This is a genomic window from Paraburkholderia dilworthii (assembly GCF_000472525.1).
Taxonomy (GTDB): domain Bacteria; phylum Pseudomonadota; class Gammaproteobacteria; order Burkholderiales; family Burkholderiaceae; genus Paraburkholderia; species Paraburkholderia dilworthii.
The window spans coordinates 66658-123093 of the sequence record NZ_KI421431.1; the positions used below are offsets into that span (position 1 = coordinate 66658).

General features: G+C 62.2%; 54 protein-coding genes, 1 other RNA gene and 1 pseudogene (2 of these 56 cut by a window edge). 38 read left to right on the forward strand and 18 right to left on the reverse strand.

The window, feature by feature from the left end:
* Nucleotides 1-108, reverse strand: partial view of a tetratricopeptide repeat protein gene (locus F759_RS0135965; protein WP_027803984.1) — the beginning only. The gene continues 1740 nt to the left of window position 1, outside the view; 108 of the gene's 1848 nt are visible here — the first part of the coding sequence; its start codon is at nucleotides 106-108; its stop codon lies off the left edge, out of view.
* 125 nt (nucleotides 109-233) lie between these two features.
* Between F759_RS0135965 and F759_RS0135970 the strand changes: the two genes are divergently transcribed.
* The 3 genes from F759_RS0135970 to F759_RS0135980 all read left to right on the forward strand — a co-directional run bounded on the left by F759_RS0135970 (nucleotide 234) and on the right by F759_RS0135980 (nucleotide 3665).
* A complete protein-coding gene (locus F759_RS0135970; protein WP_051377605.1) occupies nucleotides 234-593 on the forward strand; it encodes an ArsR/SmtB family transcription factor in 360 nt (119 codons plus the stop codon).
* Entirely contained in the window at nucleotides 590-1768 is a 1179-nt protein-coding gene (locus F759_RS0135975) for a cation diffusion facilitator family transporter (RefSeq protein WP_027803986.1), read from the forward strand. Before F759_RS0135970 ends, F759_RS0135975 begins: the two co-directional genes overlap by 4 nt.
* Nucleotides 1769-1940: 172 nt before the next feature.
* Nucleotides 1941-3665, forward strand: a complete 1725-nt coding sequence (locus tag F759_RS0135980) for an FAD-dependent monooxygenase (RefSeq protein WP_027803987.1) — start codon at nucleotides 1941-1943, stop codon at nucleotides 3663-3665.
* 189 nt (nucleotides 3666-3854) lie between these two features.
* Here F759_RS0135980 and F759_RS0135985 read toward each other — a convergent pair whose 3' ends face one another.
* From F759_RS0135985 to F759_RS0136000, 4 genes are read right to left on the reverse strand one after another with little or no spacing between them, the layout of a single operon-like run.
* Entirely contained in the window at nucleotides 3855-4106 is a 252-nt protein-coding gene (locus F759_RS0135985) for a formate dehydrogenase subunit delta (protein ID WP_027803988.1), read from the reverse strand.
* A gap of 8 nt (nucleotides 4107-4114) precedes the next feature.
* Nucleotides 4115-7066 carry a formate dehydrogenase subunit alpha gene (gene fdhF, locus F759_RS0135990; RefSeq protein ID WP_027803989.1) on the reverse strand — a complete coding sequence of 984 codons (2952 nt, stop codon included), beginning with the start codon at nucleotides 7064-7066 and terminating at the stop codon, nucleotides 4115-4117.
* Between the two features lie 15 nt (nucleotides 7067-7081).
* On the reverse strand, nucleotides 7082-8647 hold the full coding sequence (locus F759_RS0135995) for a formate dehydrogenase beta subunit (RefSeq protein ID WP_027803990.1): 1566 nt from the start codon (nucleotides 8645-8647) through the stop codon (nucleotides 7082-7084).
* Nucleotides 8644-9129, reverse strand: coding sequence for an NAD(P)H-dependent oxidoreductase subunit E (locus F759_RS0136000; protein WP_027803991.1), 486 nt, complete (start codon nucleotides 9127-9129; stop codon nucleotides 8644-8646). Before F759_RS0136000 ends, F759_RS0135995 begins: the two co-directional genes overlap by 4 nt.
* Before the next feature lie 134 nt (nucleotides 9130-9263).
* Between F759_RS0136000 and F759_RS0136005 the strand changes: the two genes are divergently transcribed.
* Both F759_RS0136005 and F759_RS0136010 read left to right on the forward strand, forming a co-directional pair.
* Entirely contained in the window at nucleotides 9264-10343 is a 1080-nt protein-coding gene (locus F759_RS0136005) for a substrate-binding domain-containing protein (RefSeq protein ID WP_027803992.1), read from the forward strand.
* 109 nt (nucleotides 10344-10452) lie between these two features.
* The gene (locus F759_RS0136010) at nucleotides 10453-10719 is read left to right on the forward strand and encodes a hypothetical protein (protein WP_027803993.1); all 267 of its coding nucleotides are present in this window, start codon (nucleotides 10453-10455) and stop codon (nucleotides 10717-10719) included.
* A gap of 80 nt (nucleotides 10720-10799) precedes the next feature.
* Here the strand turns inward: F759_RS0136010 and F759_RS0136015 are convergent, their stop codons facing one another.
* The 6 genes and pseudogenes from F759_RS0136015 to ompA all read right to left on the reverse strand — a co-directional run bounded on the left by F759_RS0136015 (nucleotide 10800) and on the right by ompA (nucleotide 15048).
* Nucleotides 10800-11159, reverse strand: coding sequence for a COG4315 family predicted lipoprotein (locus tag F759_RS0136015; protein WP_027803994.1), 360 nt, complete (start codon nucleotides 11157-11159; stop codon nucleotides 10800-10802).
* A gap of 126 nt (nucleotides 11160-11285) precedes the next feature.
* A pseudogene (locus F759_RS39985) lies at nucleotides 11286-12068 on the reverse strand (substrate-binding domain-containing protein).
* A gap of 191 nt (nucleotides 12069-12259) precedes the next feature.
* Nucleotides 12260-12629: a transfer-messenger RNA gene (ssrA, locus tag F759_RS40500) on the reverse strand.
* Nucleotides 12630-12756: 127 nt separating this feature from the next.
* Complete coding sequence (gene gph / locus F759_RS0136025; RefSeq protein WP_027803995.1) at nucleotides 12757-13470, reverse strand: phosphoglycolate phosphatase; 714 nt, start codon at nucleotides 13468-13470, stop codon at nucleotides 12757-12759.
* 28 nt (nucleotides 13471-13498) lie between these two features.
* Nucleotides 13499-14197, reverse strand: coding sequence for a bifunctional 2-polyprenyl-6-hydroxyphenol methylase/3-demethylubiquinol 3-O-methyltransferase UbiG (ubiG, locus tag F759_RS0136030; protein ID WP_027803996.1), 699 nt, complete (start codon nucleotides 14195-14197; stop codon nucleotides 13499-13501).
* A 203-nt stretch (nucleotides 14198-14400) separates the two neighbouring features.
* Nucleotides 14401-15048 carry an outer membrane protein OmpA gene (ompA, locus tag F759_RS0136035; RefSeq protein WP_013340148.1) on the reverse strand — a complete coding sequence of 216 codons (648 nt, stop codon included), beginning with the start codon at nucleotides 15046-15048 and terminating at the stop codon, nucleotides 14401-14403.
* 486 nt (nucleotides 15049-15534) lie between these two features.
* On the opposite strand from ompA, the gene gyrA reads away from it, so the two are divergent.
* From gyrA to cysM, 17 genes are all read left to right on the forward strand, one after another.
* Entirely contained in the window at nucleotides 15535-18171 is a 2637-nt protein-coding gene (gyrA, locus tag F759_RS0136040; protein ID WP_084534471.1) for a DNA gyrase subunit A, read from the forward strand.
* A 122-nt stretch (nucleotides 18172-18293) separates the two neighbouring features.
* Entirely contained in the window at nucleotides 18294-18896 is a 603-nt protein-coding gene (locus tag F759_RS0136045) for a DUF2059 domain-containing protein (protein ID WP_027803998.1), read from the forward strand.
* Between the two features lie 292 nt (nucleotides 18897-19188).
* Nucleotides 19189-20271 (forward strand): 3-phosphoserine/phosphohydroxythreonine transaminase, encoded by a 1083-nt coding sequence (serC, locus tag F759_RS0136050; RefSeq protein WP_027803999.1) that lies wholly within the window; start codon nucleotides 19189-19191, stop codon nucleotides 20269-20271.
* Between the two features lie 77 nt (nucleotides 20272-20348).
* A complete protein-coding gene (gene pheA / locus F759_RS0136055; RefSeq protein ID WP_027804000.1) occupies nucleotides 20349-21431 on the forward strand; it encodes a prephenate dehydratase in 1083 nt (360 codons plus the stop codon).
* Between the two features lie 85 nt (nucleotides 21432-21516).
* Nucleotides 21517-22629 (forward strand): histidinol-phosphate transaminase, encoded by a 1113-nt coding sequence (gene hisC, locus F759_RS0136060; protein ID WP_027804001.1) that lies wholly within the window; start codon nucleotides 21517-21519, stop codon nucleotides 22627-22629.
* Between the two features lie 51 nt (nucleotides 22630-22680).
* Nucleotides 22681-23622 carry a prephenate dehydrogenase gene (locus tag F759_RS0136065; RefSeq protein ID WP_027804002.1) on the forward strand — a complete coding sequence of 314 codons (942 nt, stop codon included), beginning with the start codon at nucleotides 22681-22683 and terminating at the stop codon, nucleotides 23620-23622.
* 19 nt (nucleotides 23623-23641) lie between these two features.
* On the forward strand, nucleotides 23642-24946 hold the full coding sequence (aroA, locus tag F759_RS0136070) for a 3-phosphoshikimate 1-carboxyvinyltransferase (RefSeq protein ID WP_027804003.1): 1305 nt from the start codon (nucleotides 23642-23644) through the stop codon (nucleotides 24944-24946).
* Nucleotides 24947-24981: 35 nt separating this feature from the next.
* Nucleotides 24982-25668 carry a (d)CMP kinase gene (gene cmk, locus F759_RS0136075; RefSeq protein ID WP_027804004.1) on the forward strand — a complete coding sequence of 229 codons (687 nt, stop codon included), beginning with the start codon at nucleotides 24982-24984 and terminating at the stop codon, nucleotides 25666-25668.
* A gap of 175 nt (nucleotides 25669-25843) precedes the next feature.
* Nucleotides 25844-27577, forward strand: coding sequence for a 30S ribosomal protein S1 (gene rpsA / locus F759_RS0136080; protein ID WP_006050254.1), 1734 nt, complete (start codon nucleotides 25844-25846; stop codon nucleotides 27575-27577).
* 99 nt (nucleotides 27578-27676) lie between these two features.
* Complete coding sequence (locus F759_RS0136085; RefSeq protein ID WP_006050255.1) at nucleotides 27677-28000, forward strand: integration host factor subunit beta; 324 nt, start codon at nucleotides 27677-27679, stop codon at nucleotides 27998-28000.
* Nucleotides 28001-28387: 387 nt separating this feature from the next.
* Entirely contained in the window at nucleotides 28388-28681 is a 294-nt protein-coding gene (locus F759_RS0136090; RefSeq protein WP_027804005.1) for a LapA family protein, read from the forward strand.
* 70 nt (nucleotides 28682-28751) lie between these two features.
* A complete protein-coding gene (gene lapB, locus F759_RS0136095; protein ID WP_027804006.1) occupies nucleotides 28752-29927 on the forward strand; it encodes a lipopolysaccharide assembly protein LapB in 1176 nt (391 codons plus the stop codon).
* A gap of 81 nt (nucleotides 29928-30008) precedes the next feature.
* Nucleotides 30009-31412 (forward strand): UDP-glucose dehydrogenase family protein, encoded by a 1404-nt coding sequence (locus F759_RS0136100; protein WP_027804007.1) that lies wholly within the window; start codon nucleotides 30009-30011, stop codon nucleotides 31410-31412.
* Nucleotides 31378-32385 (forward strand): D-glycero-beta-D-manno-heptose-7-phosphate kinase, encoded by a 1008-nt coding sequence (gene rfaE1 / locus F759_RS39990; RefSeq protein ID WP_051377606.1) that lies wholly within the window; start codon nucleotides 31378-31380, stop codon nucleotides 32383-32385. The genes F759_RS0136100 and rfaE1 overlap by 35 nt, the downstream gene beginning before the upstream one ends.
* 138 nt (nucleotides 32386-32523) lie before the next feature.
* Entirely contained in the window at nucleotides 32524-33516 is a 993-nt protein-coding gene (rfaD, locus tag F759_RS0136110; protein WP_027804008.1) for an ADP-glyceromanno-heptose 6-epimerase, read from the forward strand.
* 76 nt (nucleotides 33517-33592) lie between these two features.
* Nucleotides 33593-33958: a ComEA family DNA-binding protein gene (locus tag F759_RS0136115; RefSeq protein WP_027804009.1), complete on the forward strand. Its 366-nt coding sequence runs from the start codon at nucleotides 33593-33595 to the stop codon at nucleotides 33956-33958.
* Between the two features lie 257 nt (nucleotides 33959-34215).
* Entirely contained in the window at nucleotides 34216-35118 is a 903-nt protein-coding gene (cysM, locus tag F759_RS0136120; protein WP_027804010.1) for a cysteine synthase CysM, read from the forward strand.
* A 185-nt stretch (nucleotides 35119-35303) separates the two neighbouring features.
* Here cysM and mltB read toward each other — a convergent pair whose 3' ends face one another.
* Nucleotides 35304-36461, reverse strand: coding sequence for a lytic murein transglycosylase B (mltB, locus tag F759_RS0136125; RefSeq protein ID WP_027804011.1), 1158 nt, complete (start codon nucleotides 36459-36461; stop codon nucleotides 35304-35306).
* Nucleotides 36462-36749: 288 nt separating this feature from the next.
* Here mltB and F759_RS0136130 point away from each other — a divergent pair, with 288 nt between their 5' ends.
* Complete coding sequence (locus F759_RS0136130) at nucleotides 36750-37673, forward strand: histone deacetylase family protein (protein WP_027804012.1); 924 nt, start codon at nucleotides 36750-36752, stop codon at nucleotides 37671-37673.
* 52 nt (nucleotides 37674-37725) lie between these two features.
* Entirely contained in the window at nucleotides 37726-38526 is an 801-nt protein-coding gene (locus tag F759_RS0136135) for an enoyl-CoA hydratase (RefSeq protein WP_027804013.1), read from the forward strand.
* Here the strand turns inward: F759_RS0136135 and F759_RS0136140 are convergent.
* Nucleotides 38523-39446 carry an alpha/beta hydrolase gene (locus F759_RS0136140; protein ID WP_027804014.1) on the reverse strand — a complete coding sequence of 308 codons (924 nt, stop codon included), beginning with the start codon at nucleotides 39444-39446 and terminating at the stop codon, nucleotides 38523-38525. The genes F759_RS0136135 and F759_RS0136140 overlap by 4 nt on opposite strands.
* Before the next feature lie 241 nt (nucleotides 39447-39687).
* Here F759_RS0136140 and F759_RS0136145 point away from each other — a divergent pair, with 241 nt between their 5' ends.
* From F759_RS0136145 to F759_RS0136170, 6 genes are all read left to right on the forward strand, one after another.
* Nucleotides 39688-40722 carry a methionine ABC transporter ATP-binding protein gene (locus F759_RS0136145; protein ID WP_027804015.1) on the forward strand — a complete coding sequence of 345 codons (1035 nt, stop codon included), beginning with the start codon at nucleotides 39688-39690 and terminating at the stop codon, nucleotides 40720-40722.
* A complete protein-coding gene (locus F759_RS0136150; RefSeq protein ID WP_027804016.1) occupies nucleotides 40712-41365 on the forward strand; it encodes a methionine ABC transporter permease in 654 nt (217 codons plus the stop codon). Before F759_RS0136145 ends, F759_RS0136150 begins: the two co-directional genes overlap by 11 nt.
* A 15-nt stretch (nucleotides 41366-41380) precedes the next feature.
* Nucleotides 41381-42178, forward strand: coding sequence for a MetQ/NlpA family ABC transporter substrate-binding protein (locus F759_RS0136155; protein WP_027804017.1), 798 nt, complete (start codon nucleotides 41381-41383; stop codon nucleotides 42176-42178).
* Nucleotides 42179-42416: 238 nt separating this feature from the next.
* Complete coding sequence (locus F759_RS0136160) at nucleotides 42417-43166, forward strand: electron transfer flavoprotein subunit beta/FixA family protein (RefSeq protein WP_027804018.1); 750 nt, start codon at nucleotides 42417-42419, stop codon at nucleotides 43164-43166.
* Nucleotides 43167-43180: 14 nt separating this feature from the next.
* Complete coding sequence (locus F759_RS0136165) at nucleotides 43181-44116, forward strand: electron transfer flavoprotein subunit alpha/FixB family protein (protein WP_027804019.1); 936 nt, start codon at nucleotides 43181-43183, stop codon at nucleotides 44114-44116.
* 114 nt (nucleotides 44117-44230) lie between these two features.
* Entirely contained in the window at nucleotides 44231-46021 is a 1791-nt protein-coding gene (locus F759_RS0136170) for an acyl-CoA dehydrogenase (protein ID WP_027804020.1), read from the forward strand.
* A 142-nt stretch (nucleotides 46022-46163) separates the two neighbouring features.
* Here the strand turns inward: F759_RS0136170 and F759_RS0136175 are convergent, their stop codons facing one another.
* A complete protein-coding gene (locus F759_RS0136175; RefSeq protein WP_027804021.1) occupies nucleotides 46164-47450 on the reverse strand; it encodes a D-amino acid dehydrogenase in 1287 nt (428 codons plus the stop codon).
* Between the two features lie 166 nt (nucleotides 47451-47616).
* Between F759_RS0136175 and F759_RS0136180 the strand changes: the two genes are divergently transcribed.
* Nucleotides 47617-48105, forward strand: coding sequence for an Lrp/AsnC ligand binding domain-containing protein (locus F759_RS0136180; RefSeq protein WP_027804022.1), 489 nt, complete (start codon nucleotides 47617-47619; stop codon nucleotides 48103-48105).
* Nucleotides 48106-48222: 117 nt separating this feature from the next.
* A complete protein-coding gene (locus tag F759_RS0136185; protein ID WP_027804023.1) occupies nucleotides 48223-49368 on the forward strand; it encodes a PA0069 family radical SAM protein in 1146 nt (381 codons plus the stop codon).
* Nucleotides 49369-49390: 22 nt separating this feature from the next.
* On the opposite strand, the gene F759_RS0136190 is transcribed toward F759_RS0136185, so the two are convergent.
* Entirely contained in the window at nucleotides 49391-49858 is a 468-nt protein-coding gene (locus F759_RS0136190; RefSeq protein ID WP_027804024.1) for an NINE protein, read from the reverse strand.
* A gap of 243 nt (nucleotides 49859-50101) precedes the next feature.
* Nucleotides 50102-51277: a PQQ-dependent sugar dehydrogenase gene (locus tag F759_RS0136195; protein ID WP_036026375.1), complete on the reverse strand. Its 1176-nt coding sequence runs from the start codon at nucleotides 51275-51277 to the stop codon at nucleotides 50102-50104.
* A gap of 165 nt (nucleotides 51278-51442) precedes the next feature.
* Between F759_RS0136195 and rpsP the strand changes: the two genes are divergently transcribed.
* The 6 genes from rpsP to F759_RS0136230 all read left to right on the forward strand — a co-directional run bounded on the left by rpsP (nucleotide 51443) and on the right by F759_RS0136230 (nucleotide 55780).
* Nucleotides 51443-51697 carry a 30S ribosomal protein S16 gene (gene rpsP, locus F759_RS0136200; protein WP_025600315.1) on the forward strand — a complete coding sequence of 85 codons (255 nt, stop codon included), beginning with the start codon at nucleotides 51443-51445 and terminating at the stop codon, nucleotides 51695-51697.
* Between the two features lie 120 nt (nucleotides 51698-51817).
* Nucleotides 51818-52576 (forward strand): ribosome maturation factor RimM, encoded by a 759-nt coding sequence (gene rimM, locus F759_RS0136210; RefSeq protein WP_027804026.1) that lies wholly within the window; start codon nucleotides 51818-51820, stop codon nucleotides 52574-52576.
* Nucleotides 52577-52614: 38 nt separating this feature from the next.
* Nucleotides 52615-53382, forward strand: coding sequence for a tRNA (guanosine(37)-N1)-methyltransferase TrmD (trmD, locus tag F759_RS0136215; RefSeq protein ID WP_027804027.1), 768 nt, complete (start codon nucleotides 52615-52617; stop codon nucleotides 53380-53382).
* 146 nt (nucleotides 53383-53528) lie between these two features.
* On the forward strand, nucleotides 53529-53915 hold the full coding sequence (gene rplS, locus F759_RS0136220; RefSeq protein ID WP_027804028.1) for a 50S ribosomal protein L19: 387 nt from the start codon (nucleotides 53529-53531) through the stop codon (nucleotides 53913-53915).
* A 92-nt stretch (nucleotides 53916-54007) separates the two neighbouring features.
* Nucleotides 54008-54727: a CoA pyrophosphatase gene (locus F759_RS0136225; protein WP_027804029.1), complete on the forward strand. Its 720-nt coding sequence runs from the start codon at nucleotides 54008-54010 to the stop codon at nucleotides 54725-54727.
* Nucleotides 54728-54841: 114 nt separating this feature from the next.
* Complete coding sequence (locus F759_RS0136230) at nucleotides 54842-55780, forward strand: CobD/CbiB family protein (RefSeq protein ID WP_027804030.1); 939 nt, start codon at nucleotides 54842-54844, stop codon at nucleotides 55778-55780.
* 177 nt (nucleotides 55781-55957) lie between these two features.
* Here F759_RS0136230 and F759_RS0136235 read toward each other — a convergent pair whose 3' ends face one another.
* Nucleotides 55958-56278 (reverse strand): putative signal transducing protein, encoded by a 321-nt coding sequence (locus tag F759_RS0136235; protein WP_027804031.1) that lies wholly within the window; start codon nucleotides 56276-56278, stop codon nucleotides 55958-55960.
* A gap of 1 nt (nucleotide 56279) precedes the next feature.
* Nucleotides 56280-56436, reverse strand: the end of a protein-coding gene (gene rsgA / locus F759_RS0136240) for a ribosome small subunit-dependent GTPase A (RefSeq protein WP_027804032.1). 830 nt of this gene lie beyond the right edge of the window; only the last 157 of its 987 coding nucleotides appear in the window; its start codon lies beyond the right edge, outside the window; the stop codon is at nucleotides 56280-56282.

Sequence of the window (56436 nt, forward strand, 5' to 3'; positions counted from 1 at the left end):
GTCGACGTGCGCGGGATTGCCGTCGAGCGTCGCGCGGTAGCCGCGTTCGGCGTCGTCGAGCCGGCCGTCACGATGCGCCGCGAAAGCGCGGTCAAATACAGGTTGCATGACGGGGATGGTAGTCGGGTGAGGCAAAGGCCGCATTTTCCCACACTCGCCGGGCAGCACGCCGGTTTGACCCGCCGCGCGGGTTTCGCCTAACATGTGAATACCTGTTCATATATATCGCCGCCATGATTCCCGCTACCGCTTCGTCGCCATTGCCGGCGAGTTCCGGACCGCGCTCGACGGACACGGTCGCGCCGCTTGCCGACCTGTTCCGCCTGCTAGGCGATCCGACGCGCTTGCGCATCGTGCTCGCTTGTGTCGACGGACGCCGTGCGGTGGGCGCGATTGCCGGGGAGCTGAATTTGTCGCCGTCGCTCGTGAGCCATCATTTGCGGCTGCTGCGCGCGGCGCGAATCGTGCGGGCGCAGCGGCAGGGCAAGCAGGTGTTCTATCTCGCTGCCGATAGCCACATCAGCGCGATGCTGGCCGGCATGCTCGAACACGTGGCCGAGCCCGCCCGTGACGACGCATTGGATCTGCCATGAAGAAAATCGAAGAAAGGGAAGACGAACACGCGCCGGTGTGGCTCGATGCGTCGGATAGCAACGATCTCGCGGATGAGCGGAATCGCTTTGCGGGCGCGGGCGTTCATAAGGAAGAGGGGGCGCGGCCCGCGCAGGAGAGCGAAGTGGAAATCCGCCACGGCCAGCACCAGGGCCACGGCCATGAGCACAGCTATGAGCAGGGCCATGAGCACGGTCATGACCACAGTCACGACCACGACCACGGCGACAGCCACACCCACGCGGGCCATCACCACCATCATCACCACGCGCCCGTTGCAGGCCACGGCTTCGCGTTTGCGCTGGCTGTCGCGCTGAACGTTGCGATTGTCGTGATTCAGGCGCTGTACGGCGTGCTCGCGCACTCGACCGCGCTGCTAGCCGACGCCGGCCACAACCTCTCCGACGTGCTCGGTCTGCTGCTCGCGTGGGGCGCCGCCTGGCTCACGACGCGCCGTCCTTCCGCACGCTACACGTTCGGCTACGGCAGCTCGTCGATCCTTGCTTCGCTGGCGAATGCGGCGCTGCTGCTGTTCGCGTGCGGCGTGATCGTCGCGGAGGCAATCGGCCGCCTGATGGATCCGGCGCCGGTCGCGGGGCTTGCGGTGTTCGTCGTCGCGACCGTGGGCGTGGTTGTCAACGGGATTTCCGCGTGGCTCTTCATGCGCGGCCAGAAGGAAGACCTCAATATTCGCGGCGCCTTTCTGCATATGGCAGCCGATGCCGGCGTGTCCGCCGCCGTGGCGATAAGCGGCCTCGTGATTCTCTACACCAACTGGACATGGCTCGACCCGCTGATGAGCTTGCTCGTGGTCGCGGTCGTCGTCTACGGCACCTGGGGTTTGTTGCGCGATTCGGTGCGCCTCGCGCTGAATGCGGTGCCGTCAGGCGTCGATCTGCAACGCATCCGCGACTATCTGGCCGGTCAGCCCGGCGTCGAGGGCGTGCACGATCTGCACGTGTGGGCGCTGTCGACGACCGGCAACGCGCTCAGCGTGCATCTCGTGATGCCGGCAGGGCATCCTGGCGACGAGCGGCTCGACGGCATCGTGCTCGCATTGCGCGAACGCTTTTCGATGCAGCACGCGACGCTGCAAGTCGACCTCGGCACGACCGATCATCGTTGCGCGATGGATCATCCGTCAGAAGCGCACTGAGGCGAATGCAGGCACACCAAGGCGCACCAACGTTCCCGCGGGACGCCGCAGTGCCGCTGCCCCGCAAGCCCCGACTCTGTGTGCGATACACCTCGCAATTGATGCACCGCGCCGTTCAGCGCCGGCGGCTCGGGGCGTACACTAGAGCGCACTGTGCTCTGCGGAGTTTCGCATGGACGCTGCTGCAAATGATGCGTCGCCGGTTCTGATCGTCGGAGCGGGCCCGACCGGGCTTGCCGCCGCAATGAGTCTCGCGCGCGCTCACATTCCTGTGCGGATCATCGACCGCGCGATGCAGCCGAACCCCTATTCGCGGGCGATCGGCATTCAGGCGCGCACGCTCGAACTGCTGGAGCAGCATCGGCTGGTCGAGCCGTTTCTCGAACTGGGCCACCGCGCACGCGTCGCCAATCTTTTTTCGAACGGCATGCGCCTCGCGCAACTCGACTTCGATCCGCTGCACACTCGTTATCCGTATCTGCTGTTTCTCGATCAGTCGGTGACCGAGCGTTTGCTGACCGAGCATCTGGCGACGCTCGGCGTGACGATCGAGCGCGGCGTCGAACTCACGATGTTTACGCAAGGCTCGGCCGGCATTCAGGCGACGTTGCGACGCGCCGACGGCCACACGCAAACGCTGCGGCCGTCGTACATGATCGCCGCGGACGGCGCGCACAGCATGATTCGCCACGGCCTCGGCCTCAGCTTCGCGGGCAAGACACTCGAGCAAACTTTCCTGCTAGCTGACCTGCACGCCGAAACGGATTGGCCCGAGGACGAGTTTCATATCTTCGCTTCCGGCGAAGGTCTGGTCGCGCTGTTTCCAATGGGCCACCGCCGGCATCGGCTCATCGCGGATCATGCAGTCGAGCCGGCAGCTGAAGCGGCGCCGCTGTCGCCGGTGGTGCTCGGGGAACCGCCGCTCGGTCGCGTCCCGGCGCCGTCGCTCGAGGAATGCAAGGCGCTGCTCGCCAAGCGCGTGCATGAACGCGTCGATGTGTCGGAGCTCGCGTGGTCCTCGTATTTCCACCTGAACAGCCGGATGGTCGAGCGGCTGCGCGTGGGGCGCGTGTTCCTTGCCGGCGACGCCGCACATGTGCACAGCCCAGCCGGCGCCCAAGGGATGAACACAGGCATCCAGGAGGCGTTCAATCTGGGCTGGAAGCTCGCGCGGGTGTTGAACGGCGCGGCGCCGGATCGCCTGCTCGACACCTACCATCTTGAGCGGCATCCGATCGAGCGCGACGTGCTGCGGCAGACCGGCTTCATCACGCAGATGGCCGAGGCGGATCACGGACCGCTCAAACTGCTGCGCGAGCGCCTGATGCCAGTTCTTGCCGCGCTCGGTCCACTGCGCGACGCCGCACGGCTCACCATCAGCGAGTTGTCGGTCCAGTACCGGCGCAGTCCGCTCACGCTCGAACGCGTGCTGGACGGCGGCCCGCGTGCGGGCGAACGCGCGCCGGATGCGGTGGTGCACGTGGTCGACGGTCCGCTCGGACGCGCGCCCGGCATCGGCTGCATCTTCGATCTGCACGACCCCGCGTTCTTCTCGCTGTTTCTGCTGGTGCCGCCATTGCCCGTCGATGGAGAACCGCTCGATCCCGATGCAAAGCACGAGCCGCCACCGGACGCCGAATTCGAGAGTCTCGTTGCCGACATGGAGAGATTGTTGCCAGGCGCGGTGCGTATCTGGCGCGTGACGGATACGAGCGGCGACGGCGGTCCGTCGCTGGCCGAATCGTACGGACGAACGCGGCCATCGTTCTATCTGCTGCGGCCCGATGGCTACATCAGCGCCCGCGGGCGCACCGGCTCGGACCTGAACGCACTCTTGCGGCACTGCGAAGCGTGGTTCACCGTTGGCGGACAGATACCGGAGCAGACGGCCGTGTGACGCGAGAGGCGAGGCGGGAGATGAGGCGCCGTGTCATCGACCGTAAGCGCGCCCTATCGCACGACACTAAGACGCCGCATTAAGACGCCGCATTAAGACGCGACGCGATGACAGGACGCGATGACGCGTCATGACAACCCGAGGGCCGGCGGCAACCCGAGGGCTACCCACTGCCGATGCGCGAAGCAATCAGGCGATAGAAGCCTCAGCCGGCGTCAGGCGCTCGCGGTTTTTGACGAGCGCTTCCCTGACGATATCCGACATCGCGATGCCGCCCGCGTCGGGCGCGTCGAGCGACGCAAGCAATGCACGCCGCATGCGCGGCTCCCAGAAGCGGCGGATATGATCGGCGACGCCGGTAACAGCTTCCTCGCGATCCGGCATCGAATCGAAAAAGTCGCCGATGCGGTTCGCCATGTCGATCAGATTCTGCGTGTCCATGTGTCGCCTCACTTGCCCGCGGTCGAGTTGGCCAGCTCGCGCTGCTTCAGCAGTTCGAGTTGCTCCGCGTTGAAGCGCGAGTACTCCTTCTGCCATTGCGAGGGCTGTTCGACCGGCATCACCTGCACCGCGGTCACCTTATATTCCGGACAGTTGGTCGCCCAGTCCGAGCTATCGGTGGTGATTACGTTCGCGCCCGATTCGGGGAAGTGGAACGTCGTATAAACGACACCCGGCTGCATCCGCTCCGTGACCTTCGCACGCAGCACGGTCTGTCCCGCGCGCGATTCGATGCCGACCCAGTCGTCCGTCTTGATGCCGCGTTCTTCCGCGTCGTGCGGATGCAGTTCGAGACGGTCCTCGTCGTGCCAGCGCGAGTTCTCCGTGCGGCGCGTTTGCGCGCCGACGTTGTACTGCGACAGGATGCGCCCGGTGGTGAGCAGCAGCGGAAATTTGCGCGTGACTTTTTCCGGCGACGCGATGAACTTCGTAATTACGAACTTGCCCTTGCCGCGCACGAACGTGTCGATGTGCATGGTCGGCGTGCCGTTTGGCGCCTCTTCGTTGCAAGGCCACTGGATGCTGCCGAGCTCGTCGATCTTCTTGTACGACACACCGTGGAAGGTCGGCGTGAGACGCGCGATTTCATCCATGATCTCGGACGGATGGGCGTAGTCCATTTCATAGCCGAGTGCGCGCGAGAGCAGCAGCGTGACTTCCCAGTCGGCGTAACCCGGCACCGGCGGCATGACCTTGCGCACGCGCGAGATGCGCCGCTCCGCGTTCGTGAAGGTGCCGTCCTTTTCGAGGAACGTGGAGCCCGGCAGCAGCACGTGCGCGTACTTCGCGGTCTCGTTCAGGAAAATGTCCTGTACGACGATACATTCCATCGACGACAAAGCAGCGGCCACATGGTGCGTGTTCGGGTCCGACTGCACGATGTCCTCGCCCTGGCAATACAGGCCCATGAAGCTGCCGTCGAGTGCGGCGTCGAACATGTTGGGAATGCGCAGGCCCGGCTCGGTTTGCAGTGTGACGTTCCACGCGTCCTCGAACTGCGAGCGCACGGTGGTGTCGCTAATGTGCCGGTAGCCCGGCAACTCGTGCGGGAACGAGCCCATGTCGCACGAGCCCTGCACGTTGTTCTGGCCGCGCAACGGATTGACGCCGACGCCTTCACGGCCGATGTTGCCGGTGGCCATCGCGAGGTTCGCAATGCCCATCACCATCGTCGAGCCTTGCGCGTGTTCGGTGACGCCGAGGCCATAGTAGATCGCGGCATTGCCGCCCGTCGCATAGATGCGCGCGGCTTCGCGCACGTCTTTCGCCGGCACGCCGGTCATGGCTTCAGTGGCTTCCGGCGCATTCTCCGGCAGCGCGACGAAATCGCGCCATTGCTCGAACGCGCGTCCCTCGCAGCGCTCGGCGATGAACGCTTCGTTCAGCAGCCCTTCGGTCACGATCACATGAGCAAGCGCGTTGACGATCGCCACGTTCGTGCCCGGGCGCAATTGCAGATGATGCGACGCCTTCACGTGCGGCGTATCGACGATGTCGATGCGGCGCGGATCGACGACGATCAGCTTCGCACCTTCGCGCACGCGGCGCTTCAGGCGCGAGCCGAATACCGGATGGCCGTCGGTCGGATTGGCGCCGATCACCATGATCACGTCGGCTTTATCGACGGACGCGAACGTCTGCGTGCCAGCCGATTCGCCGATGGTGGTCTTCAGGCCGTAGCCGGTCGGCGAATGGCAGACGCGCGCGCAAGTGTCGACGTTGTTGTTGCCGAACGCGGCGCGCACGAGCTTCTGCACGAGATACGTTTCTTCGTTCGTGCAACGCGACGACGTAATGCCGCCGATCGAATCGCGCCCATGCTTCGCCTGAATGCGGCGGAATTCCGAGGCGGCGTAATTGATCGCTTCTTCCCAGCTTACTTCGCGCCACGGATCGGTGATCTTCGCGCGGATCATCGGCTTGGTGATGCGATCCTTGTGCGTGGCGTAGCCCCATGCGAAGCGGCCCTTCACGCATGCGTGGCCTTCGTTGGCCTGACCGTTCTTGAACGGCACCATGCGCACGACCTCGTTGCCCTTCATCTCAGCCTTGAACGAGCAGCCGACGCCACAATACGCACAGGTGGTGACGACCGAATGTTCCGCCTGACCGAGCATGACCACGGTCTTTTCCTGGAGCGTGGCGGTCGGGCACGCGGAGACGCACGCGCCGCACGACACGCACTCAGATTCCATGAACGGCTGGTTTTCGCTGGCCGCCACGCGCGATTCGAAACCGCGCCCCGCGATGGTCAGCGCGAACGTACCCTGGGTTTCTTCGCATGCGCGCACGCAGCGATTGCACACGATGCATTTCGCCGGATCGTACGTGAAGTACGGATTCGATTCGTCCTTCTTGTCTTGCAGGTGATTGGCGCCGTCGAAACCGTAGCGCACTTCGCGCAGTCCGGTGACGCCCGCCATGTCCTGCAACTCGCAGTCGCCGTTCGCGGGACAGGTCAGGCAATCGAGCGGGTGATCGGAGATGTACAGCTCCATCACGTTGCGGCGCAGCGATTGCAAACGATCGCTTTGCGTGCGCACCTTCATGCCGGCTTCGACCGGCGTCGTGCACGAGGCCGGATAACCGCGCTTGCCTTCGATCTCGACGAGACACAGGCGGCATGAGCCGAACGGTTCGAGCGAATCGGTTGCGCAGAGCTTCGGCACGTTCACGCCTGCTTCAATCGCGGCGCGCATCACCGAAGTGCCGGCCGGCACGGTGATGGCCTGGCCGTCGATTTCCAGCGTCACGTCGACATCGGCGTGGCGCTCTGGCGTGCCGTAATCGGTGTCGTCGAAGTACGAACGGGGCGCGCGCGATTGCGCTTGCGCTTGCGATTTGCACGCGCAGTTGCCGGAGCCGCAGCCGCCGGCAGGAGTATTGAGCATGTCTGACATGGTTGGGCTCCTCGTTCAGGCCGCGGCTTTCGGTGCGTCGGCGGAAGCGTCGGCGAGGCCGAAGTCTTCAGGGAAATGGTCGAGTGCGGACAGCACGGGGTACGGCGTCATGCCGCCCATCGCGCACAGTGAACCGGACACCATCGTGTCGCAAAGATCGCGCAGCAACTGCACTTGCCGCGTGGAGGTATCGCCGTTGCGAATTCTGGCGATCACTTCGACGCCGCGCGTCGAGCCGATGCGGCACGGTGTGCACTTGCCGCACGATTCGATCGCGCAGAAGTGCATCGCATATTGCGCTAGCTCGGCCAGATTCGACGTGTCGTCGTGCACGACGAGACCGCCGTGACCGACCACCGCGCCGACCGCCGCATACGCTTCATAGTCCATCGGGATGTCCCACTGGCTTTCCGGCAGATAGGTGCCAAGCGGACCACCCACTTGCACTGCGCGCGCCGGCCGGCCGCTTGCGGTGCCGCCGCCGTAGTCGTAAATCAGTTCACGCAGAGTCACGCCGAACGCAAGCTCGACGAGACCGCCTTGCTTGACGTTGCCTGCCAACTGGAACGGCAGGGTGCCGCGCGAACGGCCCATGCCGAAGTCTTTATAGAACGCCGCACCGCGCGCGAAGATGATCGGCACGGTGGCGAGCGTGATGACGTTGTTGATCACCGTCGGCTGGCCGTAGAGACCGACCAGTGCCGGGACCGGCGGCTTCGCACGGACGATGCCACGCTTGCCTTCGAGCGATTCGAGCAGCGCGGTTTCCTCACCGCACACATACGAGCCGGCGCCCTTTGCGACGAACAGCTCGAAGCGATGCGCCGAGCCGAGCACGCTGTCGCCGAGCCAGCCGGCGGCGCGCGCCTTCGCGATTGCCGCTTCGAGCGTCGCGATGGAATGCGGATACTCGCTGCGCACGTAGATGTAGCCGGCCGTCGCGCCGGTCACGACGCCCGCGATGATCATCCCTTCGATCAGCACGTACGGGTCGCTTTCCATCACGAGGCGATCGGAGAATGTGCCCGAGTCGCCTTCGTCTGCATTGCAGACGATGTATTTTTGCGCGGCCTTCGCGGCGCGCACCGTGCGCCATTTGATGCCGGCGGGGAACGCGGCGCCGCCGCGTCCGCGCAGGCCCGATTCGATCAGCGCTTCGCAGGCGGCGTCGCCGTCGGTTTGCAAAGCCTGGCGCAGACCTTCGAGGCCGCCGTGCGCGACGTAGTCGTCAGTGGAAAGCGGATCGGTGATGCCGATGCGCGCGAACGTCAGGCGCTGCTGCTTCTTCAGATACGGAATCTCGTCGACCACGCCAACGCGCCGAGCATGCTCGCCACCTTCGATGAAGCCCGCGTCGAACAGGGCGGCGACATCGCTTACCTCAACGTTCGCGTAGCCGACGCGGCCTTCGGCCGTTTGCACTTCGACGAGCGGTTCAAGCCAGAGCAAGCCGCGCGAACCGTTGCGGACGAGCTCGATTGCGATGCCGCGGCGTGCCGCTTCCGCTTTGATCGCGTCGGTCAGCGCATCCGCGCCTAGCGCAAGCGCCGATGAATCGCGAGGAACATAGATGCGGGTCATGCCGTCACCTCCACGCATTTGTTGGCGGCCGCGAAAATCGCGTCGAATTTTTGCGGCGTGACCTTGGCGTGCAGCGTGCCGTTCACCATCATCGCCGGCGACAGCGCGCATTGACCGAGGCAATAGACCGACTCCAGTTCCACCGCGTCGCCGGGTTCATGCGCGGCGTCGAAGCGGCAACCCGTGTGCGACTCGATGTGCTGTGCAAGCGCCTCGGTGCCCATGCTGCGACAGGCTTCCGCGCGGCACAGTTGCACTGTGACGGGCGCGGCCGGCTGCGTGCGGAAATGATGGTAGTAGGTGATGACGCCGTGCACTTCCGCACGCGACAGGTTCATCACGCGAGCCAGCGGCGCGACAGCAGCGGGCGGCACGTAGCCAAGTTCGTCCTGAATCGCGTGCAGAACCGCTAGCAGCGACATGCCGGGCTGCGCGTGACGCTCTACGAGTTGATCCGGCGCGAAGGCGATGAGATCGTCCAAGTGGGGGCTCCTCCAAAGTCATATATGCACTTGTTATTCATAATGTGTGCACTTATGCTTCGTTTATTCGATATGGGATAGCCGAACGATAGGCGGGCGAAACGGCCGATGCAATAGGAAAGACTTGTACATATATGATCAGAATCGAGTGCCATGCGCAACTGGTGTTGAAGGGTCCGGACGGCCGGGAGGCAAGCCTGTCGGACGTCGTGCCGTTGCTCGCTCTTGTGAACGAGTCGGGCAGCATTGCGCAGGCGGCAACGCTTAAGGGTTTGTCCTACCGTCATGCATGGGGTTTGTTGCGTGGAATCGAGGAGCGCCTGGGCGGTCCGCTGATTGCGAAGGAGCGCGGCCGCGGTTCGGTGCTCTCGGAACTCGGGCAGGCGGTGCTGCGCGCACAGCGTTTATGTGGCGAGCGGCTCGACGGCAACATGCAGGCGCTCGCAAGCGAGGTGGCGAGCGACCTGAACCGCTGGCTCGCGCCGCCCGTCGATCAGGTGCGCATTCACGCATCGCATGGTTATGCGGTGGCGGCGCTCGTGACCGCGCTGGTCGCGAAGGAGTTGCCGGTCGACATCAAATACCGTGACGGTGCGGACGCCGTGAGTGCGCTTGCGCGGGGTGAGTGCGAGCTAGCCGGCTTTCATTTGCCGCTCGGCGAGTTTCGCGAGGCCTGCGCCGATACATACCGGCGCTGGCTCGATCCGCAACGCCATGTGCTTGTGCATCTGACGCGGCGCAAGCAGGGGCTTTTTCTCGGCAAGGGCAATCCGAAGAGCATCGGCGGCTTGAGCGATCTCGCGCGCGACGACATCCGCTTCGTCAATCGCCAGCATGGCTCCGGCACCCGCATGCTGCTGGACTTGGCGCTTACGAAGCTCGGCATCGACCCCGACTGCGTGAACGGCTATGCGTCGGCCGAGTTGACGCATTCGGCGATTGCGGCGTTCGTCGCGAGCGGTATGGCGGACGTGGGCTTCGGCGTGGAACCCGCGGCGCATCATTTCGGGCTCGACTTCATTCCGGTCGTCGACGAAGACTATTACTTCGCGTGCGACCGCGCGCGGCTCGAGCGTGCGCCGCTGTCGGCGGTGATCGAATTGCTGCGCGGCAGCGCGTTTCACGAGAGCGTCGATCAATTGCAAGGTTATGATCCAGGCGAGTGCGGCAAGCTCGTGGACCTCGAGTCAGGGTTGAGCCGAACGGGCGCGTAAGCAGCTGTAAACGTAGTGCGGCCTGCGCCGCTGCGTATGGCGTTCGTTTCGGATACTCTCTAAGCTTCCGCTTTTGCCCAACCGCGCGCCAGGCCGCGCCCGAATCGATATGAAAGTTCTTCTACATGCATGTGCCGCTGCAGCGTCGGCAGGCTTGCTCCTCGTGACCGCCCCGGTCGCTTTCGCGCAGAATTCGCCGGGCGTGCCGGGCGGTATTCTCCAGGAGCAGTTTCGTCTTGCCGAACATCCGCAGATGCCGTTCGCCGCGTCCGCGCCGTCGGACAAGTATCAGTCCGGCAAAAAATCGGCCATGCGCAAACGCGGTGACCTGGGCGATCCGAATGGCTGCAACCTGCAATGTCCGAAGGACCAGTAGGCTGCTGCCTCGTAAGTTTTTGATTGAGACGCCGGCGCTTCGCCGGCGTTTTTTTTGCTGGTCTGCCTGTTGCGCGCCGTTCAGGGCTTTGCCGCGTGCCACACGTCCTTGAAGCCGTCTCCTTTCGTGTCTCCCGCCTGCTTGTCCGCCGAGTAGCGATAGAGCGGATGACCTTTGTACGCCCATTGCTGCTTGCCGTCCGCCGACGGGATCAGTGTCCAGTCGCCGGACGGTTTATCTGAGGGGCTCGCGACGGCAGCCGGCCAATAGCTCGTGCAACCGCCCGTGCAGGCGCTTGTGCCCGGTGTCGTGTCCTTGTCGAAGGTGTAGAGAGTCATGCCGTCCGCCGTAACGAAGCGGCCGTCGACGACTTTCGGCGGTTCGGCAAACGCAGTCTGTTGCACTACGAGCAGGGCGAGGCAGAAGAGGGTCTTGCGCATGATGTTGGCTCCTGTTTTTCGTGTGAATCGACGTGCGACGCACATGCGTGCACGCGTCAGGCATCAACGAACGAGCCGGCGGGTTTATTCCATCTTGTTACTCGCACGATGTTTTCGTGTTTGCGCTTACTTGCGGCCGAGCGGATCGAGGCCGGTCCGGGCGATGTCGTCTGCTGCTTGCGGCGACGCGATGTACTGCAGCAATTGCCGCGCTTCCGGTTGATGCTGCGAAGTGGCCGGAATGCCAGCGGCGTAACGAGTCACCGATTGCAGTGACTCGGGAATCTTGCCGACAAATTCAATGCCCGGAATGGCAGCAACTCGCTCACCTGTTGAAAGCCCAGTTGATAGTCGCCTTTGGCCACGACTGAGCCGACCGGGGTCTTCTCGATCATCGCGGTTTTCGGCTTCATTTGCGGCTCGATGCCCATGCGCTTGAACAACTCGTTCTGGATGTACACACCGCTTGCGCTGTCGGAGTACGCGACCGATTTCGCGCGCAGCAGCGTCGTTCTGAACGATTCGACGCTGCTTATGTCCGGCTTCGGCTGCCCCGCGCGCACGGCCATGCCGATGCGCGAATCCGCAAGTTCGACCCGTGAGTCCGGTAGAACCTTGCCTTCGGCGATCAGCTTGTCGAGTGCATAGCCGACCATGATGACGACGTCGGCGGGTTCATTGCGACTGAGCCGGTTAGGGATGGATTCCGGCGAGACCCCCATCGATGGACCGTATGCGATCGCGAGCTTGTTGCCCGACTGCGCTTCGTACTTCGGCGCAAGCAGCTTGTACGCGGCGGTGAAGCCGCCGGAGTTCATCACATGCAGATGCCTGCGCAGCGGTTGCCGCTAGCGCGCAGACGGACACGAGGGCGGTGGCAGTGAACCGGGCGGAGGAGGATCGGGTCATTGGCTATTTGCGGCGACGCGGTTGACGGGGTGCGGTCATGTTGAAATAGTTGCCGCGGTTTGTGAACCACGTAGATACCCCGTTCTGGGGAGAGGCGCGAAGCATGCAGCGAGCGGCAATAAAAAACCCGCATGCAGCAAGGCCGCTTGCGGGTTTTAGCGAGGCTACAGCGTGCAGCTTCGGATGGTATGTGGTGGAGGCGGCGGGAATCGAACCCGCGTCCAGAAGCACTCTACGACCAGTTCTACATGTTTAGTTCTGTCTTTTAATTTAACCGTAGTGACGCGGACGAACACGCTGCACTACGGCGATTCACTAGGTTTTCGACCCGGACGTCGTGACTCCGTCTAGGCTTAACTGACGTATATGACCTCTGTCGGTATTGCTACCGGTCTTGCGACACTAGCCCGTCAGTGAACTAGGCAGAGGACGGCGGCCCTTAGGCTGCCAGTGCGAACGTATCGTCGTTTGCAGTTACGTTTTTCCCATTGATTAACGAGGTGACGGGTCCTCGACATGCCCTAGCCGCTTCGCAACCCCTGTCGAAACCAGGTCGCCCCCACGGTTCGTTGCTCGGAACGTCGAGCCAGCGTAGATTTTACAATAGATTGACGGCCGTGTCTCAGCCGCTTCCAGTTTCCTGGCCCAGATGAGCCGCCCGTTACGGCGCGCTATCTTTCTGACAGAATTAACCGATGTCGCGCAGCAGCTTCTGCAGTTGCGCCGGCGATTCGACCACGTGCTGCGCATGCCATTGCGTGGGGGGAATATCGTCGCCGCAATAGCCGTACGCCGCAGCCACCGTTTTCATGCCAGCAGCGAATCCCGCTTGTACGTCGCGCAAATCGTCGCCCACATAAACGATGCGTTCCGGCGTCACGTCGAGTTCGCGCGCCGCGTGCAGCAAGGGCGCCGGGTGCGGCTTCGAATGAGGAGTCGTATCGCCGCTGACCACGCAGCCCGCCCGGTCTTCGAGGCCTAGCTGCGCGACCAGCGGTTCGGTGAGCCGCGCGACCTTGTTCGTGACGATGCCCCAGCGCACGCCGCGCGCGTCGAGCTCATCCAGCAATTCGGGGATGCCGGGAAACAGCGTGGTCTCGATGCAAAGATCAGCTTCGTAGTTGGCGAGGAACTCCTCGCGCATCGACGCGAATTGGTGGTCGTCCGGACCGATGCCGAACGCTCCGCAGATCAGTCCCCGCGCGCCAGCCGACGCGAGCGGCCGCAGTTTTTCGAGCGGGACCATGTCCAGTCCCCGATCGTGACGCATCTTGTTGACCGCGGCGGCAAGGTCGGGCGCCGTGTCGGCCAGCGTGCCGTCCAAGTCGAACAGCACGGCTTGGCAAAGACCGAGTGCATCTTCTCTGTCTTCGCGTTGGGGCAGGGGCGTAGGATCGCTCATTGATTCATTTTGTCGGCGTTCGGGCGGTTCAGGCGTCGCGGCGGCACGCGAGCATGTAATTCACACTCGTGTCGGCGGAAAGCGCGAAATGCTTGCTGAGCGGGTTATAGACAATACCCTTGATGTCCGCCGTGCGTAGGCCGGCGGCCCGTACGAAGCCCGCAAGTTCCGACGGACGGATGAAACGCGCGTAGTCGTGCGTGCCCTTGGGCAGCATCCGCGCAATGTATTCCGCGCCGATCACAGCGAACAGGTACGACTTCACATTGCGGTTGAGCGTGGAAAAGAACACCCAGCCGCCAGGCTTGACCAAGGTCTTGCACGCCTCGACGATCGCCGCGGGCTGCGGTACGTGTTCCAGCATTTCCATGCAGGTAACGACGTCGTATGCGCCCGGTTCACGAGCGGCAAGGGCCTCGGCGGCGATTTCTTCGTAATTAACGGTTACACCGCTTTCAAGGCTGTGAAGATCGGCGACGCCGAGCGCTTCGCTCGACAGGTCGATGCCCTTGACGTGCGCACCCAGGCCTGCCATTGACTCAGACAGAATGCCGCCGCCGCAGCCGATATCCAGCACCTGCTTGCTGGCTAGATGTGCGTGGGCGTCTATCCAGTTCAGGCGGACGGGATTGAGTTCGTGCAGCGGTTTGAACTCGGCGTTCGGGTCCCACCAACGATGCGCAAGGTCGCTGAATTTCTGCAGTTCGTGGGGATCGGCGTTGGTCATTGCGAAGCTGCCTCGATGAGAGCGGTGAGCGGGCGCTCGAGGATAAACCCGGAGTATATAGGCGAGCGGCCGGACCGGCAAAATGCCGCCTGCTCCCGCAAGCGGTTTGACGGCGCTCGCGTGGCTGCGACCGGCATGCGGCTGGTCCGCGCATAAAAAAGCCCCGCCGAAGCGGGGCTTTGATACCGCGGTAGTTCTGTAGCTTACTGCTTCGAAGTACCGACAACTTCGACTTCCACGCGACGATCCGGTGCGAGGCAGGCGATGAGTTGCTTGCGGTTCTTCTGGTTGCAGCCGGTCGTGACCGGGTTCCGCTTGCCCTTGCCTTCCGTGTAGATACGGTTGGATTCGATGCCCTTGCTGACGAGGTATGCCTTCACAGCTTGAGCGCGACGCAGCGACAGACGGTCGTTGTACTTGTCCGAACCGATGCGGTCCGTGTAACCCGTTGCCACGACGACTTCGAGGTTCAAGCCTTGGATCTTCGATGCCAGATCGTCCAGCTTTTCCTTGCCAGCCGGCTTCAGGATAGCCTTGTCGAAGTCGAACAGTGCGTCAGCCTGGTACGTGATCTTCTGGCTGGTGATAGCCGGTGCCGGTGCGACCGGTGCCGGCGGCGTCGGAGCCTGGGCGACCAGTGCGCCGTCGCACTTGGCGTTGGCCGTTGCCGGCGTCCAGAATGCATCGCGCCAGCAAAGCTCGTTCGTGCCGTTCATCCACACGTATTCGCCAGTACCATTCACCCAGTTGTCATTGGTAGCTTGTCGCGACGCCGGCACCGACTGTGCCATTGCGGATGCAGCCATAACTGCGGTAGCTGCAATGAACGCGAGCTTTGAAAGTTTATTCATATTTCTCCTCTCGAATTTGAGATTACCGCAGGTTTACTGCGAGCCTGTTGACGAAGACAAGTCATACATTGCTCGAAGTATAACATTGGTGCTGAACAAAAAACGTTGTGTGTAGACTTCGAGCAGTGTCTGACTCTTTGTGCGTTGGCATTTTGCCATATCGTTCCCTTCCGACGATAAAAAAATCCGCCCCCGATCAAATCGCCTTCTAATTGTGGTGCATGCGCAACAGAAGCGATCGCCCGGAGCGTCCCGCCAGTCATGGCTGAGCGGCGGATTGCCCCACGCATGAATCGAGCCTGGCGAGCCCGCGTCTGGGGCATTCACGGGGCGCTGCGGCGCCGCTCTCAAGTCACCGCTAATAGGTATACGCAGCCCGGTCGGGCCGGTTTCGCGGCATGTTAGAATCGCGTGATGCGTTGCGTCTGCAATGCTTACGCGAAGGCGCCGTTTTCCGGCCGTCTTCGCACGTAAAAGATACGGATAATGGATCAATTCGCCAAAGAGACTTTGCCAATCTCCCTAGAGGAGGAAATGCGCCGTTCGTATCTCGATTACGCGATGAGCGTGATCGTAGGGCGTGCGCTTCCCGATGTCCGCGATGGCCTGAAGCCGGTGCACCGGCGCGTGCTGTACGCGATGCACGAGTTGAACAACGACTGGAACCGCGCATACAAGAAGTCGGCGCGTATCGTCGGCGACGTCATCGGTAAGTACCACCCGCACGGCGACACGGCTGTTTACGACACCATCGTCCGCATGGCGCAGGATTTCTCGCTGCGCTACATGCTGGTGGACGGCCAGGGCAATTTCGGTTCGGTCGACGGCGACAATGCCGCGGCCATGCGATACACCGAAATCCGCATGGCGAAGATCGGCCATGAACTGCTTGCCGACATCGACAAGGAAACCGTCGACTTCACGCCGAACTACGACGGCAGCGAAAACGAGCCGGCTATCCTGCCGGCGCGCATTCCCAACCTGTTGATCAATGGCTCGTCCGGTATCGCGGTCGGCATGGCGACGAACATCCCGCCGCACAACCTGAACGAGGTTGTCGACGCGTGCCAGCACCTGCTCAAGAACCCGGAAGCCACGATCGACGAGTTGATCGAAATCGTTCCGGCGCCGGATTTCCCGACGGCCGGCATCATCTACGGCGTGGCCGGCGTGCGCGATGGTTATCGCACCGGCCGCGGCCGCGTGGTGATGCGCGCGCTCACGCACTTCGAGGAAATCGACCGCGGCCAGCGCATGTCGATCATCGTCGACGAATTGCCCTATCAGGTGAACAAGCGCTCGCTTCTCGAGCGTATTGCTGAACTGGTCAACGAGAAGAAGCTCGAAGGCATTTCCGACATTCGCGACGAGTCCGACAAGAGCGGCATGCGTGTCGTGATCGAGCTGAAGCGCGGCGAAGTGCCGGAAGTCGTCCTCAACAATCTGTATAAGGCGACCCAGCTTCAGGACACCTTCGGCATGAACATGGTCGCGCTGGTCGACGGCCAGCCGAAGCTGTTGAACCTGAAGGAGATGCTGTCGTGCTTCCTGTCGCATCGCCGGGAAGTGCTGACGCGGCGCACTGTATACGAACTGCGCAAGGCCCGCGAACGCGGGCATGTGCTCGAAGGTCTGGCGGTTGCGCTCGCCAACATCGACGAGTTCATCGCCATCATCAAAGCAGCGCCGACTCCGCCGATCGCCAAGCAGGAATTGATGGCGCGTCCGTGGGATTCGTCGCTCGTGCGCGAAATGTTGTCGCGCGCCGAGACGGAAAACGCGTCGGCGGGTGGTCGCGAAGCCTATCGTCCTGACGGATTGAACCCGTCCTTCGGTATGCAGTCCGACGGGCTCTACCGCTTGTCCGACACCCAGGCTCAGGAAATTCTGCAGATGCGTCTGCAACGCCTGACTGGCCTCGAGCAAGACAAGATCATTGGCGAGTATCGCGACGTCATGGCGCAGATCGCCGACCTGCTGGACATTCTGGCTCGCCCGGAGCGCATCACGGCGATCATCGTCGACGAACTCACGTCGATCAAGTCGGAGTTCGGCGACGCGCGCCGCTCGAAGATCGAGCTGAACGCCACCGAACTGAACACCGAAGACCTGATCACTCCGCAAGAGATGGTGGTGACCATGTCGCACGCGGGCTACGTGAAATCGCAGCCGTTGTCCGAATATCGCGCCCAGAAGCGCGGCGGTCGCGGCAAACAGGCGACTTCCATGAAGGAAGACGACTGGATCGATACGCTCTTCATTGCGAACACGCACGACCATATTCTGTGCTTCTCCAACCGCGGCCGCGTGTATTGGGTCAAGGTCTACGAAGTGCCGCAGGGCTCGCGGAACTCGCGCGGCCGTCCGATCGTCAACATGTTCCCACTGCTGGACGGAGAGAAGATCACGGTTGTGCTGCCGGTCAAGGAATTTTCCGCAGACAAGTTCGTGTTCATGGCAACCGCATTAGGAACGGTAAAGAAGACGCCGCTCGAAGCCTTCAGCCGGCCTTTGCGCAAGGGTATTATTGCAGTCGGCCTGGATGACGGCGATTACCTGATCGGCGCCGCCATCACAGACGGTCAGCACGACGTGATGCTGTTCTCGGATTCGGGCAAGGCGGTTCGCTTCGACGAGAATGACGTGCGTCCGATGGGCCGTGAGGCGCGCGGCGTGCGCGGCATGCAGCTCGAAGACGGCCAGAACGTGATCGCGTTGCTGGTGGCGGGCGACGAGCAGCAGTCAGTGCTCACCGCCACCGAAAACGGCTTCGGCAAACGCACGCCGATTACCGAGTACACGCGTCACGGCCGCGGCACGAAGGGCATGATCGCGATCCAGACGTCGGAGCGTAACGGCAAGGTCGTCGCCGCCACGCTCGTCGATCCGGAAGCGCAGATCATGCTGATCACCAATACGGGTGTTCTGATTCGCACGCGCGTGTCGGAAATTCGAGAAATGGGCCGTGCAACTCAAGGTGTTACACTCATCAGCCTTGACGAAGGGACCAAGCTTTCAGGTCTGCAACAGGTTGCCGAGGCGGAAGCGGACGGCGATGTGGAAGGTGACGCCGAAGGCCCTGCTGACAGTAGCAACGGCGGCGAAGACGGTGGTGCGGCCTGACCCGCATTGCGGCTTCCACGTTCGGTAACCGGTTGAAAGCCGCGCAGAAAATAATGGTGTGTCGGGCCGACACACTTTTCGCGCAGCTAGCAGTTCAAGTTAATTTCTATTAGGGAGTAATGATGCAGAAACGATTTAAACAACTGGCGTTGCTGGCTGCCCTCGTGCCGACCTTTGCCTTTGCTCAAGCGCTGCAGAGCCAGGCTCCGTCGGCTCCGGCTGCTGCCGCGGCACCGGTTGATCCGGCCAAGCAGGCTGCAATCAAGGACCTGCTGGACGCAATCGACGCACAGAAGCTGGTCGGCGCAATCGGCAACAGCGCGCAAATGCAAGCAAAGCAACTGGTTCCGGCTATCCTGTCGGACGCGCTGAGCGAAAACAAGACGATGACGGACAAGCAGAAGCAGGCTTCCGTCCCGACGCTGCAAAAGAACGCGGTGCCGAAGCTGGTTGACGGCGCAGGCCAGGTCTTCGCGACGGACAGCTTCCGCCAGGACGCAATGCAAGCTCAGTACGATGCGTACGCAAAGTACTACAGCACGTCGGAAATCAAGGATCTGACCACGTTCTACAAGAGCCCGACCGGCCGCAAATTCATCCAGGTCCAAGACCAGGTTGGCCGCGACGTCGTCAACGGCTTGATGCAAAAGTACATGCCGCAATCGATCAAGGCAACGCGTGACCAGGCCGACAAGGAAGTCGCCTCGGTCAAGCCGGCTAAGTAAGCCTGAGGCGAATCCCGCGTTAAGCGCCACCCGGCGGTCCGATTCCAGGGCCGCTGTGTTTGGCGGGTTGGCGGGGACAATGCGATAATGGCCGTTTGCGCGTGTGCGCAAACGGCCATTATTTTTTCGGCGCGAAATGTCGGATTGTTGCCGTCTGATCGAGCCGTAGCCGGCCAACACCCCGATTTCGTCGTCCGATAGATGTAGCTAGTTTCCAGCAGCTTGTTTTCGCGGCGGTCACTTCGCCGACTCGTGCGCGATTTCGTTCTCGCGCCGCTTTCAGGATCTCACGATGCGCGTCTTTAATTTCTCCGCCGGCCCAGCGGCCATGCCTGAAGAAGTGCTGCGTCAGGCAGCCGACGAGATGCTCAATTGGCAAGGCAGTGGCATGAGCGTGATGGAAATGAGTCATCGCGGGAAAGAGTTCATGTCGATCCACGAGGAGGCGCTCGTCGATCTGCGCGAGTTGCTGGCCGTGCCGGCGAGCCACCGGATCCTGTTTCTGCAAGGCGGTGGTCTCGGCGAAAACGCAATTGTGCCGATGAACCTGCTCGGCGCTAAACCGCGTGCCGATTTTGTCGTCACCGGCTCGTGGTCGCAAAAGTCGCTGAAAGAAGCGCAGAAATACGGCACCGTCCATCTTGCGGCAAGCGGCCAGACGGCTGAAGGTTTCACGCGCGCGCCCGCATTTTCCGAATGGCAATTGTCGGACGACCCCGCTTACGTGCATCTGTGCACGAACGAGACCATTCACGGCGTCGAGACGTTCGAGATTCCCGACTTGGGCGATATACCGCTAGTAGCGGACGCTTCGTCGCACATCCTGTCGCGCCCAATGGACATCGCCAAATACGGTGTGCTGTTCGGCGGCGCGCAGAAGAATATCGGCATGGCCGGTGTGACGGTGGTGATCGTGCGCGAGGACATGCTGGATCGCGCGCAGTCCATTTGCCCGTCGGCATTCGAATGGAAGACCGTCGCCGAGAACAATTCCATGTACAACACGCCGCCCACGTACGCGATCTACATCGCCGGGCTGGTGTTCAAGTGGTTGAAAAAGCAGGGCGGCCTGGCTGCGATAGAAGCGCGTAATCTCGAGAAGTCGAAGCTGTTGTACGACACGATCGACTCGAGCAGCTTCTATCTGAACAAGGTCGAGCGTGGGTCCCGTTCGCGGATGAACGTACCGTTCTTTCTCGCCGACGAGTCCCGCAACGAAGATTTCCTCGCCGGCGCGAAAGCGCGGGGAATGGTGCAGCTGACGGGCCACAAGTCCGTCGGCGGCATGCGGGCGTCGATTTATAACGCCGTCCCGCTCGAAGGCGTCAAAGCGCTTGTCGAATACATGAAGGAATTCGAACAGCGCAGCGCCTGAGCGCTTCAGGTATTTGGCGCGCGCATCCTTTCCAGCACGCATTTTTCCAGCAGCTACCGGCAGGACCGTTTTCACGCATGGACGACGAACTCAATAACCGACTCAAACCTCTTCGCGAACGCATCGACGCGCTCGACGCGCAGCTGATCGCGCTTCTCAATCAGCGCGCGGCGGTGGCGCTCGAAGTCGGCGAGGTCAAGAAGCATTTCAACGCGCCGGTGTTTCGCCCGGAGCGCGAGCAGCAGGTGATCGCGCGTCTGCAGGACATGAGCGAAGGGCCGCTTGCTAGCGAGCATATCAGCGCGATCTGGCGCGAGATCATGGCGGCGAGCCGTGCCCTCGAGAAGACGATCAAGGCCGCGTATCTTGGGCCGGTCGGCACTTATAGCGAGCAGGCGATGCACGAGTACTTCGGTCAGTCGATCGAAGGTTTGCCGTGTCCGTCGATCGACGAAGTGTTCCGCTCCGTCGAAGCAGGCGCCGCCGAATTTGGCGTGGTGCCGGTCGAGAATTCAACCGAAGGCGCGGTATCGCGCACGCTCGATCTGCTGCTGCAAACGCAATTGGCCATCGGCGGCGAACTCGCTTTGCCAATTCATCACAATCTGTTGACGCTGAACGGCGGCCTTGCCGGCGTCACGCGCGTTTGCGCGCACGCTCAGGCGCTCGCGCAATGTCAGCGGTGGCTCGCCACGAACGCGCCGCATCTGGAGCGCCAGGCAGTGTCGAGCAACGCCGAAGCGGCGCGCATGGCGGCGGACGATCCGACCGTCGCGGCTATCGCCGGCGATCGCGCTGCGACTCACTACGGTTTGCAAGTCGCGTATGCGCTGATTCAAGACGACCCGCACAACCGCACACGCTTCGTGATGATAGGCAAGGACCGCACCGGCGCAAGCGGTCATGACCAGACGTCGCTGATCGTGTCGGTGGCCAATGAGCCGGGCGCCGTGTTCAAGCTGCTGGAACCGCTTGCGCGTCACAGCGTTTCGATGACCCGCTTCGAATCGCGTCCCGCGCGCGTGGGCACGTGGGAGTACTACTTCTATATCGACGTCGAAGGACACCGCGACGATCCCGCAGTGGCCGCCGCGCTTACCGAACTCGGCGAGAAGGCTGCATTCCTGAAGATTCTGGGCTCGTATCCGCGTGCGCAATAACGGCCATCGGGCGGCGGATAAGCGTCGATTAACCAGTACGCCGGCGCGCCGGCCGCGAATTTTCTAATAATCGTTCGGAGATTCCATGACAACGTCCTTCGGTCCTTCTTATGTGCGCGCTATTGCGCCTTACATCGCCGGTAAGCCGATTTCGGAAGTGGCGCGCGAGTTCGGGCTGGACGAAGCGAACATCGTGAAACTAGCGTCGAACGAGAATCCGCTCGGTATGCCGGAGTCGGCTAAACGTGCGATGGCGCAGGCTGCAAGCGAGCTGGGCCGCTATCCCGACGCCAACGCATTCGAACTGAAAGCCGCGTTGAGCGAGCGCTACGGCGTGCCGTCCGACTGGATCACGCTCGGCAACGGCAGCAACGACATTCTCGAAATTGCCGCGCACGCGTTCGTCGAGAAAGGGCAGTCGATCATTTACGCGCAGTATTCGTTCGCCGTTTATGCGCTCGCCACGCAGGGCCTCGGTGCGCGCGCAATCGTGGTGCCGGCTGTGAAGTACGGGCACGATCTGGACGCAATGCTGGCCGCGGTCACCGACGACACCCGGCTAATTTTTGTCGCCAATCCGAACAATCCGACCGGCACGTTCATCGAAGGTCCGAAGCTCGAAGCGTTTCTCGACAAGGTGCCGCGCACCGTAGCCGTGGTGCTCGACGAGGCGTACACCGAATACCTGCCGGCGGAAAAGCGCTATGACTCCATCGAGTGGGTGCGCCGTTACCCGAATCTGCTCGTGTCGCGCACGTTTTCAAAGGCGTTCGGTCTTGCGGGCTTGCGTGTCGGCTTTGCAATCGCACAGCCGGAGCTGACTGATCTGCTGAACCGTCTGCGTCAGCCGTTCAATGTGAACACGCTCGCGCAAGCCGCGGCGATTGCCGCGCTCAACGACAAGGCGTTTCTCGATAAGAGCGCGGCGTTGAACGCGCAGGGCTATCGCCGCCTGACTGAAGCGTTCGACAAGCTCGGCCTCGAATACGTGCCGTCAGACGGCAACTTCGTGCTGGTGCGCGTGGGCAACGACGACGCGGCGGGCAATCGTGTGAATATCGAATTGCTGAAGCAGGGCGTGATCGTGCGTCCGGTCGGCAACTACGGGTTGCCGCAGTGGCTGCGCGTCACGATTGGGCTCCCGGAAGAAAACGAAGCGTTTATCGCCGCGCTCGAAAAAACCCTCGCCACCGCCTAGGCGGCGAATCTTAACCCGCGCGCCTCTTGATTTGAAAGGCGCGCTTTTTGTGTGACCGACGTGGCCGCGTTCTCTTTTAACAAGCTAGTGATTTTTGGTGTCGGCCTGATCGGCGGATCGCTTGCGCGCGCGCTGCGCGAGCATGGGGAAGCCGATGGGGCGCGCACGGTGATCGGCGTGGGCCGCTCGGCTGCGTCGAGCGCGCGCGCGGTCGAGCTGGGCGTGATCGACCGCGCGGCGGCGTTGAACGACGACGCTGCCCTGCGCGAAGCGCTTGCCGGCGCGGATGTCGTGCTGCTGGCCGCGCCCGTCGCTCAGACTCAACCGTTGCTCGAATGCATCGCGCCATTTCTCGACGCGAACACGATTATCACCGATGCCGGGAGCACCAAGTCCGACGTCGTGGCCGCCGCCCGTGCCGCACTCGGCGCGCGCATCGGCCAGTTCGTGCCGGGGCATCCGATTGCTGGCCGCGAGGCGAGCGGCGTCGAGGCCGCGTTGCCCGACCTCTACGTCGGCCGCAATGTCGTGCTGTGTCCATTGCCGGAGAATGCTGAGTCTACCGTCGAGCGGATCGCGGCGATGTGGCGCGCGACCGGCGCTCTGGTGCGCGACATGGCTCCGGAGCAGCACGACCGCGTGTTCGCGTCGGTCAGTCATTTGCCGCACGTATTGTCGTTTGCGCTCGTCGAGCAGATTCTCAATTCACCCGATGCCGCGCTGAAATTTTCCTTTGCCGCGGGCGGCTTTCGCGACTTCACGCGCATTGCCGCGTCGAGCCCGGAAATGTGGCGCGACGTGTGCGTGGCGAACCGCGCCGCGCTGCTCGACGAACTCGACGCCTACACGGCGGTTCTCGCGCGCCTGCGCACGGCCATTGAGGCCGCCGACGGCGCCGCGCTCGAAGCCGTGTTTGCCCGCTCACGTGTGGCGCGCACCGAATGGCAGGAACAGCGCGCCGGCGGCGTTGCGCCGAGCGACGCGTCCCAATAACCGGAAACTGGACTCAATCATGGAATTCCTCGATCTCGGACCATTTTCCCGTGCGTCCGGCACGGTTCGTCTGCCTGGCTCGAAGAGCATTTCGAACCGCGTGCTGCTGCTGGCGGCGCTCGCCGAAGGCGAGACGACGATCACGAACCTGCTCGACTCCGACGACACCCGTGTGATGCTGGACGCGCTCGAAAAGCTCGGTGTGCGTCTGAAGCGCGACGGCGACACCTGCGTCGTGACTGGCACGCGCGGCGCTTTCACGGCGCGCACGGCTGATCTGTTCCTCGGCAATGCGGGTACGGCTGTCCGTCCGCTGACCGCGGCGCTCGCGGTGAATGGCGGCGACTATCGCATCCACGGTGTGCCGCGCATGCACGAGCGGCCGATCGGCGATCTCGTGGACGGATTGCGGCAGATCGGCGCGAAGATCGACTACGAGGAGAACGAGGGTTATCCGCCGCTGCGAATCCGTCCGGCGCAGATTTCGGCCGAGGCGCCCATCCGCGTGCGCGGCGACGTCTCGAGCCAGTTCCTCACTTCGCTTCTGATGACGTTGCCGCTTTTGCGTACCGAGAGCGGCGTGAGCACGGTTCAGGTTGACGGCGAACTGATCTCGAAGCCCTACATCGAGATCACGATCAAGCTGATGGCGCGCTTTGGCATCAACGTCGAACGCAACGGCTGGCATCAGTTCATTGTGCCGGCGGGGCAGCGCTATCAGTCGCCGGGTACGATCATGGTGGAAGGTGACGCGTCGTCGGCGTCCTATTTCCTCGCGGCGGGCGCGCTCGGCGGCGGGCCGCTGAAAGTGGAGGGTGTCGGCCGGGCAAGCATTCAGGGCGACGTCGGCTTCGCGGATGCGCTCATCAGGATGGGCGCGAATCTGCAAATGGGCGAGGACTGGATCGAAGTGCGCGGCGTCGGTCATGACAGCGGCAAGCTCGAGCCGATCGACATGGACTTCAATCTGATCCCCGACGCCGCGATGACCATTGCGGTTGCCGCGCTGTTCGCCGACGGCACGACGACGCTGCGCAACATCGCGAGCTGGCGAGTGAAGGAGACGGACCGGATCGCGGCGATGGCAACCGAACTCCGCAAGGTCGGCGCGAAGGTGCAGGAGGGCGAAGACTTCCTCGTGGTCACGCCGCCTGAAAAGCTGATCCCCAACGCGTCGATCGACACCTACGACGACCATCGCATGGCGATGTGTTTTTCACTCGTGAGTCTCGGCGGCGTGCCGGTCCGGATCAACGACCCCAAATGCGTCGGCAAGACATTTCCCGATTATTTCGAGCGCTTCACCGCGCTTGCCCAACCCTGATTCGTGTACGAATCGCCTGACGTGCGACTTTTTCGATGAAACCGATCCGTCCCTTTCACCAGACGCCCGTCATTACGATCGACGGTCCGAGTGCCTCCGGCAAAGGCACCGTGGCCGCGCTGGTTGCCGCGAGCCTTGGCTTCCATTTGCTCGACAGCGGTGCGCTGTACCGACTCGCTGCGCTCGCCAGCATTCGCTACGACGTAGCAGCGGACGACGTGGAAGCGCTTGTAAAACTGATCGACGATCTGCACATCACGTTTCGCGAGAGTCTGGCGCAACTGGACGGCGTCGACGTTTCGGCGGAAATTCGCGCGGAGGAGGTCGGCAGCCGCGCTTCGGCGATCGCCGTGCACGCGCCTGTGCGGGCCGCGCTGGTGGCGCGTCAGCGGGCGTTCCGCAAGGAGCCGGGGCTCGTGGCGGACGGCCGCGATATGGGCACGGTTATCTTCCAGGACGCCGTGCTGAAAGTGTTCATGACGGCCAGCGTGGAAGCCCGCGCGGCGCGGCGGCATAAGCAATTGATACAAAAAGGGTTTTCTGCTAATATAGATGACTTGCTCCGGGATTTGCGTGAGCGCGATGAGCGTGACAGTCAGCGCGCAGCCGCGCCGCTTAAGCCCGCAGCGGATGCAAAGCTGCTCGATACGTCCGCCTTGTCGGTCGATCAGGCGGTCGAGCAGGTGGTGCAATGGTACGAGGCCCTGGTTCCACAAGCGTGACCGAAATGCGCATCAAGCATAGGTCGCGCATAAATGGCGGCCGCGGTCGTAGTTCCATTGTCTGTTGGTGCTTCGCGATGGTCGCGAAGCGTTGTATTAACCCTTTAACCCCGCGTGGCATTCGCATTCTTGCCGTAGTTGCTGACCGTCCGGCCAGCCGGGCAGCGCGAGAACCATGCAAATTTCGATTTTTATGTCCGACCTGCAAACCTCTACCCCGAATACCGAATCTTTTGCGGCTCTGTTCGAAGAGTCGCTGACCAAGCAAGACATGCGCGCCGGCGAAGTGATCTCCGCCGAAGTCGTGCGTGTCGACCACAACTTCGTGGTCGTCAACGCTGGTCTCAAGTCCGAAGCCTACATCCCGCTCGAAGAGTTCCTGAACGACGCGGGCGAGGTAGAAGTGCAGGCGGGCGACTTTGTTTCCGTCGCGATCGACGCGCTGGAAAACGGCTATGGCGACACGATCCTGTCGCGCGACAAGGCGAAGCGTCTGGCTTCGTGGCTGTCGCTGGAAAAAGCGCTCGACAATAACGAACTCGTGACCGGCACGATCACGGGCAAGGTCAAGGGCGGCATGACCGTGATGGTCAACGGCATCCGCGCGTTCCTGCCTGGTTCGCTGGTCGACACGCGTCCGGTCAAGGACACGACCCCGTACGAAGGCAAGACGCTCGAATTCCGCGTCATCAAGCTCGACCGCAAGCGTAACAACGTCGTGCTGTCGCGCCGTGCCGTGATCGAAGCAACGCAAGGCGAAGAGCGCGCCAAGCTGCTCGAAACGCTGAAGGAAGGCGCGATCGTGGAAGGCGTGGTGAAGAACATCACCGACTACGGCGCGTTCGTGGACCTCGGCGGTATCGACGGCCTGCTGCACATCACCGACATCGCATGGCGTCGCGTGCGTCACCCGAGCGAAGTGCTGTCGGTCGGCCAGGAAGTCACCGCGAAGATTCTCAAGTTCGATCAAGAGAAGAACCGCGTTTCGCTGGGCATTAAGCAACTCGGCGACGATCCGTGGGAAGGCATTTCCCGCCGTTACCCGTCGGGCACGCGCCTGTTCGGTAAGGTCACCAACATCACCGACTACGGCGCATTCGTCGAAGTGGAATCGGGCATCGAAGGCCTCGTCCACGTATCTGAAATGGACTGGACGAACAAGAACGTTGCACCGTCGAAGGTTGTGCAGCTGGGCGACGAAGTCGAAGTCATGGTTCTCGAAATCGACGAAGACCGCCGCCGTATCAGCCTCGGCATGAAGCAGTGCAAGCCGAATCCGTGGGACGACTTCAGCCGCAACTTCAAGAAGGGCGACAAGCTGCAAGGCGCAATCAAGTCGATCACCGACTTCGGCGTCTTCATCGGTCTGCCGGGCGGCATCGACGGTCTGGTTCACCTATCGGACCTGTCGTGGTCGGAAACGGGCGAAGAAGCCGTTCGCAAGTACAAGAAGGGCGACGAAGTGGAAGCGATCGTTCTCGGCATCGACGTCGAGAAGGAACGCATTTCGCTGGGCATCAAGCAGCTCGAAGGCGACCCGTTCAGCAACTTCGTTGCAATGAACGACAAGGGTTCGATCGTCGACGGCGTGGTCAAGACGGTGGACGCGAAGGGTGCAGTGGTTCAGCTGTCGACTGAAGTCGAAGGCTACCTGCGCGCTTCGGAAATCGCACAAGACCGCGTGGAAGATGCTCGCAACGTGCTGAAGGAAGGCGACAAGGTCAACGCGATGATCATTAACATCGATCGCAAGTCGCGTGGCATCAACCTGTCGATCAAGGCGAAGGACTCGGCTGAGCAACAGGAAGCGATCCGCGGCCTGGCTTCGTCGGACTCCAGCGCGGCTGCTACGGGCACGACCAACCTCGGCGCACTGCTGAAGGCCAAGCTCGACGGTCAGAACCAGTAATTGAGGAACGCCCCCAAGCTTGCCGCTTTGCGCGGCAGGCACCCCTTCGCGGGGAAACATGGGGGCGGCTCGGCGTTTTCTTGAGAGGTCTGCTGCAGTATGACCAAATCGGAACTGGTCGCCCAACTGGCTACGCGGTTTCCGCAGCTTGTATTAAAAGACGCGGATTTCGCGGTGAAGACGATGCTTGATGCGATGTCAGAGGCGCTTGCCAAAGGTCATCGCATCGAAATTCGAGGTTTCGGCAGCTTTGGCCTGAACCGCCGTCCTTCCCGCGTCGGGCGCAATCCGAAGTCGGGCGAAAAGGTGCTGGTACCTGAGAAGTACGTGCCGCACTTCAAGCCGGGCAAGGAATTGCGCGAGCGGGTCGATCGTCGCGCGGGCGAGCCGTTGAAGGCCGAAGAGCCGGACGACGATCTGTAAATGCTCTGCTGTGCGCTGTGCACTTCACAGCGTGGCTTTGGTAGCATCAGCGGCCAATGCCAGTCGGCAAAAAGAAGAAAATGCGCCTCCGGGCGCTTTTTTTTCGCCTGCGCATTCTGGGTTCCATCGGCAGCCGCCTCAGTGACCACGCCGACGGGCACTTCGCTAGCGCATCGTCAGCCGTGCATTCGATCCGTTCGCTTGTCCTTCAGTCAAATCCCCGTCGGAGCTTTCGCCAGTACCTTTCAGTAAGCCCGCGATCCGCCAGTTCCTGCCCAGCCGCGAGGGCTTCAATTACAATACGGGTCACTTCGGCGCGGGCAACACCGTGGCGCGACGCGTCATCAGGCCGGCGTCACCCCGCAACTGCCGTCAAGAGATCTATTCATGAAATTTATCGTCTGGCTGATCCGTGTACTGGTGTTCGTGCTGCTGCTCGTGCTCGCACTCTCCAATACACAACCCGCTACGCTGAATTTCCTCGCTGGCTACGCATGGTCGGCGCCGCTCATCCTGATTGGCCTCGCATTCTTTGTCGTGGGGCTGCTTGCCGGGCTGGTTTCGGCGATGCCGGCGGTGGTCCGCCTGCGCATGGAGAATGGCCGGCTCAAGCGTGAGTTGCGCGTGGCGCGCGAGGCGCCGGTCGTCGTTGAACAGCCGCCCATGCCGCCGCTGATCTGATTTTGTCGTTCGCCGCGTACATGGTGCGCGGCATTCCATTCCCGCCTTCAGGCTCATTTGCATTCATCGCATGGATCTAGACTTCTGGTGGCTGCTCGTCATACCCGTCGCTTTTGCGTTCGGCTGGATGGCTGCGCGCTACGACCTCAAGACGCTGCTGTCAGAAAGCGCCAATCTCCCGCGCTCGTATTTCCGCGGCCTGAACTTTCTGCTCAACGAACAGCCGGACCAGGCCATTGACGCGTTCATTGAAGTGGTCAAGCTCGACCCTGAAACGGTCGAACTTCACTTCGCGCTGGGCAACCTGTTCCGGCGCCGCGGCGAAACGGACCGCGCGATTCGGGTGCATCAGAATCTTCTCAGTCGCGCGGACCTGCCGGTCAGTGAGCGCGATCACGCGCTCTTTGAACTGGGGCAGGATTTCCTTAAAGCCGGCCTGCTGGACCGCGCGGAAGAAACCTTCCGTTCGCTCGAAACCGGCGACTACGCGTTGGGCGCGCAGCGCGCGCTGCTGACCATCTACGAAATCGAGAAGGACTGGATCAAGTCGATCGACACCGCGCGTCATCTGGAAACGATGGGCGCCGAATCGCTCGAAAAGGAAATTGCACAGTTCCATTGCGAGCTCGCGCAGGAAGCGCTGCAACAGAAAGACGCTGACGAAGCGCGCCGGCAACTCGGATTCGCGCTGAAGGCGAACCCGACCAACGTGCGCGCCACGATCCTGTTCGGCGACGTGGACGCGGCGGCCGGCGCTCAGGAAGCGGCAATCGTGCAGTGGCGGCGCGTCGAAGAACAGAACCCGGCCTATCTGCCGCTCGTCGCCGAGAAGCTGATGAAGGCTTACGAAGCGCTCGGCCGCGCGCAGGAAGGCGCCGATTTGCTCACCACCTGGGTCGATCGCTATCCGACCAACGACCTGCTCGACGTCGCGTATCAGCACGTCGCATCGCTGCGCGGCGCCGACGCGGCGCATGCGCTGGCGCGCTCGCAGATGCAGAAGTCGCCGAACCTCGCGGGTATGACGCGGCTGCTCGAGGCGCAGCAAGCCGTCGCGGAAGAACCGCGGCGCAGCGAACTCGAACTGATGCGCACGCTGATCCGTCAGCGCACCAAAAATCTGCCGCGTTACACGTGCCAGAATTGCGGCTTCAGGGCGCGGCTTTTCTACTGGCAGTGCCCCGGGTGCAGTGGTTGGGAAACCTACGCGCCGCGCCGGGTAGAGCCGATTACCGCGTCGAACTGAGTTCGCGGACGGATTGCACATCGTGTTCATGACCGGCTTCATCGCCGGGAGTCATCACCGGAACCTTCAACCGGAAAGCGTATGAAAATCACCATTATCGGCACTGGCTATGTGGGCCTCGTCACTGGCGCATGCCTCGCTGAAATCGGCAACGACGTATTCTGTCTCGACGTCGATCCGCGCAAGATCGAAATTCTGAACAACGGCGGCGTGCCCATTCACGAGCCGGGCTTGCAGGAAATGATCGCCCGCACGCGCGCGGCTGGCCGCATCACCTTTTCTACTGATATCGAAGCGAGCGTGGCTCACGGCGACGTGCAATTCATCGCCGTCGGCACGCCGCCTGACGAAGACGGCTCGGCCGACCTGCAATACGTGCTGGAAGCCGCGCGCAACATTGGCCGCACGATGAACGGCTTCAAGGTGATCGTCGACAAGTCGACGGTGCCGGTCGGCACGGCACAACGCGTGCGCGCGGTGATCGAAGAAGAACTGGCGAAGCGCGGGCTCGCCGGTAGCGAACAGCACCGCTTCTCGGTCGTGTCGAATCCCGAATTCCTGAAGGAAGGCGCGGCGGTGGACGACTTCATGCGGCCCGACCGCATCGTGCTCGGCAGCGACGAGGACGAAGCCGGCCTGCGCGCGCGCGACCTGATGAAGCGCTTGTACGCGCCGTTTAACCGCAATCACGAACGCACGTTGTACATGGACGTGCGCTCGGCCGAATTCACGAAGTACGCAGCCAATGCGATGCTCGCCACGCGCATCTCGTTCATGAACGAGATGTCGAATCTCGCGGATCGTGTCGGAGCGGACATCGAGGCGGTGCGCCGCGGCATCGGCTCCGACCCGCGTATCGGCTATGACTTCCTCTATGCCGGTTGCGGATACGGCGGCTCGTGTTTCCCGAAGGACGTTCAGGCGCTGATTCGCACTGCGAGCGAAAGCGGCCACAACCTGCGCATTCTCGAGGCCGTCGAGGAAGTGAACTACATGCAGAAAGACCTGCTCGTGCGCAAGATCGCGCATAAGTGGGGCAACGACCTGACCGGCCGCACGTTCGCCGTATGGGGCCTCGCGTTCAAGCCGAATACCGACGACATGCGCGAAGCGCCGAGCCGCCGCGTGATCGCGGAACTGCTCGCGCGCGGCGCTAGCGTGCGCGCGTACGATCCGGTCGCCGTCGCCGAAGCGCGGCGCGTCTTCGCGATGGATTTACACGACTTGCCGGAACAACTTGCGCGTCTGACTTTCACGAGCACGCAGGACGAAACGCTGACAGGCGCCGACGCGTTGGTAATCGTCACCGAATGGAAGGAGTTCAAGAGCCCGGATTTCGCCCATCTGAAATCCGTTCTCAAGTCGCCAGTCATCTTCGACGGTCGCAATCTGTACGAGCCTGATGCCATGAATGAACTTGGCATCGACTACCACTCGATTGGACGTCCTTATGCCCAGCCTTCTGAACTTGCGGCCGATGCCTGAAATCATGCCCGAATCCGCCACCTCCACGCCGTCGCCCGCACTGACTGTGGTGCCGCGCGAGCAACTTGCAGCCGCGCGCGTCCTCGTGGTTGGCGACGTGATGCTCGACCGCTACTGGTTCGGCGACGTCAATCGTATTTCGCCGGAAGCGCCGGTCCCGGTCGTACACGTGCAGCGTCAGGAAGACCGGCTTGGCGGCGCGGCGAACGTCGCGCGCAATGCGGTGGCGCTCGGCGCGCAGGCGGGCCTGCTGTGTGTCGTCGGTCATGACGAACCGGGCGAGCGCATCGTGCAGTTGCTCGGCGAGAGCGGCGTGAATCCGCATCTCGAACGCGATCCGGCGCTTCTCACGACCATCAAGCTGCGCGTGCTGTCGCGTCAGCAACAGTTGCTGCGCGTCGATTTCGAGAACTCGCCGGCGCATGAGGTGCTGCTCGCCGGCCTCGCGCGCTTCGACGAATTGCTGCCTTCGCACGACGTGATCCTCATGTCCGACTATGCGAAGGGCGGCCTGACCCACGTCACGCAGATGATCGCGAGGGCGCATGCCGCCGGTAAGCCCGTGCTGGTCGATCCGAAGGGCGACGACTGGGAGCGTTATCGCGGCGCCACGTTGATCACGCCGAATCGCGCGGAATTGCGCGAGGTGGTTGGTCAGTGGAAATCGGAAGAAGACCTGACCGAGCGCGTGCGCAAACTGCGCACCGATCTCCAGTTCAAGGCATTGCTGCTCACACGTTCAGAAGAAGGCATGACGCTCTTCTCCGACGACGGCATCCTGCACACGTCGGCTGTTGCGCGCGAAGTGTATGATGTTTCAGGTGCGGGCGACACTGTGATCGCCACGCTCGCGGCCATGCTGGGCGCGGGTCTCACGCTGGTCGAAGCGGTCGGTCTCGCCAATCGCGCGGCGGGCATCGTGGTCGGCAAACTCGGCACGGCCACTGTCGACTACGACGAACTCTTTCATTGATGCGGCCCGCCTGATCCTTTGCAGGCCTGCGGGCCGGCGCAAAAGGATCGGCGGGGCGTCGACTGAACCTGTCGATCGGGCGTCGGCGCCTGAGCGCCCAGTCCGATCTCATGCAAGGCTCATAACCGCGGGACCATCATGACTCTCATCGTCACCGGCGCGGCCGGCTTTATCGGCAGCAACCTCGTGAAAGCGCTGAACGAGCGCGGCGAACAACGCATCATCGCCGTAGACAATCTGACGCGCGCAGACAAGTTCAAGAACCTCGTCGACTGTGAAATCGACGACTATCTCGACAAGACCGAATTCATCGAACGTTTCAAGCGCGGCGATTTCGGTCGCGTGCGGGCCGTTTTCCACGAAGGCGCCTGTTCGGACACGATGGAAACGGACGGCCGCTACATGATGGACAACAATTTCCGCTATAGCCGCGACGTGCTCGATATCTGCCTCGCGCAGAACATCCAGTTCCTGTATGCGTCTTCGGCAGCGACGTATGGCGGCTCGAGCCGTTTCGTCGAAGAGCGCGAAGTCGAGCAGCCGTTGAACGTGTACGGTTATTCGAAGTTCCTGTTCGATCAGGTGATTCGCCGCGTGCTGCCCGCCGCGAAAAGCCAGATTGCCGGCTTTCGCTACTTCAACGTCTATGGGCCTCGCGAAACGCATAAGGCGCGCATGGCGTCGGTCGCGTTTCACAACTTCAACCAGTTCCGCGCCGAGGGCAAGGTCAAGCTGTTCGGCGAATACAACGGCTACGCCGCGGGCGAGCAAACGCGCGATTTCGTTTCCGTCGAAGACGTGGTGAAGGTCAACCTGTTCTTCTTCGACCATCCTCACAAGTCGGGCATCTTCAATCTGGGCAGCGGCCGCGCGCAACCGTTCAACGACATTGCGAGCACGGTGGTCAACACGCTGCGCTCGCTGAGCAACGAGCCGCCGCTTTCGCTTGCCGATCAGGTGCAACGCGGGCTGATCGAATACATCCCGTTCCCCGATGCGTTGCGCGGCAAGTATCAGTGCTTCACGCAAGCGGATTTGTCGAAGCTGCGCGCGGCCGGCTACGACGCGCCGTTCCTGAGCGTGCAGGAAGGTGTCGATCGTTACGTACGTTGGCTATTCGGCCAGGTGTAAATAATTCGGATACCTCTTTAAACTGGAATCTCCCGGTTGGTGATGTCGCCAACCGGTTGTACGAGGGAGATTCCATATGTTTCAAAAAATTCTGGTTACCGCGGCCATGCTCGCCGCTTTCGGCCACGCGTATGCGTCGGTCGACGTCAACACGGCTAACGAGGACGCGCTGCGCGGCATCAAAGGCATCGGTCCTGCCAAGGCGAAGGCCATTCTCGAAGAGCGTTCAGCGCATGGTCCATTCAAGGACCCGACCGATCTCGGCAAACGCGTCAAGGGCATGGGCGGGCATACCGTCGAGCGCCTGCAAACGGAGGGTCTCGCTGTCGGTCCGGCTGGCGCGGCTGCTGGCCCGCAGGTTGCGGCGTCTTCACAGACCAAAGGCGCGGCCGTTGCGGCCAATACGTCAAAAGGCGCCACCACAGTGGCGGTGAAGAAATAGTCTGACGCGCGTCGGCCGCGCGGTGCCGGTTGCACCGCGCGCGATTCGCCATCGTATTCCCTTCATGGTCGGAGCCGGCAACAGCGCTCCTTAAGCTGTCATTCGCATGACTGGCTCCCGCGGTACTCAGCCGCGGGCTTTTTGCGTGACGAGGCGGACTGCATCCATGTCGGCAGAAGGGCCGCACGGCAGCCGTAGGCCCGGTGGTTTAGAATCGATGAATTCAGACTCCGCGCATCGACAGCAATAGAACCGATATGGCTTACAAAACGATTGAAGACACGATCGGCAATACGCCGCTCGTGCAACTCGTCCGGCTAACCGACGACGAGATCCGCGGCCGCAATAATGTGATCCTCGCCAAGCTCGAGGGCAACAATCCAGCGGGTTCGGTGAAGGATCGCCCGGCGTTGTCTATGATCAAGAAAGCGGAAGCGCGCGGCCGTATCAAACCGGGTGATACGCTGATCGAATCGACGAGCGGCAATACCGGCATTGCGCTCGCTATGGCGGCTGCGATCCGCGGCTACAAGATGGTTCTGATCATGCCGGAAGACCTGTCGGTGGAGCGACGTCAGAGCATGGCGGCGTATGGCGCACAAATTATCCTCACGCCTGTCACCGGCGGCATGGAATACGCGCGCGATCTGGCCGAACAGATGCAGCGCGACGGCAAGGGCATCATCCTCGATCAATTTGCGAACCCGGACAATCCGGCGGCGCATATCGAAGGCACCGGCCCGGAAATCTGGCGCGATACCGAAGGGCGCATCACGCACTTCGTGTCGTCCATGGGCACGACGGGCACGATCATGGGCGTGTCCACTTTTCTGAAGCAACAGAACGAGGCGATTGAAATCGTCGGCGCGCAACCGGAGGAAGGCTCGCGTATTCCCGGCATCCGCAAATGGCCGGAGGCGTATATGCCGAAGATTTTCGACCGTAGCCGGGTCGACCGCGTCGAGAACGTGGGCCAGGCCGCGGCCGAAGCGATGGCACGCCGCCTTGCGTCCGTCGAAGGCATCTTCGCGGGCATCTCGTCAGGCGGGGCGTGTGAGGTGGCGTTGCGGGTTGCGCGTCAGGTTGAGAACGCGACCATCGTGTTCATTGTTTGTGATCGCGGCGACCGTTATTTGTCTACGGGCGTGTTTCCGGCTTAAGCGGACAACCGGGCCTCGGCTCTCGCTTAACAGCCACAGCCACAGCCACAGCCACAGCCACAGCCGAAAAAGCGCCTACTGAACTGCGCCCCAAAGGTTGGATCGGTGTCCAACTCCTGGAGCGCAAATCAACCGGCGCTTTTTTTATCACCACACCCAAACGAGCCAACGGCTCACTTCACGAATTACTGAGAAGCTGCGCTCGGCGGTGCCGCGTTGTTCAAGGCATTGGCCGGATTAGCGGCGTCGCTCGCTTGCATCTGCGACTTGATGCGCTCCCCCAGCTGATAAACCGCGAGCGCATAAAAGAAGCTGCGGTTATAGCGCGTAAGCACGTAGAAGTTTTTGAGGCCCAGCATAAATTCGGTGCCGCGTCCCGGCGACGGCAAGTCGACCACCGTCACAGGCGTTCCCGCCTCCGACGCGACATTCAAGTCCGGCTCATTGAGCAGCAGCCCCGCGCGCAACAACTGGGCGAGCGGCCAATGCGGCTCCGGCGCGCCGTCGGCAGCGGCTTGTGCGACGCCGAGGCTGCCGGCGTCCGTTCCGATCTTCCATACGACGGGCCGGCCGTTTTCCCAGCCGTTCTGCCGCAGATAGTTGGCCACACTGCCGATTGCATCTGCCTGGCTCGTGCGCAGATCGATTTCCTTGTTGCCGTCGTAGCTCACCGCATACTGCACGATGCTGCTCGGCAGGAATTGCGGAATGCCGATCGCGCCGGTATACGAGCCGAGCACCGTGGTCGGATCGATCTGCGAATCGCGCGTCCACACCAGGTAGTCTTCGAGATTTTTGCGGAAGGTCGCCTGACGGTCCGCGCGATTAACCGTGTTCGGGTAGTCGAAACTGAGCGTGGTCAGCGCATCGAGCACGCGGAAGTTGCCCATGAAGCGCCCATAAATCGTTTCCACGCCGAGAATGCCGACGATCACCTCCGGCGGCACGCCAAATTCCTCGTACGCGCGTTGCAGCGTGGCCTGATTCGCGCGCCAGAAGCGGATGCCCGCGTTGATGCGGATCTGATCGAGAAAGCGCGACTGGTACACACGCCAGTTCTTTACCGCGGGCGAGGGCGACGGCGTCACGAGCTTCACCGCGGTCGCCGAGTAACTCACGCCGGAAAAAAGCGAGTGCAGCGACGATGCGTCGAAGTCGTAGCGCGCCACCATGTCGTTGATGAACGCATCGACATTCGCGTTGTTCGCGTAGCGCTGGGGGATGATCTCTTCTTCAAACGTTTGCCCTTGCGGGACCGCGCTTTGCGGCTGTGCCTGAGCGAGCAGCGCCGGCGGTTTCTTGCCGGCGCTCTGCGCGAGAGCCGGAGTGGTTGCCATGAACATGCACGATGCGATGGAGAGTGCGGCGGCGATGGTTCGGGTGCTGAGCCGGATTCGTGCAGACAGGGCAAGCTTGACGGTCATAGTGAGCTGGGGGCGCAGTGCGAAAGGACGAAGACAGGAGGAAAACGGATCGGGGCAGTATACCCGAGGCCTTCTGCGAAACTGTGCCGGGCGCGTCACAGCCACGTCGTGTGGTAACTTGACGAGTGTTGGCGCGCCGTGGGCGCGCGCCCCTGGATGGAGACACGCCGCGCACGCTTCTAAGGCGACGCGCCGCAGAAGAAAATCATGGCAACAGGCTTCTATTCCCACGCCGACTGTCTGCTGCACGACATGGGGCAATGGCATCCCGAATGCCCGGCACGGCTGCAGGCCATCGAAGATCAGTTGATCGCGAGCCGCATCGACGCATTGATCGAACGCGAGTCGCCGCCGCTCGCCGACGAAGCGGCGCTGCTGCGCGTGCACACGCAGGCGCACGTCGATTACGTACGCAGCCTGTCGCCCGCGGAAGGCATGGCTGAGATCGACCCCGACACGTCGATGAATCCGCATACGTTGCAGGCGGCGCTACGCGCTGCCGGCGCCGCGGTGGCGGCCACCGACGCGGTCATCGAAGGGCGCTTCGACAACGCCTTCTGCAGTGTGCGCCCGCCCGGTCATCACGCCGAGCCCGCGCGTGCGATGGGCTTCTGCTTCTTCAACAATGTCGCGATCGCCGCGCGTCATGCGCTCGAGGTGCACGGCTTGCAGCGCGTCGCGATCATCGACTTCGACGTGCACCACGGCAACGGCACCGAGGCAGCCTTTTCCGGCGACTCGCGCGTGCTGATGTGCAGCATCTTCCAGCATCCGTTCTATCCGTTCACCGGCGCCGACAATCAGGCGCCCAACATGTGCAATGTGCCGATGCCGGCGCGCTCGAAAGGCATGGCCGTGCGCGAGGCGGTGGACATGCTGTGGCTGCCGCGTCTGAATGAATTCAAGCCTGAAATGCTGTTCATTTCCGCGGGCTTCGATGCGCATCGCGAGGACGATCTGGGAAACATGGGCCTCGTCGAAGACGACTACGTGTGGATCACCGAGCAGATGCGCGACATCGCGAAACGCTATGCGGGCGGGCGGATCGTGAGTTGCCTCGAAGGAGGCTACAACCTGTCCGCGCTTGGACGCAGCGTCGTCGCACACGTGCGCGCCCTAGCCGAAATCTGACGAGTCGCCGCACCGCATGCTGCGGCCGCCGGTCACTGAAATGGAGCGAGCCATGAATGCCGATGCGCTGAGCGCTTCGCTGATCCAAACGGAATCGGACGCGTACGGCGTGCCCGGCGTCGTCCGTCTGACGATGAACCGGCCCGACGCCTTCAATGCACTCTCGGAGTCTTTGCTCGACGCATTGCAGCAAGCGTTGAACGCACTCGCTGGATCGCCAGCGCGCGTGGTCGTGATCGCCGGCGCCGGACGCGCGTTCTGCGCGGGACACGATCTGAAGGAGATGCGTGCGTCGCCGTCGCTTGAGTATTACCAGGCACTGTTCGCCCGCTGCACGAAACTCATGATGACGATCCAGCGCCTGCCGCAGCCGGTGATCGCGCGTGTCCACGGCGTTGCGACGGCGGCCGGCTGCCAGCTGGTCGCCATGTGCGATCTCGCCGTGGCTTCCGATACTGCGCGCTTTGCGGTCTCGGGCGTGAATCTCGGGCTGTTCTGCGCGACGCCGTCGGTCCCGCTGTCGCGCAATCTGTCGCGTAAGGCCGCGCTTGAAATGCTGTTGACCGGCGATTTCATCGATGCGGCCGAGGCCAGGCAACAGGGCCTCGTCAATCGCGTGGTGCCCACGGACTCGCTCGATGCCGAAGTGGCAAGGCTCGCCACTAGCATTTGCGCGAAGCCCGTCGAAGCCGTGAGTGCCGGCAAGGGACTCTTCTACCGGCAGCTCGAAATGGGTATTGAAGCCGCGTACCAGCTCGCCGGCCAGACTATGGCCTGCAACATGATGGACGACTCGGCGCTAGAAGGTGTGCAGGCATTCATCGACAAGCGCCCGCCCGACTGGAATCGCTAACGCACGTGCTCCACTCGCTGATCGATCCACTCGATCAGTTCGCCGATAACCCGGTCGCGGTCCATGTCGTTCATCGTCTCGTGAAAGCTGCCTTCGTAGAGCCGCAGCGTCTTGTCGGCCGAGCCGGCGTGCTGACCGAAGTCGCGGCTGCCTTCAGGTTCGGTGAGCTTGTCGGCGGTGCCGTGAAAGACGAGGAGCGGCATGCGCAGCGCCGCTCGGCGAGATTCGATGCGCGTCATTGCCAGCAGCAATTCCGCTCCCGTGCGTGCCGGAATCGCACCGTGATGCACGAGCGGGTCGTTGCGGTTCGCGTCTACCACGGCTGGCAGGCGCGAGAGCAGGGCGGCGTCGATTTTCATCGCCGGGAAGCCCGGCCAGACGCTGCTGATGACCTGGCTCAGCTTGAGCATCCAGCGAGGCACGTCGCGGCCAGGCGCGAGCGCAGGGCTCGACAGGATCAGGCCGCTCACGAAGCCGCCGCGCTCATCGCGAGCGGGGCCGAGACGCTCGATCGCGTACAGCGCGGCCACCGCGCCGCCCATGCTATGGCCCATCAGAAATAGCGGTACATGCGGATGGGCTTGCGCAGCGGCGCCGAACAAAGCCTGCGCATCGAGCAGGTAATCGTCGAACCTTTCGACGTATGCGCGCCTGCCGGGTGCCCGGCCGTGGCCGCGTAAGTCGATTGCCAGCAGTTCGACGCCGACCGCATTGAGGCGGGCAGCCAGCGCCGAATAGCGGCCCGCATGCTCGGCCAATCCGTGGATCAGCGCAACCGTTGCGCGGGGCGTTCCGGTGGCAGGCCAGCGGAATAGCGGCAATTCCACGTTATCTGCCGTGGCGACCGAGGAGCGCAGAGGCCCGACGCTGTCCGCGCCGTTCTGGTCGACCGTGGCGATTCTGTTTTGGGAAGTTCCCATAACGGCACGTCCGTTGAACTTGACTCCGCGAGATCATAGACCGACGCCATGCTGCGCGGGCAGCGTGCCGCACACGCGCTCCTCTAATGTCTATTAGTTATGAAAAAATCGAAATTGATTATTAAAGCGAATGTCAGGGCTACGGTAGAATCGCGGGCTCAAATCCCAATAAAAGTAACGGCGGCCGCTTGATCGGGGGAGCGCACCACGCTCGTCGGCAACTCCGCCGTTTCGTTTTTCCATGATCGAAATACGCAATATCTCTCAGCGGTTCGCCGGACCCCGGGGCTGGGTCGAGGCGCTGCACAACGTCAACCTGTCGATTCCCGCGGGCGAGGTGTTCGGCATCATCGGCCGCAGCGGCGCCGGCAAGAGCACGCTCGTGCGTACGATCAACCTGCTGACGCGTCCCACGGAAGGCAATATCGTCGTCGACGGCCGCGATCTGACCACGCTGCCCGCCGCGCAATTGCGCGAAGCGCGCCGCGAAATCGGCATGATCTTCCAGCATTTCAACCTGCTGTCGTCGCGCACGGTGTACGAGAACGTCGCGTTGCCGCTCGAACTCGCCGGCATGAAGCGCGACGAAATCGAGGCGAATGTGGTGCCGCTGCTCGACCTGGTGGGATTGTCCGCGCAGAAGGATCGTTACCCCGCGCAAATCAGCGGCGGGCAGAAGCAGCGCGTAGGCATCGCGCGGGCTCTGGCAAGCAAGCCGAAGGTGCTGCTCTCGGATGAAGCGACTTCCGCGCTTGATCCCGAAACCACCCGGGCCATTCTCGAACTGCTCAAGCGCATCAATCGCGAACTGAACCTGACCATTGTGCTGATCACGCATCAGATGGATGTGATCAAGCAGGTTTGCGACCGCGTCGCCGTGCTCGACGCGGGCCGCGTTGTCGAAGAGGGCAAGGTGATCGACGTGTTCCTTCAGCCGCACCACGAAGTCACGCGCGCGCTGATCGGCGACGTGATCGCACAGGAACTGCCGCCCGCGATGAAGGCGCGCGTCGCCGAGCGTCTGAAGACCGGCAGCGGTCACTTGCTGCGCCTCGCGTTCACCGGTTCGGGCGTCGACCAGCCGATTCTCTCTGAGACGATCCGCCGCTATGAACTCGACTTCAACATCCTGCACGGCCAGATCGACGAGATCCAGGGGCAGGCGTTTGGCTCACTCGCGGTGCTCGCGGGCGGCGAACCGGCGAAAGTGGCGCAGGCGCTCGCGTATCTGCGCGAACAGGGTGTGGTGGTGGAGGAGCTCTCGTATGTTGAGTGAAATGTTCGATATGTTCGTCCAGTCGTTCTGGGAAACGCTCGTCATGGTAGGTATTTCCGGGCTGGTCGGCGCGGCGGTCGGTTTGCCCCTCGGCGTGCTGCTGTATCTGACGGACCGTCAAGGTGTATTGCAGAACGTCGCGGTGAATCGAGCAATGGGCGTGGTCGTGAATGCGGTGCGCTCGACGCCGTTCATCATCCTGCTCGTGGCGGTGATTCCGTTCACGCGGCTCGTCGTCGGATCGTCGATCGGTACGGCCGCGGCCGTCGTACCGCTGACGATTGCTGCGGCGCCGTTCATCGCGCGTCTCGTCGAAACGGCGCTGCGGGAAGTCGATCGCGGTCTGATCGAGGCTGCGCAGGCGATGGGCGCGACCACCAGCCAGATCGTATTCAAGGTGTTGTTGCCAGAATCGCTGCCGGGCGTGGTCGCCGGCTTGACGATCACGTTCGTCTCACTGGTCGGCTATTCGGCGATGGCGGGCGCAATCGGCGGCGGCGGTCTCGGCGACCTGGGCATTCGCTACGGGTATCAGCGTTTTCTGCCGGAAGTGATGTTGACGGTCGTCGTGATTCTGATCGTCTTCGTGCAGTTGGTGCAGTCGTTCGGGGATTGGCTCGTGCGTCGTCTGAGCCATAAATAAATCAAAAGGTCCATCATGCAACGTCGTTTCATTCTCAAGCTGGTCGCGGCACTCGGGGCCGCGTCGCTGTTCGCCGCCAATGCGGCTCACGCTGAAGACACGATCAAGGTCGGTGTCACCGGCGGTCCGCACGCGCAGATCATGGAAGTCGTGAAAACCGTCGCGGCGAAGAACGGCCTGAACATCAAGATCATCGAATTCTCCGATTACGTGCAGCCGAACGCGGCGCTCGCGGGCGGCGATCTGGACGCGAACAGCTATCAGCATGACCCGTACTTGCAGGCGCAGGTCAAAGACCGTGGCTACAAGCTGATTCGCGTCGCCGATACGGTCACCTATCCGATGGGTATCTATTCGAAGAAAGTGAAGACGCTGGCGGAACTGAAGCCGGGCGCGAAAATCGCGGTGCCGAACGATCCGACCAACGGCGGCCGGGCGCTCCTGCTACTGCAAAAGCAGGGGCTCCTGAAGCTGCGCGCCGAGGCGGGCCTGAAGGCTACGCCGCTCGACATCGTCGACAATCCGAGGAAGCTGAAAATCGTCGAACTCGACGCCGCGCAGATTCCGCGCTCGCTCAACGATGTGGACGCTGCGGCGATCAACACCAACTTCGCGATGGAAGCGGGTCTGAAGCCGAAGCAGGACGCGATTGCAATCGAAGATCCGAAGGGTCCGTACGTGAACGTGATCGCGATCCGCGAGGCCGATAAAAACAAGCCTTGGGTGGCGAAGCTGGTGGCGGCCTACCATTCGCCGGAAGTGAAGCAGTTTGTCGAGGGCAAGTTCGGCGGCTCGGTAGTCACGGCGTGGTGATCTGACAGGTTCAGACACCCAAAGACACGCCGGCGATATGAGAATTAGAGTCGTTAAGTGGGAACCCGGGGTTGCCGCCGGGGTTTTTTTGCGATTAAAATAGAACGATCGTTCGATACTGCCGTCACGCCGCTGGGGAGCGATATCCTCGTGCTGAAGCGCCCGCGACAAGGCTGCCATGAGGGCAGTCGTTATAATGTCCGTTGGGTTGACGTATTCGTAACTTTGGAGCGTGTGCATGAAAATCCTGGTGCCAGTCAAGAGAGTGGTCGATTACAACGTGAAGGTTCGAGTCAAGTCGGACGGCACGGGCGTCGACATTGCGAACGTGAAGATGTCGATGAATCCGTTCGACGAAATCGCGGTTGAGGAAGCGGTGCGTCTGAGGGAAGCGGGCGTCGCGACCGAAGTGATCGCCGTGTCGGCGGGCGTGACGCAATCGCAGGAAACGCTGCGCACGGCGCTGGCCATCGGCGCGGATCGCGCGATCCTGATCGAGTCGGCGGAAGAATTGCAGCCGCTCGCTGTCGCAAAGCTGCTGAAGGCGCTGGTCGACAAGGAGCAGCCGCAACTGGTCATTCTCGGCAAGCAGGCCATCGACGACGATTCGAACCAGACCGGCCAGATGCTTGCCGCGCTGGCTGGCCTGCCGCAAGCGACGTTTGCGTCAAAGGTTGTCGTCGCGGACGGCAAGGCGACCGTGTCCCGCGAAGTGGATGGCGGTGCTGAAACGCTGTCGCTGAAACTGCCCGCGGTGGTGACGACCGATCTGCGCCTGAACGAACCGCGCTACGTCACGCTGCCGAACATCATGAAGGCGAAGAAGAAGCCGCTGGAAACGATCAAGCCCGAAGACCTCGGCGTGGATGTCACGCCGCGTCTGAAGACGCTCAAGGTTGTCGAGCCGCCCAAGCGCGCCGCCGGTGTCAAGGTGCCGGATGTGAAGACGCTGGTCGAGAAGCTGAAGACCGAAGCCAAGGTGCTGTGAGGGAGACAGGGCAAATGACGAATCTGGTAATAGCAGAACACGACAACGCATCGATCAAGGCCGCCACGCTGCACACCATTGCAGCCGCGCAGAAGATCGGTGGTGACATTCACGTGCTGGTCGCGGGTCAAAACGCGCAGGCCGCAGCGGACGCAGCCGCAAAGATCGCAAGTGTTTCGAAGGTGCTGCTGGCCGACGCGCCGCAACTGGCCGAAGGGCTCGCGGAAAACGTCGAGGCAACGGTGCTGAACATTGCGAAGGACTACTCGCATATCCTTGCGCCCGCAACCGCTTACGGTAAGAACATCGCGCCGCGCATCGCTGCCAAGCTCGACGTCGCACAGATCAGCGACATTACGGCAGTGGATTCCGCCGACACTTTCGAGCGTCCGATCTACGCGGGTAACGCAATCGCGACGGTGCAATCGGCCGATCCGATCAAGGTCATCACTGTGCGTACGACCGGTTTCGACGCGGTTGCCGCCGAGGGTGGCAGCGCATCCGTGGAGAAAATCGAAGCCGCAGCCGACGCAGGCATCTCGCAGTTCGTCAGCCGCGAAGTGACGAAGCTCGATCGTCCGGAACTGACGTCGGCGAAGATCATCGTCTCGGGCGGGCGCGGTCTGGGCAATGGCGAGAACTACACCAAGGTTCTCGAGCCGCTGGCGGACAAGCTCAATGCGGCGCTCGGCGCATCGCGTGCGGCCGTCGACGCGGGCTTCGTGCCTAACGACTACCAAGTCGGCCAGACCGGCAAGATCGTCGCGCCGCAACTGTACGTAGCGGTCGGCATCTCCGGCGCGATCCAGCATCTGGCGGGCATGAAGGACAGCAAGGTGATCGTCGCGATCAACAAGGATCCGGAAGCGCCGATTTTCAGCGTCGCCGATTACGGCCTCGTGGGCGATCTGTTCACGCTTGTGCCGGAACTCGTGAGCGAACTCGGCTAAGCAAGCGTCTGAGCGCCACATAAAAGCCATCTAAAGGCGTTTGGCGGTATACGAAGGGCGCGGGACCGCACAAGTCCGGCGCCCTTTTTCCATCAAGGCAGGAGGAGAATAGAAATGAGCTATACGGCGCCCATCAAGGACATGCTGTTCGTGATGAAGGAACTGGCGAACCTCGAACAGATCGCGACGCTGCCGGGCTTCGAAGACGCGAACCTGGACACCGCTCAAGCCGTGCTGGAAGAGTCGGCGAAACTAAGCGGCGAAGTGCTGGCTCCGCTGAATGTCGAAGGCGATCGCAATCCGAGCAGTTGGAAAGACGGCGTAGTCACGGCGACACCGGGCTTCAAGGAAGCGTTCCGCCAATTTGCCGAAGGCGGCTGGCAAGGCGTGCAGCATCCCGTCGACTATGAAGGTCAGGGGCTGCCCAAGCTGATCGCGACCGGATGCATCGAAATGCTGAACGCGTCGAATCTGTCGTTCGCGCTGTGCCCGTTGCTCACCGACGGCGCAATCGAAGCGCTGCTGACCGCCGGCACCGACGCGCAGAAACAGACCTATGTGCCCAAGCTCGTTTCCGGCGAATGGACCGGCACGATGAATCTCACCGAGCCGCAGGCCGGCTCCGACCTCGCGCTCGTGCGCACGCGCGCCGAGCCGCAAGGCGACGGTTCGTTCAAGCTTTTCGGCACGAAGATTTTCATCACGTGGGGCGAGCACGACATGGCGAAGAACATCGCGCATCTCGTGCTGGCGCGCACGCCGAACGCGCCCGAAGGCGTGAAGGGCATCTCGCTTTTCATCGTGCCGAAGTTTCTGATCAATGAAGACGGTTCGCTCGGCGAGCGTAACGATGTGCATTGCGTGTCGATCGAACACAAGCTCGGCATCAAGGCGAGCCCGACCGCGGTGCTGCAATTCGGCGATCATGGCGGCGCAATCGGGCATCTGATCGGCGAGGAAAATCGCGGCCTCGAGTACATGTTCATCATGATGAACGCGGCTCGCTTTGCCGTGGGTATGCAGGGCGTCGGCGTATCGGATCGCGCCTATCAGAAGGCGGTGGCCTATGCGAAGGATCGCGTGCAAAGCCGTCCCGTCGATGGCTCCGCGAAACAGCCGGTCGCGATCATTCAGCATCCGGACGTGCGCCGCATGCTGTCGACGATGCGCTCGCTCACTGAAGCGTCGCGGGCGCTCGCTTATGTGGCGGCCGGGCATTGCGACGTCGCGCATCGTCATCCGGACGCAGTGACGCGTGCCGAACATCAGGCGATTTACGAATTCCTCGTGCCGATCGTGAAGGGTTGGAGCACGGAGTTATCGATCGACGTGACGAGTCTTGGCGTGCAGGTTCACGGCGGCATGGGTTTCATCGAAGAAACGGGCGCCGCGCAGTACTATCGCGATGCCCGCATTCTGCCGATCTACGAAGGCACGACCGCCATTCAGGCCAACGATCTGATCGGCCGCAAGACGGTGCGCGACGGTGGCAAGGTCGCGAAGTCGCTGCTTGCGGGCGTCGCTGAGACAGTGGAATCGCTCGGTGCGCAGCAAGGCCCGGCGTTCGAGTCAATGAAAAAGTATCTCTTGCAGGGGCAGCACTCGTTGAGCGCTGTAGTCGATTTCGTCGTCGCCAACACGAAGGACGATCCGAACGCCGTGTTTGCGGGCAGCGTGCCGTATCTGAAGCTTGCCGGCATTGTGCTCGGCGGCTGGCAAATGGCGCGCGCACTGCTGGTGGCCGCTCAGAAGCGCGACGAAGACCCGGCGTTCTACGGCGCTAAGATCGCGACTGCGCAGTTCTATGCGGAGCATGTGTTGCCGCTCGCGACCGCGCTCGAGGCGTCGATCGTCACTGCGAAGGGCGACGAGGGCGTGCTGGGTTTGTCGGCGGATCAGTTCTGATGCGGCTTAAGGTCTGACAGCGACCGCTGTCCGAATGCAAACGGCGCCTTGTAGCAAGGCGCCGTTTGTTTTTGCCGAACCGCTTCGTGCGATCACGAACCGGGTGGCGACGCGTTATGCGTCACGCTTCACTTGAGAGGCTTCATGCATAAGCCGGACGATGCGCCCCGCCGGTCTCGCCGAGATAGCGATGCACCGACAGATCGTCCGCCTTGATGGCGGGCTGCTTGCCCGACATGACGTCGGCCAGCAGTTGACCCGAACCGCACGACATCGTCCAGCCGAGTGTGCCGTGGCCTGTGTTCAGGAACAGATTCGCCACTGGCGTGCGGCCGACGATTGGCGTGCCGTCCGGTGTCATGGGCCGCAGGCCGGTCCAGAAGCTCGCCTTCGACGTATCGCCGCCGCCTGGGAACAGGTCGTTCACGCAGAGCTCCAGCGTTTCGCGGCGCGCTTGCCGCAACGACTTGTCGAAACCGACGATCTCAGCCATGCCGCCGACGCGAATCCGGTTGTCGAAACGGGTAATCGCGATCTTGTACGTTTCGTCGAGCACGGTGGAAACTGGCGCCGCGGCTTCGTTCACGATAGGCGCCGTGATCGAGTAGCCCTTCAGCGGATACACGGGAATCTTCACGAGACCGGACAGGAATTTCGTCGAATAGGAACCGAGCGCGACGACGAACGAATCGGCGCGCACCAGTTCACCGCCGCACTGCACGCCGGCAATGCGGTCGCCCGTCATGGCGAGTGCGTCGATTGGCGTGTTGTAGCGGAATTTAACGCCCAACTGCTCGGCCAGCGCGGCAAGGCGGGTGGTGAACATCTGGCAGTCGCCGGTTTCGTCGCCCGGCAGGCGCAGGCCGCCCGTCAGCTTGTGGGAGACGGCGGCGAGCGCCGGCTCCGCCTGAGCCAGTTCTGCTGCCGACAGCAGTTCGTATGGCACCTTGGCTTCACGCAGCACGGCGATGTCTTTCGCCGCGCCGTCGAATTGCTGTTGCGTGCGGAACACCTGCAGCGTGCCGCCCGTGCGTCCTTCATAGCCGATGCCGGTTTCGGCGCGCAGCGCTTGCAGGCAATCGCGGCTGTACTCGGCAAGGCGCACCATGCGGCCTTTGTTGACCGCGTAACGCGATTCGGTGCAGTTCTGCAGCATCTGCCACATCCATTGGAGCTGGAACTGCGTGCCGTCGAGGCGGATTGCGAGGGGCGCGTGTTTCTGGAACATCCATTTGACGGCTTTGAGCGGCACGCCAGGCGCTGCCCACGGCGACGCGTAGCCCGGCGAGATCTGGCCGGCGTTGGCGAAACTGGTTTCAAGCGCCGGGCCCGCCTCACGATCGATAACCGTTACTTCATGACCCGCACGCGCCAGGTAATACGCGCTCGTCACGCCGACGACGCCACTGCCCAAAACGACGACTCGCATAGCTGCTCCAGAAATTCGCAAGATTCGCGGGCGATGCGCTCGTCAGTTCGTTTTGAATTCATTCGATTAACGAGGTGAAACGCGGTACGCCCAGTGGTAACCGCTATACTATTGGCGACACAACAGGTTTTGTTATTGTATTTTTGCGATTTTCAGAAGAAACACTATGCGTACGCAACGCCAGCCGGTCCGGTCGCTGGACAAGCTCGACCACAAGATTCTTCGCCTGCTGCAGCAGGACGGCCGCATGGCCATGAAAGACCTCGCCGAGCAAGTCGGGCTCTCGGTTACGCCATGTATCGAGCGCGTCAAACGGATGGAGCGCGACGGCGTCATCACCGGTTACTACGCCCGCGTTAATCCGGCCGAGTTGGGCGCCGCGCTGCTAGTTTTCGTGGAAATTACCCTTGATCACAAAAGCGGCAACATGTTCGACCAGTTTCGCCGCGAAGTGCAGAAAATTCCGGAAGTGCTCGAGTGTCATCTCGTATCCGGCGACTTCGATTACCTGATCAAGGCGCGCATCGGCGAAATGGCCGACTACCGCAAGCTGCTGGGCGACATCCTGCTCCAACTGCCCGGCGCGGTGCAGTCGAAAAGCTATGTGGTGATGGAGGAGATCAAGGAAACGCTGACGATTCCGGTAGGCGACTAAGCCGCGCGCTACGTGCCACCCGGGGGCTCGACAAGCGGCGTAAACACTGTATATTTATACAGGTTTAGCGCGCCGTTTCAATTTTCCGTTGCTTGCCCTCGCTTGCCATTGTTTGCCGTGACTGAACCCGACTCCCATTCCGCCGCCGAGTTTCCCATTGCGCCACCGGCCCCTCGCAAGGGTCGCGGCGCAGTGACGAACTTGCAGGGCCGCTACGAAGTCGACCAGCGTGAGGCGGTGGACGACGGCTGGCTCGCCGCACTGGACGAAGACGAAGAGCCGAAGGTTCTGCGCACACAGGTGTTCGAGGAAAGGGCGAAGAGCATTCTCACGCGTAATTCGTCGCCGGACATTCCATTCGGCGTGTCGCTCAATCCGTACCGCGGCTGCGAGCACGGTTGTATCTATTGTTTCGCGCGGCCCACGCATAGCTATCTGGGACTTTCGCCAGGGCTCGACTTCGAAAGCCGGATCTATGCAAAGGTCAACGCGCCCGAGTTGCTGGAGCGAGAACTCTCCAAGAAGTCGTACGAGCCGGAGCCGATCGCGCTTGGTGTGAATACCGACGCCTGGCAGCCCGCCGAACGCGACTGGCGACTCACGCGGCGCGTCGTCGAGGTGCTCAGCGAGCGCAATCATCCGTTTGCGGCGATTACAAAGTCGTCGCTGATCGAGCGCGATCTCGATCTGCTTGCGCCGATGGCGGCTCGCGGCCAGTTCATGGCGGCCATTACCATCACCACGCTAGACGCCGAGATTGCGCGTACGCTCGAACCACGCGCGGCAACGCCGTCGCGTAGGCTTCGCACTATCCGCACATTGAGCGAGGCCGGCATTCCGGTCGGCGTGAGCATTGCGCCCGTCATTCCGTTTGTCACCGAGCCCGACATGGAGCGCGTGCTCGAGGCCTGCGCGGAAGCCGGCGCAAGCAATGCGAGCTATATCGTGCTGCGTCTGCCGTGGGAAGTCGCGCCGCTCTTCAAAGACTGGCTCGCCGCGCACTTTCCGGAGCGCGCTGAGCGGGTGATGGCGCGCGTGCGCGACATGCGGGGCGGCAAAGACTACGACTCGTCTTTTTCCACCCGAATGAAGGGCGAAGGCTTATGGGCCGATCTGCTCAAGCAGCGATTCCACAAAGCCGTGCGCCGTTTAGGACTGAACCAGCGCGACCGCGGCATTCTGGACATGTCGCATTTTCGGCGTAGTGAGCCGCCGCGGATTCCGGCGGCAACTCGGGATAATCCGCAACTCGATCTTTTCTAGTGAATCGACGCAGAGTGCGTGACTATTGCGAAAGCGCTTTCGCCGCCTGCACCTGACCTTCGAAGTAGGTCTGGAAGGAAATGGCGAGACCGCTCATCAACAGGAAGGCGCCGATCAGCAGCGAAAATATCACCACGAAGATAACGGTCCATCCCGAGCGGCTTGTGCGCTGCGTGCGTGCGTTGAATTGTCTGTCCCATTTTTCGTCGGGGCGCAAACCGTAGACGATCGCGGCGAGGAATGCGGCCAGAAGCGAAACGGCGCCGGGAAACGCCAGCGCCCAGCCGAGCATAGAGGAGCGTTCGCTGGCCACGAGCAGCATCGCGCCTGGAATGCCGATCAATGTGCCGATCAGATGGGCCCAGCCATAAATGTCGCGCTGTCCGTATAAATAGAAGCGGTGCGCGCCGAGGGTGCCCAGAAAAAAAGCGAGTGCGGCAGTGATCGTTTTGGATCGGAAGTAAGTCGAGGTCGAAGCAGGCGTGGGCATGTGGGCGAGGGCAGAGTAACGGGCGGCCGGCAACAGGCCGTCGAAAGGAACGGCGCGCCGTTGGCCGCGGACCGTCGCGCATTCTACGCCGCTCGCGTGCGAGCGGTCACGCGGCGTACAACGTCACCGTAGCGGTGCGGCCGGGTGCGGAGCGTGCCGCGTTCTTTGGCCGATCCTAGGTAATAGCGCCGTCGGATCGATCTGGCGGCAGGTCGCCGAAATGTGCGGCAGCGGGAAAGGCGCTCAAGGCGCAGAGTAAGTGACGCGGTAAATCGCGCCGGCGTAGTCGTCGCTGATGAGCAGTGACCCGTCGGGCAGCGGCAGCACATCGGCTGGCCGGCCCCAGGCGGTTTCTCCCGACTGGAGCCATCCCTCGGCAAACACTTCCTGCCGGGTATGACTGCCGTCCGGTTCGGTAATGACCCGTACAACGCGGTAGCCGGACTTTTTACTGCGGTTCCAGGAACCGTGCTCGGCGATGAAAACGTTGCCGCGGTAGTCGGGCGGGAACATCGAGCCGCTATAGAAACGCATACCGAGCGCGGCGACGTGTGCGCCAAGTCTAGCGACCGGTGGCGTAAATGCGCTGCACGGGTGGCCCGGGCCAAATTCCGGATCGGGTATGACGCCGGCGTGGCAATACGGAAAGCCGAAATCCATGCCGGCGCGCGGGGCGCGGTTCAACTCGTCGTCCGGTACATCGTCGCCTAGCAGATCGCGGCCGTTGTCGGTGAACCAGAGCTCGTGCGTCGCCGGATGCCATGCAAATCCGACCGTGTTGCGCACACCGCGCGCCACGACTTCGTAATGACTGCCGTCCGCGTCCATGCGGCCGATCATCGCATAGCGGTCACGGTCTTTCAGGCAGACGTTGCAGGGCGCGCCTTGGGGCACGTAGAGCTTGCCGTCCGGTCCGAAGGCAATAAATTTGGCGCCGTGATGGGTCTCGCCGGGCAACTTGTCCGTGACTACGACTGGCTTGGGGGGCGCATTCAGGCGCGTGTCGATCGAATCGAAGCGGAGAATTCTCGACACCGCTGAGGCGTACAGCGCGCCGTTGTGCCAGGCCACGCCCACCGGGGCTTCCAGACCCGAGGCCACGATATGGCGTGCGGTGGCGTGTCCGCCTTGCAGTTCGAGCGCGTAGACGTGACCGTCAAGGCTCCCTATATAGAGAATGCCGTTCGGGGATAATGCCATGCCCCGCGCGCTCGGCACCGCGTCCGACAAGACTTCGATGCGAAAGCCGGCCGGCAGTTTGATTTGCTCGATGGGCGGCGTGGCCAGCGCGCTGCACGCGCTGACGGCCAGCAGCGCCGCCGCTGCGGTGCGAAGTCCGCGCGCGAGTCTGGCGTTCGCTATCCGACCGGCGAAAACGAGGAGCAGAAGGGCGGTTCGCGGCAGTGATTTCACAGGCATTCCGTCAGGTTCTTCAGGCGTTTGCGCGAGGTGACACGCCCGCCTTGTGCCGGCGGCGCAACCTCGCTGCTCAGTTTATCCCGGTAAGTGTTTGTTATGGCGTCAGTTTCCCGCTATAATCGCGTGTTTCAGTCGTTCCGAACCCCGGTTTTCAAGGATTCTAGTATGGTCATCATCCGCTTGGCTCGTGGCGGCTCCAAGAAGCGCCCGTTCTACAACATCGTCGCAACCGACTCGCGTAACCGTCGTGACGGCCGCTTCATCGAGCGCGTTGGCTTTTACAACCCGGTCGCTACGAAAGGCGAAGCTCTGCGTATCGCTCAAGACCGCCTGACGTATTGGCAAGGCGTTGGCGCACAACTGTCGCCGACCGTCGAGCGTCTCGTGAAAGAAGCGCAAAAGGCGCAGCCGGCTGCTTAATGGTGGCTCGCATGCGTATCGTCGTCGGTTTGACCGGCGGCTCGCGCAGCCTGCGCGAGCAGTCCGATGCGCAAGATGTTTTGCCGAAGCAGGCGTCAAAGTTCGTAGCGAGGTTCAATTATGTCCGAGCGTGATTCCGGCAGTTCAGGTCGCGTCGAGGCAAAAGAGCCGGTAAAAGAGCTGCCTAAAGACGGGAGCTCGCGCGCGAAGACGTCTGATCAGGCGCCATTCGGTGCATTCGTCCGCAAGCCGGTCGAGCGAGCCGAAGGCAAGGCGAAAGCCAATGTTGCAAACGCCGGTTCCCAGGCAGCAGCAATGCGCGTGGAAACGGCGGAGAGCTGGCCGGCCGATGCGGTCGAGGTTGGCGCAATCGTCGACGCTTACGGCCTCAAAGGCTGGGTCAAGGTAGCCGCTCATGCGGATGCCGGCCACGGCGGCGACGCCTTGCTGAGTGCAAAGCGCTGGTGGCTGATGAAAGGCAGCGAGCGCAAGTCGGCGCCGTCATTGCAGGCGAAAACGCATAGCGACAGTGTGGTGGCCCATCTGGGCGGCGTCATTGACCGCGATGCGGCGTTAGCATTGCGCGGCTCTCGCGTCTATATCAGCCGCAGCGAATTTCCGGCGCTCGCAGCCGACGAATTCTACTGGGTCGACCTGCTCGGCCTAGACGTGGTGAACCTTGCCGGCGTGAATCTCGGCAAGGTGGCAGACATGATCGACAACGGTGCGCACTCGGTGTTGCGCATCGAATATCCGGAAGCCGACAAAACCGGCAAGCCGGTCACCGCGGAGCGTTTGATCCCGTTCGTCGGTGTATTCGTCAAAACGGTGGACCAGGCGGCGAAGCAGATCATCGTCGACTGGGAAGCCGATTACTGATAGTCCAGCAAATCGAGTTCGCTAAAACGGAGAGAGCGATGCAGTTCGATGTCGTCACGCTCTTTCCCGAAATGTTTCGCGCGCTGACCGACTGGGGCATTACCAGCCGGGCGGCAAAGCAGGAGCGCTATGGGTTGCGCACGTGGAATCCGCGTGATTTCACAACCGACAACTACCGCACAATCGACGATCGCCCATACGGCGGCGGCCCCGGCATGGTGATGCTGGCCAAGCCGCTGGAAGATGCAATCGGCGCGGCGAAAGCGGCGCAGGCGGAGCAGGGCATCGGCGCGTCGCGCGTCGTGATGATGTCGCCGCAAGGCGCCACGTTGAATCACGAGCGTGTCATGAAGTTCGCCGCGCAGCCCGGCCTGATTCTGTTGTGCGGTCGCTATGAGGCAATCGACCAGCGTTTGCTAGATCGTGTTGTCGACGAAGAAGTGAGTCTTGGCGACTTCGTGCTGTCGGGCGGCGAGTTGCCGGCAATGGCCTTGATGGATGCAGTTGTGCGCCAGTTGCCGGGCGTGCTCAACGATTCGCAGTCGGCGGTACAGGACAGTTTTGTGGACGTGCTGCTCGACTGTCCGCACTACACGCGGCCCGAGGAATATCACGGCGTACGCGTGCCGGATGTGCTGCTCGGCGGCCATCATGCGGAGATTGAAGCGTGGCGTCGGCGCGAGGCCTTGCGGAATACGTTGCACAAGCGGCCAGACCTGATCGTGAAGGCCAGAAAGAACAAGATGTTGAGCCGTGCCGACGAGGCATGGCTTGCAAGTCTCGCGAAGGAAGAGCCGAAGGCGTAAAGCCCCGGTCTTTCGAGCGGACAAGAGGCGGCGCCGCACATGCGTGTACGGCGCCTGATGTGAACCCATCCTCTATCGGGGCCGTAGCCGGGCATTTTTATGCGAGGCAGGTACGAACGCCGACAAGATGGACTTAGGAGTCAGTGATGAATCTGATTGCAAAACTCGAGCAGGAAGAAATTGCGCGCGCCCTCGGCGAAAAGACCATCCCCGATTTCGCTCCGGGCGATACGGTGGTTGTCAGCGTGAACGTGGTTGAAGGTACGCGTAAGCGTGTTCAGGCTTACGAAGGCGTGGTTATCGCCAAGCGTAACCGTGGTTTGAATTCGTCGTTCATCGTCCGCAAGATTTCGTCGGGCGAAGGCGTCGAGCGTACGTTCCAGACGTACTCGCCGCTGCTGGCAAGCATCGTCGTTAAGCGTCGTGGCGATGTGCGTCGTGCGAAGCTGTACTATCTGCGCGACCGTTCGGGCAAGTCGGCTCGAATCAAGGAAAAGCTGGTCACGAAAGACCGCGCTGCTTCCCAGGCGTAAAAGCTGTAAGGAAAAGCACCCCTCGCGGGTGCTTTTTTGTTTGCCAGGTCAAAATAGCGGCATCGCGTCTGCGCGCTTATTCGAGACATCCGTTGATCCGCCCCGTCTTTGAACCTGAAGCTCTGCCCGTCGAAGCGACGGGCGCCCACTTGCCGCCCGTGGCCCCGGAGCGTCTTACGCCCGATGGTCTGCGCCGCCGTTTCAAGCAGCATCTTTGCTGGACACCTGAGCCGATCGTCGAGGCACCGTGGCGCGATACTCACGCCGACCCGCGTGTCGCCTCCGTATTGGTGCCGCTCGTGATCCGCGCGAATGGCCTGACGGTGTTGCTGACGCAGCGTGCCGATCATCTCAACGACCATGCGGGCCAAGTCAGTTTCCCCGGTGGCCGGCAGGAACCCTTCGATGCCGACGCCACAGCCACCGCCTTGCGCGAAGCGCAAGAGGAGGTCGGCCTTGCACCGTCGCGCGTCGAAGTGCTGGGCGCGCTGCCCGATTATCTGACGGGCACCGGCTTTCGCGTGACGCCCGTAATCGGCCTCGTGCATCCGCCGTTCGCGTTGAAAGCGGACGCGCTTGAAGTCGCGGAAGTCTTCGAAGTGCCGCTCGCTTTTCTGATGAACCCGGCGCATCACGAAGAGCGAGTATTCCGCTATGAGGGCGGCGAGCGCCGCTTCTTCGCGATGCCGTATCCGCGCGGCGCGTCGCTCGAAGCCGCCGAAAAAGGCGTCAGCGGCACGGGCAATCACTATTTCATCTGGGGCGCGACGGCCGCGATGCTGCGCAATTTCTATCGCTTTCTGGCAGCTTGAGGCGAGGTTCCGCGTGCGGTCGTTGAGTGTTTGGCAACGTGCCCGCTCAGCGGCATCCGACCCTGTGCTATCGTTACGAAACAATCGTAAAACTCGAAAAGCACGGCGCATCGCATGACTTTTTTTTCCGTATTGCTGGCTCTGATCATTGAACAGGTGCGCGCGCTGTCGCCGAATAATCCGGTATCCGCGCTGCTTCAATACCATGCGAAGTCGGCGGCGCACGGATTCGATGCGGGCAAGCCCAGGCACGGCCTGCTTGCATGGCTCGTCGTAGTGGTGCCGTGGACGCTGGCCGTCGCGCTCGTCTACTACGTTCTGTACAACATTCACTTTGCACTCGCGTTCCTGTGGAACGTCGCGGTGCTGTACTTCACGCTAGGCTTTCGCCAGTTCAGCCATTACTTTACGGACATTCATCTCGCACTCAATAATGACGATGTGCCGCGCGCCCGCGAAATCCTCAATGAGTGGACCGGGCTCGAGACCATCGACATGCCGGTGAGCGAGATCGTGCGCCATACGCTGATTCACGCGGTCGTCGCGTCGCATCGACACGTTTTTGGCGTGTTCTTCTGGTTTCTGATTCCGGTGGGGCCGGCGGGCGCCGTGCTGTATCGGATAGCAGAATATCTGTCGCGCACGTGGGCGCGGCCGGTCGACGACCGTACCATTGCGTTTTCGAGTTTCGCGCAGCGCGCGTTCTTCGTGATCGACTGGGTGCCGGCGCGGCTTACGTCGCTCGGCTTTGCGATCGTCGGCAATTTCGAAGACGCGATTTATGCATGGCGTAACCATGCGCGGCAGTGGCCGGACGCGAATGACGGCGTATTGCTGGCGGCCGGCAGCGGCGCGCTCGGCGCGCGTCTGAGTGGGCCGCTTGCGGAGCCGTCGAGTCTCGACGCACTCGCCACCGGCGACGGCGGTCCGATGCAAGTGGGTGACGACTGCACGCCGCGCACGCTGCAATCGGCGGTCGGGCTGGTTTGGCGCGCGGTCGTGCTGTGGATGATTCTGTTACTCATGCTGACGATCGCCGTGTGGCTAGCATAAGCTCACGCGCATGCAGGACGCAAAAAGCCGGGATTGCCCCGGCTTTTTTGCTCTATGCGGCTTGCTGGCGCTTTCTGATCTCGTGCCTGCCCGGCAGCGCGTTGTGACCATATGGCGTCAGTCTGGACGGCATCACTCGAAGCGCGTCAGTTCATATTCACAACGCTCGGGCCGCCTTCATCCATCCATAGGATCGCGCACAGTGCCGCACTGCCAGCACACGGTGAATTGCGCCTCCAGCCTCTCGCCGCACTGACGGCATTGCCAGCCAGGCGAACCGGCTGCCGGACCTTGCGACGCGGCATCGATCAAGCGCCGCGCCACCGCCTCGTCGCGGTCATCCACGAGCCAGAGTTCAGGCGCGCATTGATCGGCGGGAATATCGCCGAGCGCGCCGTTCAGATAGCGGTTATGCAGCTCGCACGGGATGCCCGCCGCCGCCAGCACATTGACCCAGTGCTGTCCGATGATGAGGTTCGGCGCGCGCATCAGTTTCATGTCAGCGCACGATCTGGCTGGCTTCGTGCACGAGTTGCGCGTACAGCGCATGCCGTTCGCGGCGAATGCGGCCATCGGCGACGGCTTCAAGGATTGCGCAGCCCGGCTCGTGCAGGTGATGGCAATTGTAGAAGCGGCAGTTCGCCAGCAGCGGACGG

Coding starts and splice junctions, on each gene's coding strand:
- F759_RS0136145 (WP_027804015.1), top strand. CDS start 39,688: ATGATCGAAATACGCAATATCTCTCAGCGGTTCGCCGGACCCCGGGGC.
- F759_RS0136115 (WP_027804009.1), top strand. CDS start 33,593: ATGTTTCAAAAAATTCTGGTTACCGCGGCCATGCTCGCCGCTTTCGGC.
- F759_RS0136155 (WP_027804017.1), top strand. CDS start 41,381: ATGCAACGTCGTTTCATTCTCAAGCTGGTCGCGGCACTCGGGGCCGCG.
- F759_RS0135970 (WP_051377605.1), top strand. CDS start 234: ATGATTCCCGCTACCGCTTCGTCGCCATTGCCGGCGAGTTCCGGACCG.
- F759_RS0136015 (WP_027803994.1), bottom strand. CDS start 11,159: ATGCGCAAGACCCTCTTCTGCCTCGCCCTGCTCGTAGTGCAACAGACT.
- rpsP (WP_025600315.1), top strand. CDS start 51,443: ATGGTCATCATCCGCTTGGCTCGTGGCGGCTCCAAGAAGCGCCCGTTC.
- mltB (WP_027804011.1), bottom strand. CDS start 36,461: ATGTTCATGGCAACCACTCCGGCTCTCGCGCAGAGCGCCGGCAAGAAA.
- pheA (WP_027804000.1), top strand. CDS start 20,349: ATGGACGACGAACTCAATAACCGACTCAAACCTCTTCGCGAACGCATC.
- F759_RS0135975 (WP_027803986.1), top strand. CDS start 590: ATGAAGAAAATCGAAGAAAGGGAAGACGAACACGCGCCGGTGTGGCTC.
- F759_RS0136100 (WP_027804007.1), top strand. CDS start 30,009: ATGAAAATCACCATTATCGGCACTGGCTATGTGGGCCTCGTCACTGGC.
- trmD (WP_027804027.1), top strand. CDS start 52,615: ATGCAGTTCGATGTCGTCACGCTCTTTCCCGAAATGTTTCGCGCGCTG.
- rfaE1 (WP_051377606.1), top strand. CDS start 31,378: ATGCCCAGCCTTCTGAACTTGCGGCCGATGCCTGAAATCATGCCCGAA.
- F759_RS0136235 (WP_027804031.1), bottom strand. CDS start 56,278: ATGAAACTGATGCGCGCGCCGAACCTCATCATCGGACAGCACTGGGTC.
- F759_RS0136195 (WP_036026375.1), bottom strand. CDS start 51,277: ATGCCTGTGAAATCACTGCCGCGAACCGCCCTTCTGCTCCTCGTTTTC.
- F759_RS0136140 (WP_027804014.1), bottom strand. CDS start 39,446: ATGGGAACTTCCCAAAACAGAATCGCCACGGTCGACCAGAACGGCGCG.
- ubiG (WP_027803996.1), bottom strand. CDS start 14,197: ATGACCAACGCCGATCCCCACGAACTGCAGAAATTCAGCGACCTTGCG.
- F759_RS0136230 (WP_027804030.1), top strand. CDS start 54,842: ATGACTTTTTTTTCCGTATTGCTGGCTCTGATCATTGAACAGGTGCGC.
- rplS (WP_027804028.1), top strand. CDS start 53,529: ATGAATCTGATTGCAAAACTCGAGCAGGAAGAAATTGCGCGCGCCCTC.
- F759_RS0136150 (WP_027804016.1), top strand. CDS start 40,712: ATGTTGAGTGAAATGTTCGATATGTTCGTCCAGTCGTTCTGGGAAACG.
- F759_RS0136190 (WP_027804024.1), bottom strand. CDS start 49,858: ATGCCCACGCCTGCTTCGACCTCGACTTACTTCCGATCCAAAACGATC.
- fdhF (WP_027803989.1), bottom strand. CDS start 7,066: ATGTCAGACATGCTCAATACTCCTGCCGGCGGCTGCGGCTCCGGCAAC.
- lapB (WP_027804006.1), top strand. CDS start 28,752: ATGGATCTAGACTTCTGGTGGCTGCTCGTCATACCCGTCGCTTTTGCG.
- F759_RS0136130 (WP_027804012.1), top strand. CDS start 36,750: ATGGCAACAGGCTTCTATTCCCACGCCGACTGTCTGCTGCACGACATG.
- F759_RS0135985 (WP_027803988.1), bottom strand. CDS start 4,106: ATGGACACGCAGAATCTGATCGACATGGCGAACCGCATCGGCGACTTT.
- F759_RS0136045 (WP_027803998.1), top strand. CDS start 18,294: ATGCAGAAACGATTTAAACAACTGGCGTTGCTGGCTGCCCTCGTGCCG.
- serC (WP_027803999.1), top strand. CDS start 19,189: ATGCGCGTCTTTAATTTCTCCGCCGGCCCAGCGGCCATGCCTGAAGAA.
- F759_RS0136160 (WP_027804018.1), top strand. CDS start 42,417: ATGAAAATCCTGGTGCCAGTCAAGAGAGTGGTCGATTACAACGTGAAG.
- F759_RS0135995 (WP_027803990.1), bottom strand. CDS start 8,647: ATGACCCGCATCTATGTTCCTCGCGATTCATCGGCGCTTGCGCTAGGC.
- rpsA (WP_006050254.1), top strand. CDS start 25,844: ATGCAAATTTCGATTTTTATGTCCGACCTGCAAACCTCTACCCCGAAT.
- hisC (WP_027804001.1), top strand. CDS start 21,517: ATGACAACGTCCTTCGGTCCTTCTTATGTGCGCGCTATTGCGCCTTAC.
- F759_RS0136010 (WP_027803993.1), top strand. CDS start 10,453: ATGAAAGTTCTTCTACATGCATGTGCCGCTGCAGCGTCGGCAGGCTTG.
- gph (WP_027803995.1), bottom strand. CDS start 13,470: ATGAGCGATCCTACGCCCCTGCCCCAACGCGAAGACAGAGAAGATGCA.
- F759_RS0136165 (WP_027804019.1), top strand. CDS start 43,181: ATGACGAATCTGGTAATAGCAGAACACGACAACGCATCGATCAAGGCC.
- F759_RS0136085 (WP_006050255.1), top strand. CDS start 27,677: ATGACCAAATCGGAACTGGTCGCCCAACTGGCTACGCGGTTTCCGCAG.
- aroA (WP_027804003.1), top strand. CDS start 23,642: ATGGAATTCCTCGATCTCGGACCATTTTCCCGTGCGTCCGGCACGGTT.
- rimM (WP_027804026.1), top strand. CDS start 51,818: ATGTCCGAGCGTGATTCCGGCAGTTCAGGTCGCGTCGAGGCAAAAGAG.
- F759_RS0136170 (WP_027804020.1), top strand. CDS start 44,231: ATGAGCTATACGGCGCCCATCAAGGACATGCTGTTCGTGATGAAGGAA.
- rfaD (WP_027804008.1), top strand. CDS start 32,524: ATGACTCTCATCGTCACCGGCGCGGCCGGCTTTATCGGCAGCAACCTC.
- ompA (WP_013340148.1), bottom strand. CDS start 15,048: ATGAATAAACTTTCAAAGCTCGCGTTCATTGCAGCTACCGCAGTTATG.
- F759_RS0136175 (WP_027804021.1), bottom strand. CDS start 47,450: ATGCGAGTCGTCGTTTTGGGCAGTGGCGTCGTCGGCGTGACGAGCGCG.
- gyrA (WP_084534471.1), top strand. CDS start 15,535: ATGGATCAATTCGCCAAAGAGACTTTGCCAATCTCCCTAGAGGAGGAA.
- cysM (WP_027804010.1), top strand. CDS start 34,216: ATGGCTTACAAAACGATTGAAGACACGATCGGCAATACGCCGCTCGTG.
- F759_RS0136005 (WP_027803992.1), top strand. CDS start 9,264: ATGATCAGAATCGAGTGCCATGCGCAACTGGTGTTGAAGGGTCCGGAC.
- cmk (WP_027804004.1), top strand. CDS start 24,982: ATGAAACCGATCCGTCCCTTTCACCAGACGCCCGTCATTACGATCGAC.
- F759_RS0136135 (WP_027804013.1), top strand. CDS start 37,726: ATGAATGCCGATGCGCTGAGCGCTTCGCTGATCCAAACGGAATCGGAC.
- F759_RS0136180 (WP_027804022.1), top strand. CDS start 47,617: ATGCGTACGCAACGCCAGCCGGTCCGGTCGCTGGACAAGCTCGACCAC.
- F759_RS0135980 (WP_027803987.1), top strand. CDS start 1,941: ATGGACGCTGCTGCAAATGATGCGTCGCCGGTTCTGATCGTCGGAGCG.
- F759_RS0136090 (WP_027804005.1), top strand. CDS start 28,388: ATGAAATTTATCGTCTGGCTGATCCGTGTACTGGTGTTCGTGCTGCTG.